Source organism: Mycolicibacterium parafortuitum, from assembly GCF_002086815.1.
Classification (GTDB): Bacteria; Actinomycetota; Actinomycetes; order Mycobacteriales; family Mycobacteriaceae; genus Mycobacterium; species Mycobacterium parafortuitum.
The window spans coordinates 56,274-113,334 of record NZ_MVID01000022.1 but is presented as its reverse complement, the minus strand read 5'-3'; the positions used below and the strand labels follow the sequence as shown (position 1 = coordinate 113,334).

Annotated in this window: 56 protein-coding genes (2 of these 56 only partly in view); 25 read left to right on the top strand and 31 right to left on the bottom strand. The window is 67.7% G+C overall.

Going from position 1 to position 57,061, the window contains the following annotated elements:
- The 7 genes in view from BST38_RS21200 to BST38_RS21170 are tightly spaced (at most 14 nt apart) and all read left to right on the top strand, a layout consistent with a single transcriptional unit that may run on beyond the window.
- Positions 1-421, top strand: the 3' portion of a protein-coding gene (locus tag BST38_RS21200; protein WP_083145449.1) for a carboxymuconolactone decarboxylase family protein. The gene continues 122 nt to the left of window position 1, outside the view; 421 of the gene's 543 nt are visible here — the last part of the coding sequence; the start codon falls outside the window, past its left edge; the stop codon is at positions 419-421.
- An 8-nt stretch (positions 422-429) separates the two neighbouring features.
- Positions 430-1,764, top strand: a complete 1,335-nt coding sequence (locus BST38_RS21195) for an aromatic ring-hydroxylating oxygenase subunit alpha (RefSeq protein WP_083145448.1) — start codon at positions 430-432, stop codon at positions 1,762-1,764.
- Positions 1,757-2,110, top strand: a complete 354-nt coding sequence (locus BST38_RS21190) for a hypothetical protein (protein WP_083145447.1) — start codon at positions 1,757-1,759, stop codon at positions 2,108-2,110. The genes BST38_RS21195 and BST38_RS21190 overlap by 8 nt, the downstream gene beginning before the upstream one ends.
- Entirely contained in the window at positions 2,110-3,366 is a 1,257-nt protein-coding gene (locus BST38_RS21185; RefSeq protein ID WP_083145446.1) for a metal-dependent hydrolase family protein, read from the top strand. Before BST38_RS21190 ends, BST38_RS21185 begins: the two co-directional genes overlap by 1 nt.
- Complete coding sequence (locus tag BST38_RS21180; RefSeq protein ID WP_083145445.1) at positions 3,350-3,841, top strand: nuclear transport factor 2 family protein; 492 nt, start codon at positions 3,350-3,352, stop codon at positions 3,839-3,841. Before BST38_RS21185 ends, BST38_RS21180 begins: the two co-directional genes overlap by 17 nt.
- Positions 3,838-4,962: an acyl-CoA dehydrogenase family protein gene (locus tag BST38_RS21175; RefSeq protein ID WP_083145444.1), complete on the top strand. Its 1,125-nt coding sequence runs from the start codon at positions 3,838-3,840 to the stop codon at positions 4,960-4,962. Before BST38_RS21180 ends, BST38_RS21175 begins: the two co-directional genes overlap by 4 nt.
- A 14-nt stretch (positions 4,963-4,976) precedes the next feature.
- Positions 4,977-5,777, top strand: a complete 801-nt coding sequence (locus BST38_RS21170; RefSeq protein ID WP_083145458.1) for an acyl-CoA dehydrogenase family protein — start codon at positions 4,977-4,979, stop codon at positions 5,775-5,777.
- A gap of 88 nt (positions 5,778-5,865) precedes the next feature.
- Here BST38_RS21170 and BST38_RS21165 read toward each other — a convergent pair whose 3' ends face one another.
- A complete protein-coding gene (locus tag BST38_RS21165; RefSeq protein ID WP_083145443.1) occupies positions 5,866-6,648 on the bottom strand; it encodes an enoyl-CoA hydratase in 783 nt (260 codons plus the stop codon).
- Between the two features lie 168 nt (positions 6,649-6,816).
- Between BST38_RS21165 and BST38_RS21160 the strand changes: the two genes are divergently transcribed.
- From BST38_RS21160 to BST38_RS21140, 5 genes are all read left to right on the top strand, one after another.
- Complete coding sequence (locus BST38_RS21160) at positions 6,817-7,536, top strand: TetR/AcrR family transcriptional regulator (RefSeq protein ID WP_083145442.1); 720 nt, start codon at positions 6,817-6,819, stop codon at positions 7,534-7,536.
- 257 nt (positions 7,537-7,793) lie between these two features.
- Positions 7,794-8,999 carry a cytochrome P450 gene (locus BST38_RS21155; protein ID WP_083145441.1) on the top strand — a complete coding sequence of 402 codons (1,206 nt, stop codon included), beginning with the start codon at positions 7,794-7,796 and terminating at the stop codon, positions 8,997-8,999.
- A gap of 48 nt (positions 9,000-9,047) precedes the next feature.
- Positions 9,048-9,887, top strand: coding sequence for a mycofactocin-coupled SDR family oxidoreductase (locus BST38_RS21150; protein ID WP_083145440.1), 840 nt, complete (start codon positions 9,048-9,050; stop codon positions 9,885-9,887).
- A gap of 6 nt (positions 9,888-9,893) precedes the next feature.
- Positions 9,894-10,967, top strand: coding sequence for a phosphotransferase (locus tag BST38_RS21145; protein WP_083145439.1), 1,074 nt, complete (start codon positions 9,894-9,896; stop codon positions 10,965-10,967).
- Positions 10,968-11,021: 54 nt separating this feature from the next.
- On the top strand, positions 11,022-12,446 hold the full coding sequence (locus BST38_RS21140; RefSeq protein ID WP_083145438.1) for a WS/DGAT/MGAT family O-acyltransferase: 1,425 nt from the start codon (positions 11,022-11,024) through the stop codon (positions 12,444-12,446).
- A 13-nt stretch (positions 12,447-12,459) separates the two neighbouring features.
- On the opposite strand, the gene fadD12 is transcribed toward BST38_RS21140, so the two are convergent.
- Entirely contained in the window at positions 12,460-14,082 is a 1,623-nt protein-coding gene (gene fadD12 / locus BST38_RS21135) for an acyl-CoA ligase FadD12 (RefSeq protein WP_083145437.1), read from the bottom strand.
- Positions 14,079-14,876 (bottom strand): lysophospholipid acyltransferase family protein, encoded by a 798-nt coding sequence (locus BST38_RS21130; RefSeq protein ID WP_083145436.1) that lies wholly within the window; start codon positions 14,874-14,876, stop codon positions 14,079-14,081. Before BST38_RS21130 ends, fadD12 begins: the two co-directional genes overlap by 4 nt.
- 61 nt (positions 14,877-14,937) lie before the next feature.
- Between BST38_RS21130 and BST38_RS21125 the strand changes: the two genes are divergently transcribed.
- Complete coding sequence (locus BST38_RS21125) at positions 14,938-16,008, top strand: NAD-dependent epimerase/dehydratase family protein (protein ID WP_083145435.1); 1,071 nt, start codon at positions 14,938-14,940, stop codon at positions 16,006-16,008.
- On the opposite strand, the gene BST38_RS21120 is transcribed toward BST38_RS21125, so the two are convergent.
- From BST38_RS21120 to BST38_RS21030, 19 genes are all read right to left on the bottom strand, one after another.
- On the bottom strand, positions 16,005-16,811 hold the full coding sequence (locus BST38_RS21120) for an SDR family NAD(P)-dependent oxidoreductase (RefSeq protein WP_083145434.1): 807 nt from the start codon (positions 16,809-16,811) through the stop codon (positions 16,005-16,007). The two genes, BST38_RS21125 and BST38_RS21120, sit on opposite strands and share 4 nt — an antisense overlap.
- 8 nt (positions 16,812-16,819) lie before the next feature.
- A complete protein-coding gene (locus BST38_RS21115; RefSeq protein WP_083145433.1) occupies positions 16,820-19,240 on the bottom strand; it encodes a CaiB/BaiF CoA-transferase family protein in 2,421 nt (806 codons plus the stop codon).
- 6 nt (positions 19,241-19,246) lie between these two features.
- Positions 19,247-20,212, bottom strand: coding sequence for an enoyl-CoA hydratase/isomerase family protein (locus tag BST38_RS21110; RefSeq protein WP_083145432.1), 966 nt, complete (start codon positions 20,210-20,212; stop codon positions 19,247-19,249).
- A 10-nt stretch (positions 20,213-20,222) separates the two neighbouring features.
- On the bottom strand, positions 20,223-21,359 hold the full coding sequence (locus BST38_RS21105; protein WP_083145431.1) for a M24 family metallopeptidase: 1,137 nt from the start codon (positions 21,357-21,359) through the stop codon (positions 20,223-20,225).
- 10 nt (positions 21,360-21,369) lie between these two features.
- Positions 21,370-22,545, bottom strand: a complete 1,176-nt coding sequence (locus tag BST38_RS21100) for a M24 family metallopeptidase (RefSeq protein ID WP_420872575.1) — start codon at positions 22,543-22,545, stop codon at positions 21,370-21,372.
- 62 nt (positions 22,546-22,607) lie between these two features.
- The gene (locus BST38_RS21095; protein ID WP_083145429.1) at positions 22,608-23,777 is read right to left on the bottom strand and encodes an amidohydrolase family protein; all 1,170 of its coding nucleotides are present in this window, start codon (positions 23,775-23,777) and stop codon (positions 22,608-22,610) included.
- 40 nt (positions 23,778-23,817) lie between these two features.
- Positions 23,818-25,038 carry a cytochrome P450 gene (locus BST38_RS21090; protein WP_083145428.1) on the bottom strand — a complete coding sequence of 407 codons (1,221 nt, stop codon included), beginning with the start codon at positions 25,036-25,038 and terminating at the stop codon, positions 23,818-23,820.
- Between the two features lie 4 nt (positions 25,039-25,042).
- Positions 25,043-25,237 carry a ferredoxin gene (locus BST38_RS21085; protein ID WP_083145427.1) on the bottom strand — a complete coding sequence of 65 codons (195 nt, stop codon included), beginning with the start codon at positions 25,235-25,237 and terminating at the stop codon, positions 25,043-25,045.
- Between the two features lie 15 nt (positions 25,238-25,252).
- Positions 25,253-25,927: a TetR/AcrR family transcriptional regulator gene (locus BST38_RS21080; RefSeq protein ID WP_420872547.1), complete on the bottom strand. Its 675-nt coding sequence runs from the start codon at positions 25,925-25,927 to the stop codon at positions 25,253-25,255.
- Positions 25,928-25,959: 32 nt separating this feature from the next.
- The gene (locus tag BST38_RS21075) at positions 25,960-26,793 is read right to left on the bottom strand and encodes an SDR family NAD(P)-dependent oxidoreductase (protein ID WP_083145425.1); all 834 of its coding nucleotides are present in this window, start codon (positions 26,791-26,793) and stop codon (positions 25,960-25,962) included.
- Positions 26,790-27,617 carry an alpha/beta fold hydrolase gene (locus tag BST38_RS21070; protein ID WP_181792064.1) on the bottom strand — a complete coding sequence of 276 codons (828 nt, stop codon included), beginning with the start codon at positions 27,615-27,617 and terminating at the stop codon, positions 26,790-26,792. The genes BST38_RS21075 and BST38_RS21070 overlap by 4 nt, the downstream gene beginning before the upstream one ends.
- Positions 27,618-27,648: 31 nt before the next feature.
- On the bottom strand, positions 27,649-28,239 hold the full coding sequence (locus tag BST38_RS21065) for an NADPH-dependent FMN reductase (protein WP_083145457.1): 591 nt from the start codon (positions 28,237-28,239) through the stop codon (positions 27,649-27,651).
- A gap of 8 nt (positions 28,240-28,247) precedes the next feature.
- The gene (locus BST38_RS21060; RefSeq protein WP_083145423.1) at positions 28,248-29,246 is read right to left on the bottom strand and encodes a cyclase family protein; all 999 of its coding nucleotides are present in this window, start codon (positions 29,244-29,246) and stop codon (positions 28,248-28,250) included.
- Entirely contained in the window at positions 29,243-30,091 is an 849-nt protein-coding gene (locus BST38_RS21055) for a coniferyl-alcohol dehydrogenase (protein ID WP_083145422.1), read from the bottom strand. Before BST38_RS21055 ends, BST38_RS21060 begins: the two co-directional genes overlap by 4 nt.
- A 15-nt stretch (positions 30,092-30,106) precedes the next feature.
- On the bottom strand, positions 30,107-31,426 hold the full coding sequence (locus tag BST38_RS21050; RefSeq protein ID WP_083145421.1) for an LLM class flavin-dependent oxidoreductase: 1,320 nt from the start codon (positions 31,424-31,426) through the stop codon (positions 30,107-30,109).
- Complete coding sequence (locus BST38_RS21045; protein WP_237160866.1) at positions 31,423-33,153, bottom strand: FAD-binding protein; 1,731 nt, start codon at positions 33,151-33,153, stop codon at positions 31,423-31,425. The genes BST38_RS21050 and BST38_RS21045 overlap by 4 nt, the downstream gene beginning before the upstream one ends.
- 71 nt (positions 33,154-33,224) lie before the next feature.
- A complete protein-coding gene (locus BST38_RS21040) occupies positions 33,225-34,142 on the bottom strand; it encodes a 3-carboxyethylcatechol 2,3-dioxygenase (RefSeq protein ID WP_237160863.1) in 918 nt (305 codons plus the stop codon).
- The gene (locus tag BST38_RS21035; RefSeq protein WP_083145419.1) at positions 34,090-35,781 is read right to left on the bottom strand and encodes a bifunctional 3-(3-hydroxy-phenyl)propionate/3-hydroxycinnamic acid hydroxylase; all 1,692 of its coding nucleotides are present in this window, start codon (positions 35,779-35,781) and stop codon (positions 34,090-34,092) included. Before BST38_RS21035 ends, BST38_RS21040 begins: the two co-directional genes overlap by 53 nt.
- Positions 35,778-36,644, bottom strand: coding sequence for an alpha/beta fold hydrolase (locus tag BST38_RS21030; RefSeq protein ID WP_083145455.1), 867 nt, complete (start codon positions 36,642-36,644; stop codon positions 35,778-35,780). The genes BST38_RS21035 and BST38_RS21030 overlap by 4 nt, the downstream gene beginning before the upstream one ends.
- 151 nt (positions 36,645-36,795) lie before the next feature.
- Between BST38_RS21030 and BST38_RS21025 the strand changes: the two genes are divergently transcribed.
- From BST38_RS21025 to BST38_RS21015, 3 genes are read left to right on the top strand one after another with little or no spacing between them, the layout of a single operon-like run.
- Positions 36,796-37,497, top strand: coding sequence for an IclR family transcriptional regulator (locus BST38_RS21025; protein ID WP_083145418.1), 702 nt, complete (start codon positions 36,796-36,798; stop codon positions 37,495-37,497).
- Positions 37,498-37,532: 35 nt separating this feature from the next.
- Positions 37,533-39,146: an FAD-dependent oxidoreductase gene (locus BST38_RS21020; protein ID WP_083145417.1), complete on the top strand. Its 1,614-nt coding sequence runs from the start codon at positions 37,533-37,535 to the stop codon at positions 39,144-39,146.
- Between the two features lie 53 nt (positions 39,147-39,199).
- Positions 39,200-39,814: a TetR/AcrR family transcriptional regulator gene (locus BST38_RS21015; RefSeq protein WP_083145416.1), complete on the top strand. Its 615-nt coding sequence runs from the start codon at positions 39,200-39,202 to the stop codon at positions 39,812-39,814.
- Here BST38_RS21015 and meaB read toward each other — a convergent pair.
- Positions 39,742-40,644 (bottom strand): methylmalonyl Co-A mutase-associated GTPase MeaB, encoded by a 903-nt coding sequence (meaB, locus tag BST38_RS21010; protein WP_083145415.1) that lies wholly within the window; start codon positions 40,642-40,644, stop codon positions 39,742-39,744. The two genes, BST38_RS21015 and meaB, sit on opposite strands and share 73 nt — an antisense overlap.
- A gap of 104 nt (positions 40,645-40,748) precedes the next feature.
- On the opposite strand from meaB, the gene BST38_RS21005 reads away from it, so the two are divergent.
- On the top strand, positions 40,749-41,513 hold the full coding sequence (locus BST38_RS21005) for an SDR family NAD(P)-dependent oxidoreductase (protein WP_083145414.1): 765 nt from the start codon (positions 40,749-40,751) through the stop codon (positions 41,511-41,513).
- Positions 41,510-42,262, top strand: a complete 753-nt coding sequence (locus BST38_RS21000) for an SDR family oxidoreductase (RefSeq protein ID WP_083145413.1) — start codon at positions 41,510-41,512, stop codon at positions 42,260-42,262. The genes BST38_RS21005 and BST38_RS21000 overlap by 4 nt, the downstream gene beginning before the upstream one ends.
- A gap of 11 nt (positions 42,263-42,273) precedes the next feature.
- On the opposite strand, the gene BST38_RS20995 is transcribed toward BST38_RS21000, so the two are convergent.
- Genes BST38_RS20995 through BST38_RS20980 form a run of 4 tightly spaced genes read right to left on the bottom strand, consistent with a single transcriptional unit; the run spans position 42,274 to position 46,346 of the window.
- Positions 42,274-43,038: an enoyl-CoA hydratase/isomerase family protein gene (locus tag BST38_RS20995; protein ID WP_083145412.1), complete on the bottom strand. Its 765-nt coding sequence runs from the start codon at positions 43,036-43,038 to the stop codon at positions 42,274-42,276.
- 8 nt (positions 43,039-43,046) lie between these two features.
- Positions 43,047-44,132: an acyl-CoA dehydrogenase family protein gene (locus tag BST38_RS20990; protein ID WP_083145411.1), complete on the bottom strand. Its 1,086-nt coding sequence runs from the start codon at positions 44,130-44,132 to the stop codon at positions 43,047-43,049.
- Positions 44,119-44,934: an acyl-CoA dehydrogenase family protein gene (locus tag BST38_RS20985; protein WP_083145410.1), complete on the bottom strand. Its 816-nt coding sequence runs from the start codon at positions 44,932-44,934 to the stop codon at positions 44,119-44,121. The genes BST38_RS20990 and BST38_RS20985 overlap by 14 nt, the downstream gene beginning before the upstream one ends.
- Positions 44,934-46,346 carry a class I adenylate-forming enzyme family protein gene (locus BST38_RS20980; RefSeq protein ID WP_083145409.1) on the bottom strand — a complete coding sequence of 471 codons (1,413 nt, stop codon included), beginning with the start codon at positions 46,344-46,346 and terminating at the stop codon, positions 44,934-44,936. The genes BST38_RS20985 and BST38_RS20980 overlap by 1 nt, the downstream gene beginning before the upstream one ends.
- A gap of 110 nt (positions 46,347-46,456) precedes the next feature.
- On the opposite strand from BST38_RS20980, the gene BST38_RS20975 reads away from it, so the two are divergent.
- Positions 46,457-46,786, top strand: a complete 330-nt coding sequence (locus BST38_RS20975) for a 2Fe-2S iron-sulfur cluster-binding protein (protein WP_083145408.1) — start codon at positions 46,457-46,459, stop codon at positions 46,784-46,786.
- Here BST38_RS20975 and BST38_RS20970 read toward each other — a convergent pair.
- From BST38_RS20970 to BST38_RS20955, 4 genes are all read right to left on the bottom strand, one after another.
- On the bottom strand, positions 46,774-47,832 hold the full coding sequence (locus BST38_RS20970; protein WP_083145407.1) for a CaiB/BaiF CoA transferase family protein: 1,059 nt from the start codon (positions 47,830-47,832) through the stop codon (positions 46,774-46,776). The two genes, BST38_RS20975 and BST38_RS20970, sit on opposite strands and share 13 nt — an antisense overlap.
- On the bottom strand, positions 47,829-48,785 hold the full coding sequence (locus BST38_RS20965; RefSeq protein ID WP_083145406.1) for an LLM class F420-dependent oxidoreductase: 957 nt from the start codon (positions 48,783-48,785) through the stop codon (positions 47,829-47,831). The genes BST38_RS20970 and BST38_RS20965 overlap by 4 nt, the downstream gene beginning before the upstream one ends.
- A gap of 111 nt (positions 48,786-48,896) precedes the next feature.
- The gene (locus BST38_RS20960) at positions 48,897-49,298 is read right to left on the bottom strand and encodes a cobalamin B12-binding domain-containing protein (protein WP_083145405.1); all 402 of its coding nucleotides are present in this window, start codon (positions 49,296-49,298) and stop codon (positions 48,897-48,899) included.
- A gap of 19 nt (positions 49,299-49,317) precedes the next feature.
- The gene (locus tag BST38_RS20955) at positions 49,318-50,907 is read right to left on the bottom strand and encodes a methylmalonyl-CoA mutase family protein (RefSeq protein WP_083145404.1); all 1,590 of its coding nucleotides are present in this window, start codon (positions 50,905-50,907) and stop codon (positions 49,318-49,320) included.
- A 168-nt stretch (positions 50,908-51,075) separates the two neighbouring features.
- On the opposite strand from BST38_RS20955, the gene BST38_RS20950 reads away from it, so the two are divergent.
- The 6 genes in view from BST38_RS20950 to BST38_RS20925 are tightly spaced (at most 58 nt apart) and all read left to right on the top strand, a layout consistent with a single transcriptional unit that may run on beyond the window.
- Positions 51,076-51,945, top strand: coding sequence for an SDR family oxidoreductase (locus BST38_RS20950; RefSeq protein ID WP_083145403.1), 870 nt, complete (start codon positions 51,076-51,078; stop codon positions 51,943-51,945).
- Complete coding sequence (locus BST38_RS20945; protein ID WP_083145402.1) at positions 51,942-53,483, top strand: class I adenylate-forming enzyme family protein; 1,542 nt, start codon at positions 51,942-51,944, stop codon at positions 53,481-53,483. Before BST38_RS20950 ends, BST38_RS20945 begins: the two co-directional genes overlap by 4 nt.
- Before the next feature lie 17 nt (positions 53,484-53,500).
- Complete coding sequence (locus BST38_RS20940) at positions 53,501-53,803, top strand: hypothetical protein (protein WP_083145401.1); 303 nt, start codon at positions 53,501-53,503, stop codon at positions 53,801-53,803.
- 58 nt (positions 53,804-53,861) lie between these two features.
- Entirely contained in the window at positions 53,862-55,328 is a 1,467-nt protein-coding gene (locus tag BST38_RS20935) for an adenylate/guanylate cyclase domain-containing protein (protein WP_083145400.1), read from the top strand.
- Between the two features lie 29 nt (positions 55,329-55,357).
- Positions 55,358-56,197, top strand: coding sequence for a putative hydro-lyase (locus BST38_RS20930; RefSeq protein ID WP_083145399.1), 840 nt, complete (start codon positions 55,358-55,360; stop codon positions 56,195-56,197).
- Positions 56,194-57,061 carry the 5' portion of an MFS transporter gene (locus BST38_RS20925; protein WP_083145398.1) on the top strand. The gene runs 452 nt beyond the window's last position, so the window shows 868 of its 1,320 coding nt (coding positions 1-868); the start codon lies at positions 56,194-56,196; the stop codon falls past the right edge of the window. The genes BST38_RS20930 and BST38_RS20925 overlap by 4 nt, the downstream gene beginning before the upstream one ends.

Sequence of the window (57,061 nt, the reverse complement as noted above, 5' to 3'; positions counted from 1 at the left end):
GCGGCATCCGAAGCTCACCCGGTCGTTCCTTCGGTTCAACTTCCACCTGCTGTACGGCTCGACACTGCCGGAGCGGCTGCGTGAACTCGCCGTGCTGCGCATCGCACACGTGAGCAACTGCGAGTACGAATGGCGCCACCACGTCGGCATGGGCCGCGAAGCCGGACTGACCGACGAGATCATCGACGGCATCACGCGCGGCGAGGCCGCCGACGATCTCGACCGTGCGGTGCTCACCGCGGTCGACGAACTACAGAAGGACGCGGTCGTCTCCGACGCGACATGGACAGCGCTGTCCGCCCACCTCGACGAGCGCCAGCTGATGGATCTCGTCTTCACGATCGGTTGCTATGGCGCACTGGCCATGGCCATCAACACCTTCGGCGTACAACCCGACGCCAACACGGATGCAGAGAGGTAGCGAACCCCATGGCACATTTCCCGAAGCCTGACGTCGGCAGCTGGACCGAGAACTGGCCGGAGCTGGGCACAGCGCCAGTGGATTACACCGACTCCATCGACCCGGAGCAGTGGAAGCTGGAGCAGCAGGCCATCTTCCGCAAGACCTGGCTCCATGTCGGGCGCGTGGAGCGGCTGCCCAAGGCCGGCAGCTACTTCACCCGGGAGATGCCGTCCGTCGGCCAGGGCACGTCGATCATCATCAACAAGGACAAGGACGGAACCGTCCGCGCCTTCTACAACCTGTGCCGCCACCGCGGCAACAAGCTGGTCTGGAACGACTATCCCGGCGAAGAGGTTTCAGGATCGTGCCGGCAGTTCACCTGCAAGTACCACGCCTGGCGCTACGCGCTCAACGGCGATCTGACGTTCATCCAGCAGGAGGACGAGTTCTTCGACGTCGACAAGGCCGACTACCCGCTCAAGCCGGTGCGCTGCGAGGTCTGGGAAGGCTTCATCTTCGTCAACTTCGACGATGACGCCGAGTCGCTGGAGGACTACCTCGGCGAATTCGGGCAGGGCCTCAAGGGTTACCCGTTCCACGAGATGACCGAGGTCTACAGCTACCGCTCCGAGATCAACGCGAACTGGAAGCTGTTCATCGACGCGTTTGTCGAGTTCTACCACGCTCCGATCCTGCACATGAAGCAGGCGACGCCCGAGGAAGCCGCCAAGCTTGCCAAGATCGGCTTCGAGGCCCTGCATTACGACATCAAAGACCAGCATTCGATGATCTCGTCCTGGGGCGGCATGAGCCCGCCGAAGGACCTCAACATGGTCAAGCCGATCGAGCGCATCCTGCACAGCGGGCTGTTCGGCCCGTGGGACCGCCCCGACATCAAGGGCATCCTCCCCGACGAACTGCCGCCGGCAGTCAACCCAGCCCGCCAGAGGACCTGGGGCCAGGACTCTTTCGAGTTCTTCCCGAACTTCACCCTGCTGCTGTGGGTGCCGGGCTGGTACCTGACCTACAACTACTGGCCCACCGGCGTGGACACCCATATCTTCGAGTGCAACCTGTACTTCGTACCGCCGAAGAACACCCGCCAGCGGCTGGCGCAGGAGCTCGCAGCGGTCACGTTCAAGGAGTACGCGCTGCAGGACGCGAATACCCTGGAGGCGACGCAGACGCAGATCGGAACCCGGGCGGTCACCGAGTTCCCGTTGTGCGACCAGGAAGTGCTGCTGCGTCACCTGCACCACACCGCGCACAGATATGTCGACAAGTACAAGGCCGAGCAGGCCGCCAAGGCCGGGACCAACGGATCTGCCGCGAAGAGCGAGAAGGACGCCGCACATGTCTGAGACGAACGGAACCACCGAACGCCTGCTGCCCGAGGAGTTCGCCGACCTCGAGCGGTTCAAGGACTGGATCCTCCCGACCGAGCCGGAGCGCTACGCCAAGCGGCTTGCCTCGACGATGGAGGAGATGCAGGACCTCTACGACGTCGGCCTGGCGCGCCTGGAGGACGTGATGGTCTACCTGGACGCCCGATTCCCGTTGCACGACATGCCCGATGACGCCAAGCGCCTGATGCACCTGATGCAGTCGGTTGTGATGGTGAGCTTCCCGGTGGAGGTCTGGAAGCAGCCCCGCGTCCTCGACAGCGGGGCCGCGTGGGTCGAGATCATCCGGGAGCCGGTGGTCTAGTGCCGCTGACCCTCAAAGCTGCGGGTCTGCTCGACGTCGATGCCGGGGAGATCATTCGCCCCGGCATCGTCCACGTCGACGGCGACCGCATCGTCGGTGTCGGCGCCGGCAAATCAGACCCCAACGGGGGTTCTCCCCCGCCCGACTCGGAGGTCATCGACCTCGGTGACTCGATCCTGTTGCCGGGGCTGATGGACATGGAGGTCAACCTGCTGATGGGCGGGCGCGGCGAGACGCCGGGCCTGTCCCAGGTGCAGGACGATCCGGCCACGCGCGTGCTGCGTGCGGTGGGCAACGCCCGCCGCACACTGCGGGCCGGCTTCACGACGGTCCGCAACCTCGGATTGTTCGTCAAGACAGGCGGTTACCTGCTCGACGTCGCGCTCGGCAAGGCCATCGCGGCCGGCTGGATAGAAGGCCCCCGGGTGATCCCGGCCGGGCATGCAATCACCCCGACCGGCGGCCACCTCGACCCGACGATGTTCGCGGCGTTCATGCCGGGTGTGCTCGAGCTGACCGTCGAGGAGGGCATCGCCAACGGAGTCGACGAGATCCGCAAAGCGGTGCGTTACCAGATCAAGCACGGCGCCGAGCTGATCAAGGTGTGCTGCTCGGGTGGCGTGATGTCGCTGACCGGAGAAGCCGGCGCACAGCACTATTCGGACGAGGAGCTTCGCGTCATCGTCGATGAGGCGCATCGCAGGGGGCTGCGCGTCGCGGCCCACACCCATGGCGCCGAGGCCGTCAAGCACGCCGTCGAATGCGGTATCGACTGCATCGAGCACGGCTTCCTGATGGACGACGAGGCGATCCAGATGCTGGTCGACAATGACAGGTTCCTGGTGTCGACGCGCCGGCTCGCCGAGTACATGGACGTCTCCAAGGCCCCGAAAGAGTTGCAGGCCAAGGCCGCCGAGATGTTCCCGAAGGCGCGCACGTCGATCAAGGCCGCCTACGAGGCCGGGGTCAAGATCGCGGTGGGCACCGATGCGCCTGCGATCCCGCACGGCCGCAACGCCGACGAACTCGTCACACTGGTCGATTGGGGTATGCCCGCGGCCGCCGTGCTGCGGGCCGCCACCGTCGTGGCCGCCGATCTGATCAACCGTCCGGATACGCTCGGGCGTCTCGCCGAAGGCTATCTCGCCGACATCATCGCGGTCCCCGGCGACCCGCTCGCCGATATCGCCGTTACACGCGATGTCAACTTTGTAATGAAGGACGGTAAGGTCTTCAAGAATGACGTCACGCACTGAGGATCTCGTCGAGATCCAGCAGCTTCTGGCCAAGTACGCGGTCACGATCACCCAGGGCGACATCGACGGGCTGATCTCGGTGTTCACCCCGGACGGCACGTACAGCGCGTTCGGCTCGACGTACACGCTGGCGCGCTTCCCCGAACTCGTCGACGCCGCCCCGAAGGGGTTGTTCATGACCGGGACGTCGCTGGTCACGCTCGACGCCGATGATCCGGACAAGGCCATCGGCACCCAGCCGTTGTGTTTCATCGAGCACTCCAAGCACGACATGCGCATCGGGTACTACAACGACACCTATGTGCGCACCGAGGACGGCTGGCGGCTGAGAACCCGTGCCATGACCTTCATTCGACGCTCGGGCGAGCACGACTCGGGACGTCCGCACGCGATCGGGAGGCCTGACGGCGATGTCGCCGCCGGGGTAGCTCCGCACGACGATGTCGCCGCCGGGGCGGCTCCGGAGGCCCGATGAGCACCGATCTCTTCGAACCCGCGACGTTCCGCACGGAGCTGCGGAAGTGGCTCGACGAGAACGACCTGACCCCCGGCGACGATCACTCCCTGCAGGCGCACATCAAACAGTTCGCCAGGGTGCAGCGGGCGCTGTACGACGCCGGCTGGAGCCGTTACGGATGGCCGGAACACGCTGGCGGACTGGGCGGTCCGGTGATCCTGCGGGCCATCGTCGGCGAGGAGGTGGTCGGCCGGCGGCTGGCCGAGCCGGGTCCGTACTCGATGCTCGAAGTGCTGGCGCCGACGATGATCGACTACGCGCGTCCTGAACTCGCCGCGGAGATGGTGCCCAGACTGCTCAGCGGTGAAGAGCAATGGTGCCAGGGCTTTTCCGAGCCGGGATCGGGCAGCGACCTGGCGTCGCTGACCACGCGCGCGGTGCTCAAGGGCGACAAGTGGGTGATCAACGGCCAGAAGGTGTGGACGAGTTTCGCCCAGTTCTCGCACCGATGCGTGCTGCTGACCCGTACCGGCGACGCGGACACCCCCAACCACCAGGCGATCACCGCGTTCTTTGTCGACGTGGACACCCCGGGGATCACGGTGCGCCCGCTGCGCACCATGCACGATGTCGACGAGTTCTGCGAGGTGTATTTCGACGATGTCGAGGTCGACGCCGACCGGATGCTCGGCAACGTCGGCGACGGCTGGCAGCTCGCGATGGACCTGCTGCCCTACGAACGCTCGACGTGTTTCTGGCAACGGATCGCCTATCTTTACTCCCGCTTCGACGCGTTGGTCGACGAGGTGAAACGGCAAGGGCAGAGCATCGATTCGGACATGGGCGAGGTCTATCTCGCGCTGCACACGCTGCGGTGCCGGTCCCGCGCGACCCAGCACCGGCTGGCCGAGGGCCACAAGCTCGGTCCGGACACCTCGATCGACAAGGTGCTGCTGGCCGGCGCCGAGCAGCGGCTCTACGACACCGTGCGTGACCTGCTGCCCGGCGCCATCGAGCTCGACGACGGCGAATGGCGCACCGAATACCTGTACTCGCGCGCGGCCACGATCTACGGCGGTACCGCCGAGGTCCAACGCAACATCATCGCGCGTCGACTGCTCGACCTCGGAAAGGAGTGAGGATGGCCGCCCAGATGGACGAGTCGTCGCTCGAGATGCTCGAGGCCTCGCTGCGCAAGAGCATGCTCTCCTCGTCGGGTCCGGCGCTCGATGCCGCGCTGACCGAGATGGGCTGGGCGGACATGCTTTCGGAGATGCCCGAGGTGGCGGTGCCGCTGGTGTTCCGGCTGCTCGGCGAAACCGGCTCGCACGCATCGGCTCTCGTCGACGTGGTGCTGCACGCGACCGGCAACACGATCGGCGACACCGTGGAACTTCCGCTCCCCTATGCCGGGAACTCCTGGGTGGTGTGGGACCGGATCAGCGCCGAGGCCACCGACCCCACGCTGAGCGGGCTGCCGCTTCGCCGCGAGGAGGAGGGCTACCCGATCCGGGTGGCCGAGGCGCGGATGGCCGTCGGCTGGTGGCTGGTCGGCTCGGCGCGCGCGATGCTGAACCTGGCGCGCCAACATGCGCTGGACCGGGTGCAGTTCGGCAAGCCGATCGCGTCGTTCCAGGCGGTACGGCACCGATTGGCCGAGACGCTGGTCGCGATCGAGGGCGCCGAGGCCACGCTGAATCTGCCCAGCGCCGACAATCCCGATCTGAGCTCGCTGCTCGCCAAGGCCGCCGCGGGCAAGGCCGCGCTCACCGCGGCCAAGCACTGCCAGCAGGTGCTCGGCGGTATCGGCTTCACCGAGGAACACGATCTGCAGCACCACATCAAGCGCGCGCTGGTGCTCGACGGGTTGCTCGGCAGCTCTCGGGAATTGACCCGCAGGGCGGGAGCGGGTCTGCGGGCCCGCGGCTCGGTCCCCCGCCTCGCCCAGCTGTAGCCCTTTCCCTTTTGCGCGAGCGTGCGCAAAGTGCGTGCTGTCCCCCGCGTGTCGGCCGCGGACACGCACGCTCGCCCAGTGGTTCGGCCTACTTTATGTTGGCCTTCATCTCTTCGAGGTTCACCAGGACCGGCCAGCCGCCCACGCTCAGCGCGTTGCCGTGCCCGGTCTGGTGTACGTCGAACACCGACTGGATCGCGGCGTAGAAGCCCTGGACGTCCAGGGTCTGGTTGACCGCCCGCTTGGCCTGGCGCAACGCGAACGGCGGCATCTTGGCGATCTGCTCGGCCAGCGCCCTGGTCTCGGCGTCCAGCTGATCACGCGGCACCACACGGTTGACCATCCCGGTTGCCGCGACCTCGTCGGCCGACATCGCCCGGCCGGTGAACAGGATCTCCTTGGCCTTGCGCGGCCCGAGTTCCCACGTGTGCCCGTGGTACTCGACACCGCCGATGCCCATCAACACCACCGGGTCGGAGAACTGGGCGTCATCGGAGGCGATGATCAGGTCGCACGGCCAGCACAGCAGCAGGCCGCCGGAGATACACCGGCCCTGCACCGCGGCGATGGACGGCTTCGGCACATTGCGCCAGCGCAGCGTGTACTCCAGGTAGCGCTTGGCCTCGTGCTGGATGATGAACTCCAGCGTGATCTTGTCCGGGACGGGCCCGCCGCCGCGCAGATCGTGTCCCGCGGAGAAGTGCTTGCCGTTCGCGCGCAGCACGATCACCGACACCTCGCTGTCCTCCGCAGCGCGAGTCCACGCCGCGTCGAGCTCGTCGAGCAGCTCGGGGTTCTGCGCGTTGGCAGCCTCGGGCCTGTTCAGCGTGATGGTCGCGATCCTGTCGGAGACGTCATAGTCGATGTACACGGCAGTCCTCGGGTTCCGGAGGGACGATGGTTGGCCAGCGGTTATGTGGGCCCGACGCCCGCACGGCCAGACTTGGGCCTTCTGTTATCACCGAAATGAGAATACTATTCTCGTGATGAGGAAGTTACAATCTCTGACACGCTCGCCGAGAGGGGGTCGACGGCCGCTATGGCAAGACGTTCTCCGGTACAGTCAGTTCATGTTCTCCCCAGCCGGCCTGCATCCGAGCCCCCGGTGACGACGCCTAGCGAAGAACCGGCGTGGAAGCAGCGTGCGGTCGAACGTTCGATCAAGACGGCCAAACTGCGGGCCGCCCAGCGCGTGCAGCGTTTCCTCGACGCCGCGCAGGCCATCATCATCGAAAAGGGTAGTACCGACTTCACCGTCCAGGAGGTCGTGGATCGGTCGCGGCAGTCGCTGCGCAGCTTCTACCTGCAGTTCGACGGTAAGCACGAGCTGCTGCTCGCCCTGTTCGAGGACGCGCTGAGCCGGTCGGCCGAACAGATCCGGGCTGCCACGTCGGGCGAAGAAGAACCCATCGAGCGCCTGAAAGTGGCGATCCAGCTGCTGTTCGAGTCCTCGCGACCCGATCCGGCGGCCAAGCGCCCCCTGTTCACCGACTTCGCTCCACGCCTGCTGGTCTCGCATCCGTCCGAGGTCAAGGTGGCCCATGCGCCGCTGCTCGCCCTGCTCACCGAGCTGATGGAAGAGGCCAGCGAAGCGGGTCAGCTCCGCGCCGGCATCAACCCGAAGCGGATGGCCGCGATGACCATGCAGACGGTGATGTTCGTCGCCCAGTCGAGTGGTGACACCGACGAGAACGCCGCCCACCCGATCACCGCGGACGAGGTCTGGGACTTCTGCGCGCACGGGTTCGCCGCCGAATAGCGCGAGAATCACCCTTTAACTCGTCGAGAACGATATTTTCGGACTCGAACGTCCTTGCTCTCCCTCACGTGCGCAACTCGCTTGCGCGGATTTTGCGAGAGCGTGGTTCTTTGTAACAGAGAGCCACGATTGCCTTCAGCGAGTTCGCCATTGACACTCGCGTATCACCGATGACACAGTTGTGAGACAAATTGCAGCCCGATGTCTTACGCAAAAGCATGTCTTACGCAAAAGACTGATCCCAGCGAGAGGGAACCGTGACGATCAGCGCTGACGACTCCGACGTGCAGGACTCCGCCACCGACGAGTTGTACTACGACCCCTACAGCGTCGACCTCAACATGAACCCGTACGCGGTGTTCGCCCGCCTCCGCGAGGAGGCTCCGCTGTACTACAACGACAAGCACGACTTCTATGCGCTCAGCCGCTACGAGGACGTCAACAAAGGGGTCATCGACCACGAGACCTTCATCTCCGGCCGGGGCGCTCTGCTGGAGATCATCAAGTCCGGCATGGAGATTCCGCCCGGCACACTGATCTTCGAAGACCCGCCGATCCACAACATCCACCGAAATCTGCTGTCGCGGGTGTTCACCCCGCGCAAGGTGCAGGCGCTCGAACCGCAGATCCGCGAGTTCACCTCCCGCTGCCTGGATCCGGTCATGGGTACCGGCAACTTCGACTTCGTCAAGGATCTCGGCAACCAGATGCCGATGCGTGTGATCGGCATGCTGCTGGGCATCCCCGAAGAGGACCAACGGCGCGTCACCGACCACGGCGAGGCGACCCTGCAAGGCGATACGGTCGACCTGATGGCCACCGGCGAGGTGTTCGCGGAGTTCATCGACTACCGCACCGAACATCCGTCCGACGACATCATGACCGACCTGCTCAACGCCGAGTTCGAGGACGAGACCGGCACCGTACGCCGGTTGAGCCGCGAGGAATTGTTGATGTACCTGACGGTCATCGCGACCGCGGGCAGCGAGACCACCACCCGCCTGATCGGTTGGGCGGGCAAGACTCTCGCCGATTACCCGGACCAGCGCCGCGAGCTCGCGGAGAATCCCGCATTGATCCCGGCGGCGATCGAGGAGATCCTGCGCTGGGAGCCGCCGGCGCTGCAGATCGCCCGCTACGTGACGCGCGACGTCGAGTACCACGGCCAGACGGTGCCGGCGGGCTCGGCAATGCTCATGCTGGTCGGGGCCGCGAACCGCGACCACCGCCGGTTCCCGCCCAACGGCGACGTCTTCGACATCCATCGGGAACTGCGGTCGCACATGACCTTCGGCGCGGGAACCCACTTCTGCATGGGTAACGCGCTGGCCCGCCTGGAGGGCAAGGTCGCCCTCGAAGAAATCCTGAAGCGATTCCCGACCTGGGACGTCGACTGGGCGAACGCCAAACCGTCCCAGACCACAGCCGTCCGCGGCTGGGAATCCATGCCGACGTTCATCTGATCTGCATCCATCAGCGAAACACCCACCACCACTTAAGGACTGACACCCATGGCAGGACGCGTAGAAGGCAAGGTCGCTTTCATCACCGGTGCGGCACGCGGGCAGGGCCGCGCGCACGCGGTAAGGATGGCGCAGGAGGGCGCCGACATCATCGCGGTCGACATCTGCAGGCAGGTCGAAACCGTCGACAAGATCGCCGCCTCCACTCCCGAGGACCTGGCCGAGACCGCGGATTTGGTCAAGAACGCGGGCCGCCGGATCTACACCGCCGAGGTCGACGTCCGTGACTACGACGCGCTGAAGGCCGCCGTCGACGCCGGTGTCGAGGAGTTCGGCCGGCTCGACATCATCGTGGCCAACGCCGGCATTGGCAACGGAGGTCAGACGCTGGACAAGACCAGCGAAGAGGACTGGAACGCGATGATCGACGTGAATCTCAGCGGCGTGTGGAAGACGGTGAAAGCCGGTGTGCCGCACATCCTCGAAGGCGGGCGTGGCGGATCGATCATCCTGACCAGCTCGGTCGGCGGCCTGAAGGCCTACCCGCACACCGGCCACTACATCGCGGCCAAGCACGGCGTCGTCGGCCTGATGCGCACCTTCGCCGTCGAACTCGGCGCCCAGAACATCCGGGTCAACTCGGTGCACCCGACGAACGTGAACACCCCGCTCTACATGAACGAGGGCACGATGAAGCTGTTCCGACCCGACCTGGAGAACCCGACCGCCGACGACATGAAGATCGTCGCGCAGCTGATGCACACGCTGCCGATCGGCTGGGTGGAGCCCGAGGACATCGCCAACGCGGTGCTGTTCCTGGCCTCCGACGAGGCCCGCTTCATCACCGGTGTCACGCTGCCGGTCGACGGCGGCAGCTGCCTGAAGTAGACGTCGATGACCGCACCCGAGCTCTCGATCCCGCAGGGCTGGGACGAGATCTCCCCTGAGTGGATGACTTCGGCTCTCGCGCACCATTTTCCGGGAGCCGAAGTCGGCGGCGTCACCGTCGCCCTGCGTGACGACGGCACCAATCGCCGGGCCCGGCTGGCGTTGAGCTACGCGGCAGGCTCCGGCCCGGCGACGGTGTTCGCCAAGGCGGTCGATCCCGAACACGCCGACCTCGTCGCGCTGACCAGCGGTCTGTACCACGAGCCGCGGCTTTTCCTGTCGGGGGCGAACCTGCCGCTGGACCATCCCACGGTGTACACCGCGATCGTCGACGAGAGTCGCCGCGACTTCCTGATGATCATGGAGGACGTCGTCGCCAGGGGCGCCGACCCGCGTGACTCGACCCGCCCGATGACCGTGGAGCAGGTCGCCGCCGGAGTCCGCGGCCTGGCACGGTTGCACAGCGAGCACTGGGGCGAAAGGCTCACCGGCAACCCCGGCCTCGGCTGGGTCGAGCCGTTCGTCGCGTTCGAGGGCCTGGAGTACGCCCAACTGGACATCGCGCACGAGCGGCTCGGCGACTCGGTGTCCGGCGAGATCCTGGCGATGAGCGGAAAGGATCTGTTCGTCGACGTGTGGGCGCGCTACATCGGCTCGCTGACCGCCTCGGTGCCGACACTGCTGCACGGCGATCCGCACATCGGGAACACCTACGTGCTCCCGGACGGCACGGTCGGCTTCCTGGATTGGCAGATGGTGCGGCGGGGAAGCTTCTCGCTGGACCTCGGGTATTTCCTTCAGGGTGCGCTCACGATCGACGACAGACGCGCCGCCGAACGCGACCTGATCGACGAGTACCTCGGTGCGCTGCGACTGCCCGCCGCCGAACTACCGACGCAGCAGGACATCTGGCTGGGCTACCGGGCGTCGGTGGCCCACGGGCTGGCGATCTGGATGGCGACGCTGTCCGGCGGTGATGCGTGGCAGCGGGCGGACATCTGCCTGGCGTTCGCCCAGCGCTACGCCTCGGCGTTCATCGACCTGGACACCCGCGAGGCGCTCGAGACGCTCTGCGGCTGACGCATTCGGCGAATCGACGGTGATCATGTCGACCGGGTGGTTGCATGGTTGACCATGAAGCGACTCAACGGCATGGACGCCATGCTGTTGTACAGCGAGACCCCGAACCTGCACACCCACACCCTCAAGGTCGCCGTCATCGACACCTCAGAGTTCGACGGCGACTTCGGATTCGAGGTGTTCCGCCAGACCATCGCCCGGCGACTGCATCTGCTCGATCCGCTGCGATACCGGCTGGTCGACATCCCGTGGCGGCTGCACCATCCGATGTGGATGCAGGACTGCCCGGTCGACTTGGACTACCACCTGCGGCGGGTCCGTGTCCCGGCTCCGGGTGGGCGTCGCGAACTCGACGCGGTGATCGGCCAGATCGCCAGCACACCGCTGGACCGCAGCAGGCCGCTGTGGGAGTTCCACTTCGCAGAAGGCCTGGCGGCCGACCGGTTCGCGTTGATCGGCAAGGTGCACCACACCCTCGCCGACGGCGTCGCATCGGCGAATCTGCTTGCGCGACTCATGGATCTGGTCGACGCGCCCCAGGATGAACGCGACGAACCGCTGCAGGCCTGCGAGGAGCCGTCCCCCGGGGACCTGCTGTGGGAGGCCCAGCGTGATCATTTTCAGAACATCGCCGAGCTACCCGGGCTGATCTCCGACATCGCGCGCGGGGTGGTCCGGCTGCGCAGGCGTTCGAAGGAGCGCCGCAAGGTGGCCGATCTGGCCAAGCCGTTCAACGCCCCGCCGACGTTCCTGAACCACGTGGTGTCCCCGGTACGGACCTTCGCCACCGCGACGCTGTCGCTGGCCGAGGTGAAAGAAACCGCCAAACACCTCGGGGTGACGTTCAACGATGTCGTACTGGCTGTGGCCGCGGGCGGACTGCGTGAGCTGATGCTGCGGTACGACGGTCACGCCGACCGACCGATCCTGGCGACGGTACCGGTGAGCACGGACCGGTCGACCGAGCGGATCACCGGCAACGAGATCGGCGGGATGATGGTGTCTCTGCCGGTGCACATGCCCGACCCGATGGAGCGGGTGAAGCTGACCTCGGTGGCGTCCACGCGCGCCAAGGAGACCAACGACCTGCTGGGCCCGACACTGCAGGGGCGACTGCTGGAGTACCTTCCGCCACCGTTGGCGCCCGCATTGTTCAAGGCACAGGCCAAACGCGCCGACCACAACCGGCTGATGAACGTCGCGATTTCGAACGTCCCAGGGCCGAGACAGCGTGGCCACATCGGCGGCGCCCCGGTCAGCGAGATCTATTCCGTCGGTGTGCTTTCGGCGGGCAGCGCGTTCAACATGACAGTGTGGAGCTACGTCGACCAACTCGACATCGCGGTGCTCTCCGACGATCGCACGTTCGCCGAACCGCATGAGTCGACCGATGCGATGGTGCACGCCTTCGACGAGCTGCGGCAGGCGTGCGGGTTGCCCGCCGCGACCACCGTGGACACCGCGCTACCACCGGCGTAGTCGCCGGATCGGTTCAGTTGCCCCGCAATTCGTTGCGCAGAATCTTTCCCGTACTACCGCGCGGCAGTTCCGGCAGGATCGTGATCTCCCGCGGCACTTTGTAATTGGCCAGGTTGTCGCGCACGTGCTGCTTGAGGTCGTCGGGGTTCACCGAACTGCCGTCGGTCAGCACGACGAACGCGGCCAGTCGCTGACCGTACTCGGCGTCGTCGACCCCGAGCACGGTGGCTTCGGCGACCTCGGGGTGCACCGTCAGCGTCTTCTCGACCTCGATCGGGTACACGTTCTCCCCGCCGGAGACGATCATCTCGTCATCGCGGCCGACGACGAACAACCGGCCGGCGTCGTCGAGATAGCCCAGATCGCCGGAGGCCATGAACCCGTCGTGGAAAGCTTTGTCCGTCCCGGCCGAGCCTTCGGTGTATCCGTCGAACAACGTCCCACTCCGCACGAAGATCTGCCCGACCTCCCCGGGCGGCAGTTCTCGGTGCTCGGCGTCGAGGATGCGCAGTTCCGTACCGTCGGCGGGCCGGCCCGCGGTGTCGGGCGCGGCACGGAGGTCCTCTGGTGTGGCCGTGGCGATCATGCCGGCCTCGGTCGCGTTGTAGTTGTTGTAGATGACGTCGCCGAACTGGTCCATGAACGCGGTGACGACGTCGGGACGCATCCGCGACCCCGACGCGGTCGCGAACCGCAGGGACTTGCCGCTGTAGCGGTTCCTGATCTCCTCGGGCAGGTCCATGATGCGGTCGAACATCACCGGCACGACCGCGAGACCGGTGGCCTGGTATTTGTCCACCAGCGCGAGGGTGGCGGCGGGGTCGAACTTGCGGCGGGTCACGATCGGGCACGCCAGCAGCGCGGCGAACAGCAGTTGCGAGAAACCCCACGCATGGAACATCGGCGCCGCGATCACGATCGGTTCCTCGGCGCGCCACGGCGTCCTGTCCAGCACGGCCTTGAGGTCGCCCGCACCGCCGCTGCCGGCAGATCGTTTGGCGCCCTTGGGACTTCCGGTGGTCCCCGAGGTCAGCAGGATGACGTCACTCTTGCGGGTGGCGGGCTGCGGCCGCTGCCCGAGGTGAGCGGTGATCAACGACTCGACGGTCACGGCGTTCGCGGGCTCGTCCACCCAGGCCAGGATCCGCCGGGCCTGCGGGCGGTCGGTCAGCGCGCGGTCGACGGTCGGCGCGAACTCCTGGTCATAGATCACGACATCGGCGCCCTCGCGCTCGATGACCTCTTTCATCGCCGGGCCGGCGAACGAGGTGTTCAACAGCAGCACGTCGGCGCCGATGCGGTTGGCGGCGACCAGCGCCTCGATGAACCCGCGATGGTTGCGGCACATCACCGCGATGGTGGACAGGCCGGAGTCCTCCGCATCCTTCTGCAACGCGACCCCGAGGGCGTCACAGCGGTCGTCGAGTTCCCGCCATGTCAGCGTGCCGAGTTCGTCGATCACGCCCGGTGCGTCGGGACACCGCTGCGCGGCGGTCGCGAAGCCGATGGTGGCGTTCACACCCGCTCTTCGCACGGCCAGCCCCATCCGCAGGTAGCGGTCCGGGCGCAACGGCGCGATCAATCGCGCACGCCACAGCGTCGAGAGCAACCCGACCTGGTCTGCCACGGCGCTCATCCCAGCACCGGGAATCGCCGCTTGCGCGCCAACTCGTCGAGCGCGGTCTGCATGGTGGCCCGCACGTACTGGTCGACCTCGTCGATGTCGGGGTCGTCGCCGAACCGCGCCACGATGTCGACCGGTTCGAGCACCTGGGTGACGATCTTGGACGGCAGCGGCAGGTTCGGCGGGAAGATGACCGACAGGCCGAACGGGAAGCCGATGCTGACAGGCAGGATCTCCATCCTCGCTCGGGTCAGCCCGATGCGGCGGGCGATCGAATCGCCACGGGCAAGGAACATCTGGGTCTCCTGCGCGCCGATCGACACCACGGGGACGATCGGAACACCCGCCTCCAGCGCGGTGCGCACGTAGCCGGTACGGCCGGCGAAGTCGACTTTGTTCGCCGTCAGCGTCGGCCGGTAGGAGTCGTAGTCCCCACCGGGGAACACCAGTACCACCGCTCCGGATCGCAGGGCATCCGCGGCGTTCTCGCGCGTCGCCTCGATCACCCCGGCGCGGCGCAGCAGGTCGCCCAGCGGTCCGATGAACACCCCGTAGTGCGCGAGCGTGTAGAGCGGGCGGTCGAACCCGAAGCGTTCGTAGAAGGCCGGGGCGAACACCATCACGTCCGGGGTGAGCATGCCGCCCGAGTGATTCGACACCACAAGTGCCCCACCACTGTCCGGGAGCGAATCCATGCCGTGCACATCCGCGCGGAAGTATCGTCGGATCAACGGACCCACCCAGTCGGTGATCTGACGGGTGAAGGCGGGGTCCCACTTGGCCGTCTCGGCGCGCTCGTCGGACATGGTGGCGGATATGCTACTCTCCTAAAAGGAGAATGTCATATCCGCAGGTAGGAGGCTTTGGATGGCGAGTGCGTCCGGTACGGTGCTCGTCACCGGAGGCTTCGGCCTCGTCGGTTCGGCCACTGTCCGCCGATTGGCCGAACTGGGCCGCAGCGTCGTGGTCGCCGACCTCGACACACCGGCGAATCGATCGGCGGCCCAGCACCTACCGTCCGGGGTAACCGTTCGGTGGGCAGATCTAACCAACGCCGAGCAGACCGCACAGCTCGTCGCCGACGTGGCCCCCGCGGCGATCATCCATCTCGCGGCGATCATCCCGCCCACGATCTACAAGAATCGGGCGCTGGCCCGTCGCGTCAACGTCGACGCGACGGCGACTCTGGTCAAGATCGCCGAAGCGCAGCCCACTCCCCCACGGTTCGTCCAGGCGTCGAGCAACGCGGTCTACGGCGCACGCAATCCACACAAGGCGACCGGACCGGTCACCGCGGACATGCCGATGAAACACTCCGATCTCTACAGCAGTCACAAGGCCCAGGCCGAGGAGATCGTGCGGGCGTCGTCCCTGGAATGGGTGGTGCTTCGGCTCGGCGGAGTGTTGAGCGTCGACCCCAAGGCGATCCCGTTCAACGCCGACGCTCTCTACTTCGAGAGCCTGCTCCCCGTCGACAACCGGGTACACAGCGTCGACGTCCGCGACGTCGCATGGGCGTTCGCCGCCGCGACGACGGCCGACGTGGCCCGCGAGATCCTGCTGATCGCCGGTGACGACTCACACAAGCTGTCCTACGCCGACATCACCCCCGCGCTGGCCGCGACCCGAGGGATCAAGGGCGGGCTGGTACCGGGGCGCAAGGGCGACCCCGATGACGACGACGCATGGTTCGTCACCGACTGGATGGACACCACCCGCGCGCAGGAGGCCCTGCAGTTCCAGCACTATTCGTGGCAGGCCATGCTCGACGAGGCCAGCCGCAACGCCGGGCCGTCGAAGTATGTGCTGCCGCTGCTGTCCCCGTTGATCCGTGCGGTGCTCAAGCGCCGCGGCGCCTACTGGAAACAACCCGGCCGGTACGCCGATCCGTGGGGAGCGATCAAACGCCGGCTCGGCGACCCCGCACCTGACGCCTAACCGGGCCCGAGCGTCGGCACCCCGGTGGCCGGGTGGAAGTACCAGCCGCCACTGGCCTCGGTGCCGCCGTCGACGTGGATCGTCTGCCCGGTGATGTAGCTCGACATGTCCGAGGCGAGAAACACCGCCGCGGAGGCCATCTCGTCGACATGGCCGGCACGCCGCATCGGCACCATCTGGGCCATCGACTCGGACAGATCACCGACGGCGAGGGCCTGCAGGCCCTCGGTCATGGTGAGATCCGGCGCCAGTGCGTTGACGCGGATGCGGTGCGGGGCGAGTTCGAAGGACGCCGTCTGGGTGTAGTTGACCACACCGGCTTTGGCCGCGGCGTAGGCCGCGTACCCGGGGGCGGCACGGCTGCCCTCGATCGACGTCACGTTGATGACACTGCCCGGCTCTCCGGCATCGACCAGCCTGCGGGCGACCCGCTGCGTGCACAACAGGACATGGCGCAGGTTGCTGCGGTACAACGCGTCCCAGCCGTTCTCCGAAGTGTCCAGCAATGCCGAACGGAACGTGCCGCCGGCGTTGTTGACCAAGACCGACACCGTGCCGAGCTCACTTTCGGTGCGCGCGAGTGCCGCGTCGACGGCCGCGGCGTCGCGGACGTCGACGGCCAGACCGAGCGCGCCGATCTCCGCTGCGGCGGCCGCGCACGTATCGGGATCGCGCTCCCAGATCGCCACCGAGGCACCGAAAGCCGCCAGCCCCCGAGCGATTCCTCGGCCGATGCCGGCGCCCCCGCCGGTGACCACGGCGACGCGGCCGGTGAGCAGGACGTCCGACGGTGAGATGACCATGACGCAGGTTAGCGCGCGGGCGCGGTCCCGATGACGCCATCGGCTTCCAGCGCGGCGATCTCGGCGTCGCCCACGCCCAGCTCGCGCAGCACCTCCGCATTGTGCTGGCCGAGCAGTGGCGCCGGCGCGGTGTGCACGCGGCGCGGGCCGCGGCTGCTGCGAAACGGCACCGTGCTGTGCGGGGTGGGCGGGTTGACCGGGTGCTCGACCGTCTCGAAGAAGCGACGCGCCGCGAGCTGCGGGATCTCGGTCTGGCGGTGCGGCTGCAGCACCTTGGCGACCGGGACTCCGTTGTCCCACAACGCCTCGACGATCTGGTCCCGGGTGCGTTCGGCACACCACGCCGACAGGTGCCGGTCGATCGCGTCGTGGTGGGTGCGCCGCCCCGCCGCGGTCATCAGGTCGTCGGCCATCGCCCAGTCCGGCGCGCCGATCGCCTGACGCAGACCCACCCACTGCTCGTCGGTCGCCACCGCGACCGCCACCCAGCTGTCGGCACGACCGAACTCGTCGATCTCGTTGGACAGGTACAGATTCTGCGGCGCGGCGGTGGGTCCGCGGTTGCCGTCACGGTGCAGCACCGCACCATGGGCGGAGTATTCGATCACCTGCTCGGCGGCCACGCTCAACGCGGCGTCGACCATCGCGGCCTCCACCATCGAGCCGTCCCCGGTGCGCCGGCGGTGCTCCAGCGCGATCAGGATCGCGTTGAACGCGTGGATACCCGCGTTGGGATCGCCCACCGAATACGGCTCGAACGGGTTGAGGTCGGGATAGCCGGTGAGCCAGCTGATTCCGGCCGCGGCCTCGATGACGTAGGCGAACGCCGGGTTGTCGCGCCACGGTCCCTCGAGACCGAAACCGGGCATGCGGGCCATCACGATGTCGGGCTTGATCTGTCTGACCGCGTCGTAGGTCAGGCCCATGCTCTCGATCACCCGCGGGGTGAAGTTCTCCACCAGCACATCCGCCGTCGCGATCAACCGTTTGAGCAGGTCCCGGCCGGCCTCGGTGGACAGGTTCAGCGTGATGCCGCGTTTGTTGGTGTTCAGCCCGGAGAAGATCGGTGACTGCTCCCACCAGTTGTCCTCGGTGACCGGGATTCCGGCGATCAGCCGGGTGCCGTCGGGATGGCGGGTGGACTCCACGTGGATCACGTCGGCGCCGAGCATCGCCAGCAGATGCGTGCAGCTCGGGCCCGCCCAGAATGTCGTCATGTCGACCACCCGCAACCCGGCGAACGGCAGGGCGTCGTCTCGCGAGACCGCCTCCACGGTAGCGCCGGCGCGCTGATCGCGACCGTGCCGGCGGTCTCGCGAACGGTAGAGGTCGGTGTGCTCCCCCAGGCGCGGCGCGGGTTCGGGGTGACGCAACGCGTCCACCGAGATCCGGTACGGCGCGGCGGGTTGGGTGAATCCGTCGCGCGGGTTGACGACGAACGACCGGCGCGCGACGTAGTGGTCGAGCCGTTCGACGTTGGCGCCGTTGGCCACCGGGGCGTTCGGGATCCGGAATGCGGTGGCCAGGTCCCGGATCTCGTCGACGGTCTGCTCGGCCACCCAAGCGTAGAGCTCCTCGGCTTTCTCGTTGGCCTGCTGGGTGATCGACAGCGGCGACTCCTCGTCGATCCATTCGACATGGCCGGTCATCGCGCACAGGTCGAACCACTGTTGCGCGGTCCCGCAACCGATGTCGACCAGGCCGTCTTTCGCCCGCGCGATGCCGGGGACGGTCAGCCTGCGGGCATCGCGCCACGGCCGGCCCAGCATCGCGAAATAGCTGACCGGGTAGTAGGTCAGGCCCAGGATGTCGGTTTCGAGCATCGACAGATCGACCAGCTCGCCGCCGCCGCGCATCCGAGACGCCAGTGTCGCCGCACTCGCGTAGGCGCCGGCCAGATACTCGCCGACCTGTCCGCCGACGTAGACGGGCGCCCGGTCGGGCGCGCCACGGCCCAGCCCGACGATGCCGCCCGACCATGCCTGCAGGGTGAACTCTGTTGCGGGACGGTCCTTCCACGGGCCGTCCAGGCCGAACGGGGTGATCGCGGTGACGGTCAGGTGGGGGTGACGCTCGCTGATCGCCGCCGGTGCGAACGCGGCCAGGCCGGCCACCCCTGGTCCCGTGGACCAGATCACCGCGTCGGCCTCCGCGAGCAGCGCGTCCACGAACTCGGTGTCGGTGCACGGGTCGGCGACCACGGAACGCTTCGAGCATGCGAGGTAGGAGAACAATGCCCCGTCGGTGCCGTCGACGATATCGGCACCGGATGCCGACCACCGGCGCAGCGGATCTCCTTGCGGGGGTTCGACCTTGGCCACTTCCGCGCCGCCGTCGGCGAGCAGTTTGGTGCAGTAGGCCCCGGCGATCCCGCTGGACAGGTCGACGACGACGTATCCCGAGAGCGGCAGATCAGGCGGTGGAGACAACGAGCCCTAGTCCTCTTTGGCCCGGTTGCGCTTGCTCAACCGGAACTCGGGCGGGAACTTGTTGTCGTTGTCGTTGACGGCCGCCGACAGTCCGCTGTCGATCGACTCGAACATGTCCAGGTCGTCGTCGCTGTCGTTGGCGACCCCATTGCCCATCGACTCGAAGAACGCGCTCAGCAGGCTGCCCATGTATTCGCCCTGCTGCTGTTTGAAGATCTCGAAGAACATCTTCTGCTGGAACACCGTGTCCACCGGGCGGTTCCGGGCGCACGCCAGCGCGTACTTCTGTGTCTCGGCCTCCAGTTGGTCGCGCGCGACCACCTTGTTCAGGAAGTTGCAGTCGTACATCTCGGCCGCGGTGAACGGACGGCCGGTGAACACCATCTCCTGGAACTTGCGCAGCCCCATCATCTGCACCCAGGTCCACATCCGCGGACCCCACCCGTGGTAGCGGAAGGACGGATGCCCGAACAGCGCGTCGTCGGACGAGATCACCAGGTCGGCGTCGGCGCACTGGTAGAAGTGCCAGCCGTAGCAGTACCCCTTGGCCTCGACGATGCTGATCTTCTTGAAGTCCTGCAGCGCGCGGTTCCCCGCTTGGGAGTTGGCGTACCAAGCGCTGATGGTGGCCCCGTTGCGGAACGTCCCCTTCGGCGGATACGTCACCTCACCGACGCCGTCATCTTCGAGGCGCAGCTCCGCGAGTCGCGCCGCGGGGTTGTCGTTGCCCTCCATGAACTCCGGGAGATCGGCACCGCTGCCGAGGTTGTCGCCGACACCGCGGATGATCACGACCTTGACGTCGTTGTCGGTGTTGGCCGCGCGCAGCACGTCCGCATACCGCAGCCGGGCCAGCGATGTCGGCGCGTTGAGGAACTCCGGCCGGTTGAACGTGATGGTCGCGATCTTGGTCCTGGGGTCCTTCTCGTAGAGGATGATCTCCTCGGGAGACGGCCGCCTGTTCTCCGACACGTATGTCCTCTCAGCCGATTCCGGCGGTTGTCCGGGCCCACCCCGGGCTGGATGTCAGCACTTCGGGACCGTCCTCGCCGATCAGCACGGCGTCGCGGTGGAAGACCGCGCCCACGCCGGGCTCCCACACATAGGCCGTGACCGCCAGCACCGTGCCGGGGTCGAGGCGCTCGTCGGCGCAGCTCTGTGGCAGGTCCGGGGAGATCACCGGCGGGTCGAAGCCGAGTCCGAGGCCGTGCGCCACGGGGATGGGCGGCAGCGCCTCGCCCGCGGCGTCGTAGGCGGTGAGCAGGCCGGTGGCCGACGCGCCGGGGCGGCAGACGTCGATCAGGCGCTCCCACAGGTCATGTGCGCGACGGAACAGCGCATCCGCGCCAGGGACCTCCCCGACCGGCCAGGTGCGGCCGACCTCACCGACGTAACCGTCGGCCAGCGCACCCGCCGCGAACGCGACCAGGTCGCCTTCGGCGATCCGGCGATCGCGTCGACCGACCCGCCAAGCGTGGTCACGGGAGGTGATCCACGCGCCGTCCTGGGTGGCCGATGTGCTGTACCCGCCCGCGGTCATCGCCTCCATCAGCACGCCGTTGAGCGCCTGTTCGGTGGCGCCCACCGCGAGTTCGGAGACGGCCGCGGCCAGGCCGTGCTCGGCGACGCTCAGCGCGCCGCGCAGCACGCGCAGTTCGTCGGCGGTCTTCGTGCGGCGCGCGGCCCTCATCGCGATCTCGGCGTCGACGAGTTCGGCGTTCGGGAACGCCATCGGCAGCAGCTGCGCGAACGTCGGCGAGATCGCATCGGTCCCGACGCGCTTCGCCTGCGCCGCGCCGTCGATGCCCTTGAGTACGTCGATCAGGGTCATCGGGTTCCAGGCCAGACCGTACAGGTGGTCGTGGCCGATCTCCTCCGGGATGCCCTCGTCCCAGCTGCTGTTCAGGTGGATCTCTCCGGTGGCCCGCACGAGCACGCAGATCGGCGCGAACGGACGGGTGCCCGCGACCCAGAGCTGCGGGGCACCGGTCACGTAGCGGATGTTGGCCTGCCGGCCCAGCACGAGCACGTCGAGGTCGTGGGCCGCCATCTGGGCCAGCGCGCGTTCGCGCCGCCCCGTGCGGAGGGTGAGGTCGTCACAGACGATTTCGATTGCCATGTCGCGGTTCTCAGCTCAGTCCGTAAGGGGCGTAAGGGTAGTCGGTGATGGACTGGTAACCGTCCTCGGTGATGACCACGATCTCCTCGCTTCGGTAGCCCCCGGTGCCGTCCTCCCAGACGACGGGCTCCAGCACCAGCAGCATGTTCGCCGGGAACACGAAGTTGTCGTCGAACTCCTCGCCGAGATCGGTGCCGATCATCGGCATCTCGGCGGCGTTGGTGCCGATCCCGTGACCGAGGTAGAAGTGCGGCAGCCACGGCTTCTTCCCGCCGTTGGCGGCGATCGCCGCGCGCGCCAGATCCCCGGAGGTGGCCCCGGCCTTCGTTACGGCCAGCACCGCGTCGAGGATTTCGCGCCACTTCGCGAAGTTCGCATTCTGTTCGGGGGTCGGGTCCTGGCCCACGACCCAGGTACGGCCCCAGTCGGAGCAGTACCCCTCATAGGTGATGCTGATGTCGGTCCACAACACGTCACCCTTGTCCAGTGGCTTCTCCGTCGGCAGCAACGGCAGCGCCAGGTCACCGGTCGTGGTCCACACCGAACCACTGCTCCGCGTCGTCGGCATCACCTGCCAGATCGCCTCGATCATGTTCGTCGTCGCGCCGAGTTCGAACGCCCGCCGCACGAACCGCGCCGAGAGGTCCATCTGGCTCACGCCGGGGGCCACCGCGGGCTGAACGTCGAGCAGCGCCTGCTCGGTGATGCGGCAGGCCCGGCGGACGCCGGCGATCTGGTCGATGGTCTTGACGAGCTTCGCCGGTCCGATCACCTGGGCGGCGTCCGACGGCGGCCCGGACGGGAACAGCCGGCCCGCGGCGCGCCGCATGGCCCCGGTCAACTCGTCGACGGCCACCGTCGCGCCCGCCGGGACGAGGTCGGCCATCACCGTGGCGAAATGGTCTACCCCCTCGTCGAATTCGAGGTACAGCGGGCCGTGGACGTGATCATCGGGGACCTCGGTGTCGAACGCACTGCCCTCGCGGAACGGCATGTACAGGTGCGGATGCTCGTCGTCGGCCAGCACGATGGCGACCGGACGCTCGACGTGGGACAGCCCTGCGTCCAGCAGCGGCCAGCTGGCACCGGTCGCGTAGACCACGTTGCCGTTGCCGAGCAGGACGAGGGCGTCGACGCCCTTCTCCCGCATCGACGTCCGCAGCCGCGCACCGCATTCGCGGTACATCCGGGCCCGGTCGGGAACGTCCGGGATGTCGAGGAGGGCCGAGCCCGCTGTCAGGGTCGCTGTCACGAGATCCCCAGGAAGTTCTGCACATTGGTGGACACGATCTTCACCGCCGCCTCCGGGCCGACGGCTTCCACCACCGAAGCCAGCGACTTCTCCGAGTAACCGAACGTGCTCTCGTTGTGCGGATAGTCCGACGACCACATCACGTTCTCGACCCCGATGCGGTCGATCAGCTGCAGACCCAGCGGGTCCACCATGAACGACGCGCTCATGTGGTGGGACCAGTAGTGATTGACGTCGTGCTGAAGTTCGTGGTTGAACATGTGCCGGTAGGACGCCAGCATGTGCTCGGCGTCTTGCAGCGCCGTCGGCACCCACGCGATTCCGCCCTCGAACCAGCCGATCTTCAGCGACGGGTGCCGGTCCAGGATGCCCGAGAACACGTACTTGGCGAACTGCTCCCGGAACGAGTCGACGTTGACCATCATGCCGACGACGACGCTGTTGTTCTGGCAGGGCGTCTTCGGCGGGGTCTCGCCGATGTGGTGGCTGACCGGGATGCCGGCCGCCTCGATCTCGTCCCACACCGCATCCATGCTGGTGCTGCCGTAGTCGTAGATGTTGCCGTCGTCGTCTTTGCCCGGGTTGAGCGGGAGCAGGAAGGTCCGCAGCCCCAGGGCCTTCAACTCTTCGAGGGTGCTGCGGGTTCCCTTCGGATCCCACCAGTTGATCAGCCCGACACCGTAGAAGTGGCCGTTGGAGCGCTCCTGCAGATCGGCGATGTGCTCGTTGTAGATCCGGAACACCCGTTCGCGCAGGGCTTTGTCGGGGTAGTGAAACAGCGCCAGGACCGCATTGGGGAACGCGAGCTCTTTGTCGATACCGTCTTCCTTGAGTTCCCGGATGCGGGCCTCGATGTTGTTGGACGCGGCTCCTGCGAGGTCGTCGTACTGCATCAGCACGCGGCCGAAATCGCCACCGGTCCAGGCCTTCCCCTTCATCCCGACCATGTAGGCGCCGTCCTCGTACCAGATTCGCGGCGCGGCGCCCTTGAGCTCCTCGGGGAAACGCTCGTAGAAGATGTCGTCGGCCACCGAGATGTGGTTGTCGGCCGAGAAGATCACGGTGTCCTCGGGGAGGCCGACGACACCACCGGTGGAATGGCCCTGCCGGTTCTTGGGCGCGCCGAAGCCCTCGGGCGGATACAGGGTGGCGGTTGCGGTAGACATTCAGGTCTCCAATCGGGCTGTAGTGCTTGAAGTCTGGGGCTTACCAGGTCACCGGGAGTTCGTAGACGCCGTAGGCGAGGCGGTCGTGCTTGAACGGCACCTCGTCGAGCGGGATGGCAAGCTTCATGGTCGGGATACGGCGCAGCAGCGTGTGGAACACGATCTGCAGCTCGGCGCGGGCCAGCTGCTGGCCGACGCACTGGTGCCTGCCGTAGCCGAAGCCGAGCTGCTGGCCGGCATCGCGGGTCAGGTCGAGTTTGTCGGGCTCCGGGTAGGTCGCCGGATCCCAGTTGGCCGGCGCCAGGTCGAGGATGATGCCCTCCCCCGCCTTGATCGTCTCGCCGGCGATCTCGATGTCCTCGATCGCGACGCGGCGCTGACCGGTCTGGATGATCGACAGATAGCGCATCAGCTCTTCGACCGCGTTGGCGATGAACTTCGGGTCGTCCGAATCCCGCAGCAGCGCCGCCTGTTCGGGGTTCTCCAGCAAGGCGCAGATACCGATTCCGATCATGTTCGCCGTGGTCTCGTGGCCGGCGATCAGCAGCCCGGTGCCGAGCTGCGCGGCCTCCTTGACACTGATCTCGCCGGCGGTCACGCGCTCGGCGAGGTCGGACACCGCGTCCTCGGACGGGTTGGCCTGCTTCTCCTCGACCAGGTTGATCAGATACTGATGCAGGCTCATCGCGCCCTTCTGCATCGCATCGGCGGCCGCGTACCTGGCCAGTCCGGCGTTCGCGTGCTCCTGGAAGAACTCGTGGTCCTCATACGGCACACCGAGCATGTCGCTGATCACGCGGGTCGGGACCGGCAGCGCGAGTTTGGCGACCATGTCGGCGGGCTGCGGCCCGGCCAGGATCTCGTCGATGCACTCGTTGGTCACGTCCTGGATCACCGGACGCAACGCCTCGACACGCCGGAACGTGAACGGCTTGGACAACATCCGCCGGAACCTGGTGTGCTCCTCGGCATCCGAGGTGAACACCGAGCGCGGCCGCTTGTCCACGGTGGCCAACATGTGCTCGTTCCAGTGCGGGAATCCGTCGCGCCGGTCGTCGACGGACACTCGGGGGTCGGCGAACAACGTGCGGGCGGCCTCGTGGCCGGTGATCAGCCACGGGGTGCTGCCATTCCAGATCCGCACCCGCGAAAGAGGTTTGGTCTCGTTCATCTCCAGCATCTGACGAGGAGGCGCGAACGGGCAGCCCGCGGCCCGCTCCATCGGGTACTCCGGTATCGCCGAGACGAGCGTGTCGGTCATGGAATCACTCCTCGATCTGGATCGCCAGGGCCGGGCACGCGGCCGCGGCATTACGGGTCTGCTGGGCCTGATCGGGCCCGGGCTCGGGGTTCAGCAGTTCCACGACGCCGTCCTCGTCGCGCTGGTCGAAAACCTCCATGGCGTTGAGCACGCATTGCCCGGAGGAGACGCACTTGTCCTGGTCGACGGTGACCTTCATGTCAGGGAAGCCATATCAGGGAAGCTCCGTCACGGGCGCCTGCCACAGCCCGACGATGGCGTCGATCAGCCCGGAACCGACCGCGGCCCAGTTGGTCCGGGGCAGCGCGGCGCCGTCGGCGAACGCCCGCTCGACATCGGCGCAGGTGTGCACCAGCAGGTTGCGGGCCATGATGTTGCGTTCGACGACGACGGCCATCGGAAGCTCCGGCAGACAGCGGGTGATCCCGTCGACCACGCGGACCAGCGCCGGGGACGCCAGCGCATCCTTGACGACGATCTTCTGGTACGCCGGATCGGCCAGGGCCTGCGCGGCGAAGCGGGCATACCAGGTCGGGTTGCCGAGCTGCGCGAGGTGTTCGGTCAACGAGCAGACCAGACAACGGATCCAGTCCCGCAGTTCGGCCGAGTCGCCGGTGTCGGCCACCATCCGCTCCAACAGCAGTTCGATCGAGGAGCGGTGCTTCTGTTCGATCGCGCGCACCAGGTCGGTCTTGGTGCCGAAGTGGTACCCGACGGCGGCGTTGTTGCCCTGTCCGGCCGCCTCACTCACCTGTCGGTTGGAGACCGCATACACCCCGTGTTCGGCATAGAGCCGCTCCGCGGCCTTCAGGATCGCCTCCTGGGTGGAGGTGGCACGGTCGGCGCGGACGGTCCTCGCTGTCGTCACACGGACAGTGAACCCCGTCACACCGGGTAAGTCAAGCGACTGCTTTAAAACTGTCACCGCTGCGTGTCGCCGCTTTCCCGGGGTTTGCGAACGATGACCTTGCCCGCGACGGTTCCCCCGTCGATCGGAAGGACCGTGCCGGTCACGTACCGCGAGCGGTCGGTGGCGAGGTACAGCGCCGCCTCGGCGACGTCGTCGGCGGTGCCCTCGCGTTTGAGTGGCCTGTCGTCACGCATCTGCTGACGGATCCGGGTCTCGAATCGTTCCAGCCGTTCCCGGTCCTCGTCGGTGGCCGACGACGCCAGGATCCGCGTCGGGATATTGCCGGGCGCAAGGCAGTTGACACGGACCTCGTAGTGCGCGAGCTCGATCGCCGCGCACTTGGTGAAGTGGATGATCGCGGCCTTGGAGGCCCGGTAGGTGGACACGCCGCCGCCGGCCTGGATCCCGCCGATCGACCCGAGGTTGATCACCGAGCCGCCGCCGTGCTCGGCCATGTGACGTGCCGCGTCGCGGGTGCCGGCCATCACACCGAGCAGGTTCACCCGCATCACCCGGTCGAACTCCTCGAAGTCTTCGAAGAACAGACCTTTGCGCAGCGGGCTGGAGATGCCCGCATTGTTCACCATCACGTGCAGCGCGCCGAACGTCGCGACGGCGGCGTCCACCAGTTCGGCCACCTGCGCCTGATCCGCGACGTCGACATGCCGGTAGACGGTCTTGCCGCCCGCCGAATTCAACTCGGCGGCAAGCGCTTCCCCGAGGTCGTCGCGCACGTCGGCGATCATCACCTCGGCGCCCTCGGCGGCGAACCGGGCCGCGATACCGCGTCCGATCCCCGATGCACCGCCGGTGACGACGGCGACCTTGCCGGTGAGTTCGGTCATTTCGCGGTCCCTTCGAAGAAGTTCAACAGCAGATCGTTCACGGCTTCCGGGCATTCGATCTGTGGGCAGTGCCCTGCACCGTCGATCACCACCGAACGCCCGCCCGCGATCTGCCCGGCGATCTCGGCGGCCCAGCCGGTGGGCAACAGCTTGTCGGCGCCGCCCTCGACCACCAGGGTCGGCACCGTGATGCGCTCGTAGGCCCGTGCGCTGCTCGGCGTCGCGGGCGGCTCCAGACCTGGCCTGCGGAACCTGGCCGCGGCCAACGACTCCCACGCCCCGGGCGCGATGCTGGATTCGTAGCGGCGGCGCACGTAGTGGCCGTCGTCGGGATAGGCGTCGTCGGCGAACAGAGCGGCCACGATGCGGCGCATGCCGTCGAAGGTGGCGTCGTAGTCGTACAGGGCGCTGACGTGTTCGTTGCGCTGGATCTCCCCGCCACCGCAGATCGTCACAAGGCTGCGGGCGGGCAGCAGCGGGGCGTCGGACGTGGCGTCGACCAGCAGGTTGATCGCGCCCATCGAGTTCCCGACGAAATGCGCGGATTCCACACCGAGCACCTCGCAGAACCTCGCGATGTGCCGGATCCGCATCCCGCGGCCGTCGGTGAAATCGACGACCTTGGCCGACCCGCCGAACCCGAGCATGTCAGGTGCGAGCACACGGTGGCGCCGTGCGAGCGCGGCGATGGTGTGTTCCCACCCGATCCGTGCACTGGCGCCGAACTCGCCGCCGTGCAGCAGCACGACCGGGTCCCCTTGTCCTGCCTCCAGATAGCTCGTGACAAGACCGTCCACCGTCACCGTTTTGGCGTCGAATCCCATGGCCACTACCTTCGCCCCGTGTGTCCCTCGGTCACGATGTCTCCCTGGCGGTCTGGGCGAAGGCCAGTACCTGGCTCGCCAGCAGCTCGAGTTGGGTGGCGACGGATCTGGCCTGCTCGGTGTCCGCGAGTTCACCTGAGGGCGCCCAGATCGGATCGGCGGAGTTGATCGCGACGCCGAGCGGAGTCGGCCACGCGCGCAACGCATGTCCGATGCTGCGCAGCTGGGTCAGTGTTCCGACCGCCGCCTGCCAGCCGTATGCGCAACTGATGCATCCCCAGGGCGTGTTGTCGAGGTAGACGCGCGGGTCCTCCCGCAGGTCCTCGATGTAGTCGAGGGCGTTCTTCACCAGGCCGGAGATCGCGCCGTGATAGCCCGGTGAGCCGACCACGACGGCGTCGGCCTCGCGCAGCGTTGTGACCAGTTTCAGTGCCCGCGGGGTGCGTTCGAGTTCGTGCGGCGCGTACATCGGCAGGTCGAGGTCCTCGGCGGCGAACAGCCGGGTCCGGCCGCCCTGCTTCTCCACCGCCGCCAGGCAGTAGCGCAGCGCGCGTTCCGTCGAGGAGTTGGCCCGCAGGGTTCCGCCGAGTCCGACGACGAACGGCCGGCGAGATGTCGTCATGTCCGCACTCATTTGATCGCGATGGGGCTGACCGGGGCACCGACCGCGCCGACCACCTTCAACGGCGGCGCGACGAGCTGGAATTCGTAGACGCCGTCGGCGGCACAGTCGGCGGCCAGCGGGCCGAGGTCCCAGTACTCGCCGAGCATCAGGCCCATGTCGCGCAGGCACAGCATGTGCATCGGCAGGAACGTGCCCTCGACGCCGTTGCCAGGATCGGGATCCTCGACCATCAGGTTGTCGGACGCGACTGCGGCCACTTCGCGGTGATGCAGCCAGGACGCGCACGTCCAGTGCAGACCGGACCCGGCCTCACCACCGTCGCCGGTCTCCAGGAAGCGCGTCCACCAACCGGTGTGCACGACGACGATGTCGCCGGAACCGATCTCGACGTTCTGCTTCGCGGCGATCTCGTCGAGTTCGTCGGCGGTGATCGGGGTTCCCGGCCGGCAGAAGGTGTCCTCGCCGCGGTGGGCGACGACGTCGAGGAGCACGCCGCGTGACGTGATCCCCTTGCTGTCCACCTTTTCGATGCCGAGGTGGAACGCCCCGAAGCTGGTCACCGAATCGGCCGGGAAACCGTTGTACAGCTTGTCCTCGTAGTACACGTGCGACATCGCATCCCACTGCGTGGCCGCCTGCAGCGGCATCACGATGAGGTCGTCGTTGAACCGGAAAGGGTTGTCGGCGAAGAACGCGCTCATGTCCGCGGCCACCGCGTTGCGCAGCCACTGGGGTCCGTACTCCACCAGGGTGGACGCATCGCCGCCGTCGACGGTCATCACGTGCACGGGGTTCTGCCGGAACTTGAACGCGCCCTGCGGCCCCCCTGCGCTGAAGTCGCCGCCGAGCGAGATGACGCTGCCCTTCTTCACCAGGCCGGCGGCCTCGCGCACCTTGTCGGGGGTGATGAAGTTCAGGGTGCCGAGTTCGTCGTCGTCACCCCAGCGTCCCCAGTTGCGTACCTCGTCGGCGGCTTTGCGGAAGTCGCTCATGGTGCCGGTCATGTCGCATCCTTCGCTTGTTGCTGTTGCACGCGATCGGTCAGATCACCGAAAACCCGTTCCGCGACCGATCCGCCGTCGACCCACACCACATGTCCGGTGATGTGTTGGGCCGCGGCACTGTTCAGGAACGCGAGCACACTGGCCTGTTCGTCGGCGTCGGCGTGCCGGCCCAGCGGATTGCTGAACGCATCCAGGAAGCCTTGCCCGTAGGCGCTCCTGAGTTGGTCGAGAATCGGGGTATCGGTCACCCCGGGAGCACTGCAGTTGATGCGGATTCCTTTGCCGCCCAACGCCCCGACGTACCGCATGCCGTAGAGGATGATCGCCTCCTTCGACAGCCGGTACCCCCCGTCGGCCAGGGCGCCGGGATTGGCTTCGCACCACCGGATGCCGTCGGCGAAGGACTCGGTCTCCAGCAGACCGAGCGTCACCGGCGCGTTGGCGAGGTATTGGGACGCCGCCAGCGACGACACGTTGGCGATCGCCGATCCCGGCGGCATCAGCGGTGTGATCGCCTCGGTGAACCGCCGGGTGCCGAGGAAGTTGACGGTGACCACCCGCAGCGGATTCTTGATGCCGGAGGACACCCCGGCGACGTTGAACAGCGCGTGGACCGGTCCCGCGACGGCCGCGACGGCCTCCTCGACCGACCCCTCGTCGGCGAGATCGAGAGTGTGGAACTCCGCGACGCCGGAATCCTGCGGCCGAGCCTGAAGGTCGAGGCCGACCACCTCGGCACCGAGCTCTGCCAGCTGCCGCGTGAGCGCTGCCCCGATGCCGGACGCACAGCCGGTCACGACCACGCGCCGGTCGTCATAGCGGAACAGTCCGTCGATCTGAACCACGGTCGGCGGTGTTCCTCAGCCCGCCGCTTCCTTGGCGGCCCTGGCCTCTTTCTCGGCTTGGGCGGCCTTGACCCGGCCCTCGTTGATCTCGGCCATCGCCTCGGGAATCTCGCCCGCGGTGAACTTGCCGCCGCGGCCGGTGGGCAGCCCGCCGAACGCGTAGGTTTCGTCGAACAGCGGCGCGTCCCAGTTCTGGCGGCGTGCCTCGACCTTCTCGATGACGGGTTCGAGGCGCTTGGCCTTGGCCTTGACGGCCAACGCGTCACGCTCGATGAACTCGGGCAAGATCTCGTTGCCCATGATCTCGATGGACTCCATGGTGCCTTCGTGGCTGCGCGGATTGAGCAGCAGGATGATCTCGTCGACACCGCTGGCCTCGTAGCCGCGCAGGAACTCGCGCACGGTCTCGGGCCCGCCGATGGCGCCGCGCCCCGGCCCGTAGGCCAGCGTCGGGTCCTCCTTGACCGCGTTCTCGTACAGCTCCCACACCCCGGTGCGGCCGGGTGTGTGCATACCGGTCAGGTAGTAGTGCATGATGCCGAACGAGAAGAAGCCGCCGCCGATGCCGAGCCGCTTGATCGCCTCGTCGTCGTTCTTGGCGACCATCATCGACAGGTCTCCGCCGATGGCCAGGATGTTCGGGTTGATCGCCGGGGTGATCGGCGCGCCCTGCTCCTCGAATTCCTTGTAGTAGCCGTCCACCCGGTCCTTGAGCGCTTCAGGTCCGGTGTAGGCGAAACTCAGTGCGCCGATGGCCTTCTGGGCGGCCATCTGCACCGAGGACGGCCGGGTGCAGGCCACCCACACCGGCGGGTGCGGATCCTGCAGCGGCTTCGGGATCACGTTGCGGGCCGCCATCTCGACGTGCTGGCCCTTGAAACCGGTGAACGGTGCCTCGGTCATACAGCGGATCGAGACCTCGAGCGCCTCTTCCCACATGCTGCGCTTGTCGGCCGGGTCGATGTTGAAGCCGCCGAGTTCGGCTACCGAGGATCCCTCACCGGTGCCGAACTCGACTCGGCCGTTAGAGATCAGGTCCAGCGTGGCGACCCGCTCGGCGATCCGCGCGGGGTGGTTGATCGGCGGCGGAAGGTGCATCACGCCGAAGCCGAGCCGGATGTTCTTGGTGCGCTGGCTCGCCGCGGCCAGGAACATCTCCGGTGCGGTGGCGTGGCAGTACTCCTCGAGGAAGTGGTGCTCGGTGAGCCAGACAGTCGAGAACCCCGCCTTGTCCGCGGCCTCCACCTCGTCGAGCCCGTCCTGGAACAGTTCGCGTTCGTCGTCATCGGACCACGGCCGCGGCAGCGCGAACTCGTAGAACAGGGAAATCTTCATTTCTGGTTGCCTCCTTGAAGGTCCGGGTCTTTGGCGGGCTCGTGGGTGACGGGGTCTTTGTTGTCTGACGCCGCGATGTGGCGCGCGGCGACGTAGCCGAACGCCATCGCGGGTCCGATGGTCGCGCCCGCGCCGGCGTAGCTGCGCCCCATCACCGCCGCCGACACGTTGCCGACGGCGTACAGGCCGTCGATCACCGAATCGTCGGCGCGCAGCACCCGGGCGAACTCGTCGGTGCGCAGCCCACCGGATGTGCCGAGATCTCCGAGGATGATCTGGAACGCGTAGTAGGGCGGCTTGCCGATCGGGTACAGGTTCGGGTTCGGCAGCGTCGGGTCGCCGTAGTAGTTGTCGTATGCGCTGTCGCCGCGGTCGAAGTCGTCGTCGTGTCCCTTGCGGGCCAGCTCGTTGAATCGCTCTGCGGTACGGCGCAGTTCGGTGCCGGGGACGCCGATCTCGGCGGCGAGTTCCTCCCAGGTGCTGCCGGTCTTGACCACCCCGGATTCCAGCCAGGCCGCGGGCACCTTCCACCCGGTCGGGACGGGGGCGAACGGCACCTTCGGGATCGGCAGGTGACCGCCGACGACGTAGCGGTGGAACGACCGGATGTCGGTGATCAGCCAGCACGGGATGTGGGTGACTCCGGAGCGCTCCCCGTCGATCATCGCGTGCGCGAAGTCCATGTACGGGGCCGCCTCGTTGATGAACCGCTTACCGGCGCCGTTGACGATGAACTGGGCCGGCATCATGCGCTCGTTGAGCATGAACTGCAGCCGCCCGTCGGGCCAGCACATGGCCGGGAACCACCAAGCCTCGTCCAGCAGTTCGGTTGCCGCGCCGACCTTCTCCCCCGCCCGGATGCCGTCACCCGTCGCGGCCGGATTGCCGAAGCTCCAGTCCTTGTCGTCGCCGCGCATCTGCCGCACCCTGGCCAGTTCGGGCAGATACTGCAGCCGCCAGGCCATGTCGTGGTCGAACCCGCCGCTGGCCAGCACCACCCCGCGGGCCGCCCGGACCAGAAGGGGCCGGCCGTCCTTCTCGACGACCGCGCCGATCACCCGGCCGTCGAGGTCGGTGATGAGCTCGGTCATCGGAGAGTTCAGCCACAGCGGGATGTTCTGTTGCTTCATCGCCAGCCGTAGGCGTGCGGCCAGCGACTGCCCGATGGCGGCCATCTTGTCGCCGAAGACCCGCGCCCGGAACATCCGCCAGATCAGCTTCACCAGTACGGCTTTGCCCCGCCAGGACTGGCGCACCTGGTAGAACAGCCGCAGATCCTTGGGCGCGAACCAGATCCCCCGCGGCGCCAACGCCAGCGGTGTGAGCAGGTTCTCCTCTTCGTCGCCGAGCGTGCGCAGGTCGATCTCGGGCACGTTGATCGTGCTGCCGAGCGGCGAACCGCCGGGCAGTTCCGGGTAGTAGTCGGCGTAGCCCGGCTTCCACACGAATTCCAGCCACGGGCTGAGGTTTTCGAGGAACTCCATCATTTCCGGTGCGGCCTCGACGTACTTGCGCAGGCGCGCGTCGCTGACCAGCCCGCCGGTGATCTCCTTCAGGTAGCGGAAAACCTGTTCGGGATCCGGGACGTATCCCTGCCTGCGCTGAGACGGCGCACCCGGCACCCAGATGCCGCCGCCGGACAGCGCGGTGGAGCCGCCGAAGCGGGCTGACTTCTCGACCACGAGCGTGTCCAGACCCGCCGCGCCCGCTGCCAGCGCCGCCGTCATGCCGCCACCACCGGAGCCGATGATCAGCACATCGGTGACGTGGTCGAAGGATTCCGGATCGATCGGGGAGGTCACGCAATCACCGCCGTTCGGATCGCGAACCCGGCGATCAGTTCCGGTGCCGCCCGGTAGAACCGGTTGCCGGTCCGGTAGTCGCCCTGTGCCGCGAGCGCCGCGAAAGCGGCCACCCACGTTCTGACCTCATGGGCGGAGTTGCCCGCCTGTTGGGCCACCCAGGAGTTGTCCCAGCGGTCCACCTCGGCGAGGCGGCCACTGTCGACGAGGTCGAGGAATGCGTTGTCCCAGTCGGGGTTCAGCGGCGCCAGTTTCCCCTGCCCCGCGGCGAATTCGCGGGCGGCCGCCATCACGGCACTCTGACGGGCCTGACGCTGGTCGTCACTCATCGGGGCGCCGTGGACGATGCGTTCCAGCGCGGCCGCGGGGGCGGTGGCCAGCGTCGGCACCGGCGGGTCATGCGACAGCCCGCCGGAGCCGATCACCAGAATCCTCTTGCCGAGAGTGCCCAGATGCGCGCCTACCGCGGCGCCGAGCGCACGCACCCGGCGGATCGGGCCCAGCGGAGCGGCCACCGAGTTGACGAACACCGGGATCACCGGCCGCACCGAGGCGTTCCCGAAGAGCTTCTCCAGCGGCTGCACGGTGCCGTGGTCGACGTCCATCGCCGCCGACAGCGCGACGTCGACGTCGGCGTCGAGCACCGCGCGGGCACAGTCGGTGGCAAGGTCGGCGGGCACGTTCAGCGGGCCCTTGTAGGTGCCGTAGTCGCCGACGCCGGTGGCCGCGGTGCCGATGCAGAACGGCGGCATCGCTCGATAGAAGAACCCGTTGTAGTGGTCGGGTGAGAAGGTGACGACGAGTTCGGGATCGAAGTCGGTGACGAAGTCCCTGGCCGCGACGATCGCGCCCTCGATGTCGTCAAGGAGTTCCTGTGACGGCCCCGGAAGATTCAGCAGCGGACTGTGCGACATGCAGCACAGAGCCATCTGACTTTTCGCCATGTGAACCGGCCCCTCCTCCCTGGGTCAGGTGCAGCACCTCGAACAGTGCCGTCGAGGTCTCCGGCGCGCGCTGCGCGATGCAGGCCGCGGCGATGCAGCGGTCGGGCCGCAGGAACAGTACGGAATCGGTGTAGACGTCGAACCAGGATTTCAGCGCCCCGGCGCGGTCGCCGACCACGATGACGTCGGGGTCGTCGTGTCCCGGCCACCGCAGCTGCGACATCGGCCGCACCTCGACGAACCTGGCGCCCAACGCCTTCCACTGCTCGAATGTGTCGTTTCCGAGTACCGCGCGCAGGTTGTTGCTCCAGCACAGCACCGCGAATCCGGTTCCGAGGACCTCGTCGAGCAGCACGTTCTGCGCGTCGCGGGTGTCGACCCGCGGCTGGATGAACAGCGTGCCGGTCGGTGAGTTCGCAGCGGCCTGCGGGTGGTGGTAGACGGCGCCCTGCTGGTAGCGCGGCATCGGTTTGAAGCGCATCTCCAGCACGTAGCGCTTCAGCGACGGCACCGCCGAGGCCGCGTGGATCACCCGGTCGCGCAGCGCGGCGACCTTCCGGTTGGTCGGCGAGATGACCCGGCCCACCATCGTGGACAGATCGATCATCGCGCGGGCGTGCTTGCGCCGCTCCGCGTCGTAGGTGTCCAGCAGCGCGTCGCCGGCCTTGCCGGTGACGACGGCGGCCAGTTTCCAGCCGAGGTTCGCCGCATCCCTGATGCCGCTGTTGTAGCCCTGGCCCTGCCACACCGGCATCAGGTGTGCCGCGTCGCCGGCCAGCATCAGCCTGCCCTTGCGGAACGAGCCGGCGATCCGGGAGTGGTGGGTGTAGACGCGGTGCCGGATCATGTCGACACGTTCCGGGTACGGGATCAGCCGGCCCACCATCCGCCGGACGAAGGCCGGATCGTCGGCCTCTTCATCGGATTCGTGCGGATGGATCATGAACTCGAATCGCCGGATGCCATGGGCGATCGCGATCGACACGTAGGGCCGCCGCGGGTCCGCACCGACCTCGCTGTTGGGGTGCCCGAGCGGATCGTTGGCGATGTCGACGACCAGCCATCGCGTCGATGAGGTGGTCCCGTCGAACGACACCCCCATCAGGCGTCGGGTGGCGCTACGGCCGCCGTCGCACCCCACCACGTACCGGGCCGATACCGCGGGCTGTCCGCCGTCGAACTCGACGACGACCCCGTCGGCGGTCTCCGTGCACGCGTGCATCCGGTGGCCGAACCGGACCTCGACATGCTCGAACCGGTCCAGCCCGGCGTAGAGCTCGGCATCGACCATCGGCTGGACGAAGCCGTTGCGTTTGGGCCAGCCGAAACGTGCGTCCGGAGGGGCCATCTCGGCGAGCAGCTTCCGGTCGGCGTCGAAGAACCGGAGGATCTGGTTGGGTACGGTGTGCGGCAGCACCTGGTCGATCAGCCCGATCGACTGGAACGTCCGCAGTGACTCGTCGTCGAGGCCGACGCCGCGGGGGTAGTCGATGAGCTTGTCGCGCTCATCGACGATGAGCACGCGAACGCCCTGCAGGCCAAGGATATTGGCCAGGGTCAGCCCCGACGGCCCGGCGCCGACGATCACCACGTCCGCATCGACGGTCATGCCCGCCCCAGCAGGAAGTCGAGGTGAAGCCGGTTGAACGTCTTGGGGTCCTCATACTGGGGCCAGTGGCCACAGCCCGGCATCACCTCGAAGCGGGCGCCCGGGATCATCGACGCGATGCGGCGCCCCTCCTCGACGTCGGCGGTCGGGTCGTCACTGGTCCACACCACCAGCGTGGGAGCCGTGATGGCGCCGTAGTCGCTGGGCCCGAGCAGGTTTCGCCGGCGGATCTCGGGATCCTGCAGCGCCATGATGTCGCGCATCGCGTTGACGAAGCCGGGCTGACGATAGACGCGCTGCCTGCTGGCGACGATGTCGTCGTAGTCCTTGGACTTGTCGGCCATCAGCCATTTGATCCGCGCCTGCACCGTGTCCCAGGTCGGGTTCTCGGCGGCGGCCATCGACAACGTGATGATCCGCTTCATCACCTCGGGGTCGGCCTGCGAGCCCCCGGCGGTGTTGAGGACCAGGCGGTCGACGCGCCCGGGATGGTCCACGGCCAACCGGGACGCGACCCACCCGCCCAGCGATTCACCGCTGATGTGTGCACGCTCGGCGCCGATGGCGTCGAGGACATCCACGAGATGGCTGATGTAGTGCGGAATTTCGAGCGGATGGCCGGGCCTGTCCGTGTAGCCGTGGCCGAGCATGTCGATCGACCACGTGGAGAAGTGCTCGGCGTGCGCCTCGAGGTTGCGCACATAGGCCTCGGCGTGCCCGCCCGAGCCGTGTAGGAAGACCAGTGCCGGCTTGTCCCGGTCGCCCGCGTGCAGGTACCGGGTGCGCACACCGCCGGCGTCGAGGTAGCCCTGGGAGAACGCGACCCCTTGCAGATCGCTCCACACGCTCTCGAACTCCGTCACCTGCACACTCCTTCCTTGGAGTCCCGTCCGAACCTTGACGGTGAGAATCGTATTCTCGTATTCTGTAAGCGCTTTGCTCATTTATCGCACATGCATGTGCACTATAGTCAGAGCATCACTCTCCCGACAGCGTCTGTCAAGGAAGGTCCGTATGACTGATCCCGGAAACGCGAACGCGGGTTCGGGTGCCCCCGGATCTCAGACCCTGGCGCGCGGGCTCAACGCGCTGCAGTTGGTCGCCGCGTCACCGACCGGGCTCACGGTCGCGCAGGTCGCCCAGGACATCGGCGTCCACCGCACCATCGCCTACCGGCTGCTGACCACGCTGGCGCAGTTCCGCTTCGTGACAAAAGGTGAAGACGGCCGGTACAGGTCGGCCGCGGCGCTGGCGGTGCTCGGGGCGTCCTTCGACAACAACGTCCGCCAACTGTGTGTACCGACGCTGCGCGCGTTGGCCGACGAACTCGGCACCACGGTGTCGTTATTGGTCGCCGAGGGCGATCAACAGGTCGCCGTCGCGGTGATCGTGCCGACCAACGTCTTCTACCAGCTGTCGTTCCACGAGGGCAGCCGCTACCCGTTGGACCGTGGCGCAGCCGGCATCGCACTGCTGGCCAGCATGCCGCCCCGGCCCGGCGAGCGCGACCTGGTGAACCAAGCGCGCCAACAGGGTTGGGTGATCACCCACGGTGAGATCGAACCGAACACCTACGGACTCGCCGTACCCGTCCGGCGTACACCGCCGTCGCCGCCGACCTGCATCAACCTGATCTCGCACCGCGAGGACGTGGTGATCGAGGGACGCGATGCAGTCATCAAGGCCGCCAACGAGTTATCGGCGATTCTGCGCTGATCGGCCCGTCACGAACCAACAGGGAGGAGACCGCGGTGACCGAGTGGGATCACGAGGTCGACGTCGTCGTTCTGGGCAGCGGCGGGGCAGGCCTGACCGCCGCGCTGGCCGCCGCCGTCAGCGGCGCGACGGTGGAGGTCTACGAGAAGGCCGCGACCGTCGGCGGGACCACCGCGGTATCGGGCGGAATCGTGTGGATTCCGGCGCACGACCGCGCATCTGACGCTGAGTTGAGCGTCGAGGACGCGATGGCTTACCTGCGGGCGCAGTCCCTCGGGTACATGGACGACGAGTTGGTGGAGACGTTCGTCAGAACGGGTGCCCCGATGCTCGACTTCGTGGAGCAGCACAGCGATCTGGTCTTCGAGGTCGCCGCCGGGTTCCCGGATTACAAGCCGGAACTGCCCGGCGGAAAGCCCGGTGGCGGGCGGTCGCTCAACGCCAAACCGTTCGACCTGTCCCGGCTCGGCGAATGGGGCACGCGGATCTCGTCCTTCCCGGCCGACTTCAGCAACGTCGGCATCGACGCCGAGACCCGCGCGCGGATCCACGCCTCGGTGGACAGCGAGGACGGCGACTTCTGCGTCGCGGGCACCGCGCTGATCGCCGGCCTTCTCAAGGGGTTGCTCGATCGCGGCATCGCGCCACGGACCGAGGCGCGCGCCATCGAGCTGATCGCCGACGCACTCGGCATCACCGGGGTGCGGATCGAGCAGGGCGGCAACGATTTCCGGGTGCGTGCCCGCAAGGCGGTCATCCTCGGCACCGGCGGCTTCGAATGGGACCAACGCCTGGTGGAGGCGTACCTTCGCGGCCCGATGCGCGGTGCGGTGTCCCCGCCCAACAACACCGGCGACGGGTTGCGGATGGCGATGGCCCACGGCGCGGACCTGGCCAACATGGGCGAGGCCTGGTGGGTGCCGATCGTGCAGATTCCCGGCGACACCTTCGGCGGGCGTCCCCGCAGCCGCAGCGTCCGACTGGAACGCACCCGACCACGCAGCATCATCGTCAACCGGGCCGGCAAGCGGTTCCTCAACGAGGCCGGTGAGTACAACTCGATGGCCGGGCCGTTCCACTTCCTCGATCCCAAGCTCGGGTACGCCAACGATCCCGCGTGGATCGTCTTCGATTCGCTGCACCTGAAGAACTACGGCTTCCTCGGGGTGGATCCCGACGGGCCGGTGCCGGACTGGTTCTGCAAATCGGCCGACCTCGACGAGCTCGGCAAGAAGACCGGAATCGACCCCGTCGGTCTCGCCGCGACGCTGGCCACGTGGAACGCCAACACAGCCGCCGAACACGATCCTGAATTCGGCCGTGGCGCAAGCGCGTACGACGGCTACTGGGGTGACACGTCGGCCGCTACCACCGCGGGCCAGACCCTCGGACCGATCGACACCGCGCCGTACTACGCCGTCCCGGTGGCGATCGGCGCGATGGGCACCAAGGGCGGGCCGCGCACCGACCGCGACGGCCGCGTGTTGCACGTCAGCGGAACCGCGATCACCGGGCTGTTCGCCGCGGGCAATGCGATGGCCGGTGCCACCGGGAAGGCCTACGGCGGCGCCGGCGGCACCATCGGCCCCGCGATGGTGTTCGGCTACCGCGCCGGCTACACCGCAGCCACCGGGCAGTCGCTGCCCTGACCCGGTAGCCGATCGGCAACCGCACCCGGGGCCGGTCGACTATCCTCGACGGGATGACCGGGACCGAGGGAAGCTTCAGCGCCGTCAAGCGCACCGCGGCCCAGACCCGGGTCCTCGACGCCGCGCTGAAACTCATCGCCGAGCGCGGCGTCAGCGGCACCTCGCTGCAGATGATCGCCGACGCGATGGGTGTCACGAAAGCCGCGGTCTACCGCCAGTTCAAGACCAAGGAAGAGATCGTCATCGCGATCACCGAGCGCGAACTGAGCAGCCTCGAACCCGCCCTCGACGCCGCCGAAGCCGAGGGACACGGCCTGCGCTCGCGCGAGATCCTGTTGCACCAGATGATCGACCAGGCCGTCGAACGGCGCGGCGTGGTCAGCGTGCTGCAGTTCGACCCGGTCATCATCCGGTTGCAGGCCGAACACGAACCGTTCCAACGGTTCATCGAACGCCTCTACGCGGCGCTGCTGGGCACCGAGTCCGGGGTGGAGGCGCGCGTGCACGCCGCGATGCTGTCCAGCGCGATCAGTGTGGCCGTCATGCATCCGCTGGTCGCCGATCTGGATGCGGAAACCTTACGCGCGCAGCTCATTCAGATGTCACGGCGGATGCTGGACCTGCCCTCTGAGACATCGGCGGCGAACAGACGCTCCGCGGCGGTGTAGGCGTCCTCGGCGCCGGTGGCCACCGAGTCGGCCAGTCGATCCAGGTCCGGGTGATTGCGCAGCAGTGTCTGCGCCAGTGACAGGATCTGCGACCGCGCCCGCGCCGAGCGGCGCCGCGGGGTGTCGGCGCGGTGGTGGGTGTCGATCGCGTCGACGAACTCCGTGATACCGACGTTCTGGGCGGCGATGAGCTTGAGGATCGGCACGTCGGTCTCGCCGCGCAGGTCCCGCACCGTCTGGTCGGCGCCGTCCCGATCGGCCTTGTTCACCACCACGATGTCGGCGACTTCCAGCAGTCCCGCCTTCGCCGCCTGAATCGCGTCCCCCGCACCGGGATTGAGCACCACGACGGTCGGATCGGCCACCGCGGCGATCTCGATCTCGGACTGCCCGACGCCGACCGTCTCCAGGATCACCAGGTCGTACCCGAGCGCCGAGAGCAGTGTGATCGCCGCGGGCACCGCCGCGGCGAGCCCGCCGAGGTGCCCGCGGGTGGCCACCGAGCGGATCAGTACGTCGGGATCGTTGATGTGGGCCGCCATCCGGATCCGGTCACCGAGCAGCGCGCCGCCGCTGTAGGGCGACGACGGGTCGACGGCGAGCACTGCGACGCGTTTGCCGCCCGCCCGGTACGCCCCGACCAGCGCGCCGACGGTCGTCGACTTCCCCGCCCCCGGTGGGCCGGTGATCCCGAGCACGCGCGCCGAGGTGACCGGCCCGAGCGCGTCGAGCACCTCCCCGCGTCTCGGGCTCTCCACGAAGCTGAGCAGCCGGCCGGTGGCGCGCTGCGACCCGCCCCGAGCAGCGGCGATGAGCTCGTCGATCGTCACGTCAGACAGAGTACGCACGCGATTTCCTTTTCACGTCGCTGACCGTTCCCACAGCGAGAATGTTATTCTCCGCTGTAGAGAGTCTTCATTTCAGGGAGGTCCCGATGCAGATCGCCGGAAGCTCAGCCCTGGTCGTCGGCGGTGCCGGCGGTCTGGGAGAGGCCACAGTGCGCCGCCTGGCGGGCGCGGGAGCCAAGGTCGTCGTCGCCGATCTGGCCGACGACAAGGGCAAGGCGCTGGAATCCGAGCTCGGGGTGCGCTACGTACGGACCGACGCGACCTCCGAGGAGTCCGTCAACGCCGCGATCGCCGAGGCGACATCGCTTGGGCCGTTCCGCATCTCGGTCGACACCCACGGCGGACCCGCCAGCGGCGGCCGGTTGATCGGCAAGGACGGCTCTCCGCTGGACCTCGACGGGTTCAAGAAGACGATCGAGTTCTACCTGACCGCGGTGTTCAACGTGATGCGCCTGGCGGCGGCGGAGATCGCCAAATCCGAGCCGCTGGAGGAAGGCGCACGCGGCGTCATCGTGAACACCGCGTCGATCGCCGGCTACGAGGGACAGATCGGCCAACTGCCGTACGCGGCGGCCAAGGGCGGCGTGCTGGGCATGACGCTGGTCGCCGCTCGTGATCTGTCGCCGTTGGGGATTCGGGTGGTCACCATTGCCCCCGGCACCATCAACACGCCGGCCTACGGCCAGGCCGCCGACCAACTCGAGCAGTACTGGGGCCCGCAGGTGCCGTTCCCGAAGCGGATGGGCCGTGCGACCGAGTACGCGCAGCTGGCACAGAGCATCATCGAGAACGACTACCTCAACGGCGAGATCATCCGGCTCGACGGGGCGCTGCGGTTCCCGCCGAAGTGAACCCGTCCGCGTCGCTGCACGGCAAGGTCGCGTTCGTTGCCGGCGCCAGCCGTGGCATCGGCGCCACGGTGGCCGTGGCGCTGGCGCGCGCCGGCGCCGCGGTGGCCGTGGCGGCGCGCTCCGAACACGAGGGCAAGCTGCCCGGCACCATCGGCTCTGTCGCCCAACGCATCACCGACGAGGGCGGGCGCGCGCTGCCGGTGGTCTGTGACGTCACCAGCGAGGAGTCGGTCGAGGCAGCCGTGGCCGCGACGGTCACCGAATTCGGCGGAATCGACATCCTCGTCGCGAACGCGGGCGTGCTGTGGCTCGGCCCGATCGAGTCCACCCCACTGAAGCGCTGGCAGTTGTGCCTGGACGTCAACACCACCGGCGTCTTCCTCGTCACCAAGGCCGTGATCCCGCACGTGCGTGCCCGCGGCGGCGGTTCGCTGATCGCGGTCACCACCACCGGTGTCACGATGACCGACCAAGGCGCCAATGCCTACTGGGTGTCCAAGGCCGCCGCCGAGCGGCTATACCTGGGGCTCGCCGCCGATCTGCGCGCCGACAACATCGCGGTCAACTGCCTGAGCCCGTCACGCGTGGTGCTCACGGAGGGCTGGCAGGCCGGCGGTGCGGGCATGCAGATCCCGCCGGAGATGGTCGAGCCTCCGGAGGCGATGGCCGACGCCGCGGTGTTCCTCGCCCGACAGGACGCGTCAGGCATCACCGGCACGATCCAACGTTCCGAAGAGCTCACCCGCTGAGCGCGGGGCGACTACTTCTTGGCGATCAGGCCGTCGACGATCCGGTTGAAATCCGTTGTCCCGAAGGACACGTACTCGGCGAGGTTGGCGTAGTCCAGTGACGCCATCACCGACTTCTCCAGCTGGATGTTCATCAACCGCTTGGTGGCCTCGACCGCCTGCTGCGGCAGGTCGAGCATCTTCTTCGCGCATGCGATCGCCTCGGCGAGCGGATCCTCGACCACATGGTTGGCCAATCCGAGTTCGACCGCGCGCTGCGCCTTGATCCGCACCCCGGTCAGCGCGAACTCCTTGGCCTGCAACAGGCTGATCTGCGAACCCCACACCAGCGGTCCGCCGTCGGCGGCGACCAACCCGATCGACACATGCGGATCGGCGAAGAACGCGTTCTCCGCGATGTAGACCATGTCCGACAACGCCGCCAGGCTGCAGCCCAGCCCGACCGCGGGCCCGTTCACCGCCGCGATCAGCGGGATCCGGCAGCGCACCATGCCGATCACGAGATCACGGCCGTGCTTGATCGTCTTCTGCCGCAGCGCTTCATCGTTGCGCAGTTCGTCGAGGTAGTTGAAGTCGCCGCCGGCCGAAAACGCCCGCCCCGCACCGGTGATGACCGCCGCGCGTGCGCCGGTGTCCTCGTTGAGCTCATCCCAGATCTTGGCCAGCCCGACGTGGAGGTTGTCGTTGACCGCGTTGAGATCGTCGGGACGGTTCAGCGTGATGATGCGCAGGGCACCGTCGGCGGTGACGTCGATTTCGTCTGGCATTCCGTACATATGGTTTCCTATCCCAATCCCAAGATCCGCTGCGCGATGATGTTCTTCTGAATCTGCGACGTGCCGCCCATGACGCTCTGCGCCCGGCTGTACATGTAGGCCCCGAACAGCTCCTCGTCGCCGGTGCCGACCGTCGCCAGCGCGGCGTGGCCCACCGACTGCTCGACCCAGGTCATCAGGAGCTTGTCCAGCGAGCCCTGCGGACCGTGCGTGAGCCCGTCGAGCTGCTCCGACAGCCGCCTGCGCACGTGCAGCCGCAGCATCTCGGTCTGCACCCAGGCCCACCGCAATTCGTCCGGCGGCGTGCCGTCCAGTCCGGCGGCCATCTGCCGCACCGTCTTTCCGTACCGCGCCGAGAATCCGAGCGTGGAGGGCTCGCGTTCGTGGCTGACGACGGTCATCGCCAGCTTCCAGCCCTCACCGGGCGCGCCGACCATGTTCTCGGCCGGTACCCGCGCCCCGTCGAAGCTGACCTGACCGAACTCCTTGGTGACCCCGCTGATCATCTTCAGCGGCCGCTGCTCGATGCCCGGCTGGTGCATGCTGACGATGAACGCCGAAATGCCCTTGTGTTTCGGCACGTCCTTGTCGGTGCGCGCCAGCACCAAACACCAGTCCGCGACATCGGAATAGCTCGTCCAGATCTTGTGCCCGTGGATGATGTACTCGTCGCCGTCCTGGACCGCCGTCGTGGTCAGCGACGCCAGATCGGATCCGGCTCCGGGCTCGGAGAAGCCCTGGCACCACCGCTCGGTGCCGTTGATCATGCCGGGCAGGAATCGCTGCCGCAGTTCCTCGCTGCCGTGGTGGCTCAGTCCGACGACCAGATAGCCCAGGCTGGGCCGTGCCGGGGCACCGGCCTTGGCGATCTCCTCGTCGACGATGACGTCGTAGACCGGCGGAAGATCCTGGCCGCCATAGGCCTTCGGCCACGACGTGCCGAAGAACCCGGCCTCGAACAACGCCTGGTGCCACTCCCCCGCCTTCGCCCAGTAGGCGTCACCGGAGGTGGGGAACTTGCCCTTCTGCTCTTTCAGCCAGTCGCGCAGCCGTTGCCGGAACGCGGCCTCGTCGGGCGAATCACGAAAGTCCAATGGTCAACTCCTCCAGCTTGGCGGGCCATGCCTCGGTGGCGGCCAGCACGCGACGCAGATAGATGTGGGCCAGGCACTCCCAGGTGTTGCCGATACCGCCGTGCACCTGGATCGAGGTCTCGCAGACCGCCAACGCGGCTCGCGCACAGTAGATCTTGGCGATTCGGGCGGCCTCGATCGCCTCGTCCACCGGAAGCTCGTCGACAGCCCAGGCGCCGTGCCGCGACACGCTGATGGACCCCTCGATCAGCGCCTCACTCTCGGCGAGCATGTGTGCAACAGCCTGGTAGGACCCGATGGTGGCCCCGTACTGTGCACGGACCTTCGCGTACTCGGTGGCCAGCGCCTGGGTTCCGCGGGCGGCACCGAGGATGTCGGCGGTGGTGGCGGCCAACGCGAGCGCGTACCACCGGCCGGAATCCTCGTCGGGTAGATCGGCCAGTTCCGCCGGGGATTCGACCGCGCCGGCGAGGCTTCCGGTCAGGTCGACCGTCGCCGGACCGGACCCGCCGTCCGACGGTGCGTGGCCCAGGCGACGGTGCAGGTCGTCGGCGAGCACCGGACCCAGGAACGGCACGTCGACGAGCCCCCGGCCGAACTCCTCGGCGACGATCGCGACCTCGACCGCCGACGCCCCGTCGGAGCGCAGCGTCCGGAATCCGGTGGCGTCGACGGCCTTTTCGAGTCGTGCCCGACGGGTGGTGGCGTCGAGATCGGCGACCGACCCGGGACCGAAGTCCGCCGCCACCTCCGCGGCCGCATCACGCAGCTGCCGCTGCTCACTGGTCAACCGGACGTCCATCAGCTGTCTCCGCTCTCAGTGTGCGCACTCATCGCACGCTCCCGTAACACTCGCCGGAGCGCCTTGCCCGAAGGCAGGCGCGGGATTTCGTCGACCACCACGACCCGGCTCGGTCGTTTGTAGGAGGCGAGCCGGTCACCGACCAGGTCGGCGAGTGCCCCGGTGTCGACGGGACCGTTGACCGTCACCGCCGCGATGATCGCCTCGCCGTCGTCGGCGGGCACCCCGAACACCGCGCAGTCCTCGACGACGGGATGTCCGTGCAGCACCGCTTCGATCTCGGCGGGCGCGACCTGGAACCCGCGCACCTTGATCATCTCCTTGGCGCGGTCGGTGATGCGCAGCCAACCGTCGGGATCGAGGGTGCCGACGTCGCCGGTGCGATACCAGTCACCCGAAAACGCTTCCGCGGTCCACTGATCGGGCAGATAACCGGCCATCGCCGATTCCGAGCGGACCTGGATCTCGCCCTCGCCGCCCGGTCCCAGGACCTCGCCGGTCGCCAGGGACACGACGCGGATGTCCACGCCGGCAACGGCCCGGCCGACGGTGTCGAGCCGCGCGTGCTGCAGCTCGTTGCACGAGATCACCGGTAGCTCGCTGGCCCCGTAGGCGGTGACCCAGTTGACCCCGGTCCGCGCGGTGACGGCCTCGGCCACGCTCCCCGTGACCGGGGTGGCGCACCACATGATGTAGCGCAACGACGACAGGTCGTGGTGTTCCAGATTCGGGTGCGCCGACAGTGCCAGCGCGATCGGCGCGACGGCCATCTCGATGGTGATGCGGTCGGATTCGATGTGACGCAGCATCGCGTCGATGTCGAAGCGGCGGTGCAACCTGATCCAGGCGCCGGTGTCGAGCGCCATGACGATGTTGAGCAACCCGAGGATGTGCGAAGGCGGGGTCATCACCTGCATCCGGTCCGCCGACGTCAGACCGAGCGCGTCCCGCCAATGCCGGATCGCGACGGCCAGCGAGCCGTGGGCGTGCCGGACCGCCTTCGGCATCCCCGTGGTGCCGGAACTGAAAACGAACACCGCGTCCGCGTCGGGGGCGACGGGCTCGGCGGGATGATCGGCCGCCACGATCTCGTCGTCGAGCGACAACATCGGCATCGCGTCGGCCAGCACCGGGTGATCCCCGACGGCGTGCGTCGCCCCGGTCAGCGACAGGGCGTGGGTGACCTCGGTCTGCTTCCAGGCCGGACTCAGCAGCACGCCGGCCGCGCCGAGCCGCCAGATCGCGCGCAGCGCGACGACGAACTCGGGCCGGTTCGACGACATGACCGCCACTCGAGTCCCTGGGACGACACCGCTGCGACGCAGTGTCGCGGCCATCCCGCCGGCCAGCGCGTCGAGGTCGGCGAGCGAGTATTGCCGATCCTCGAAGGCGAGCGCCATCGGATCACTCACGTCGCGCGCGCCCCTTCCGCAGGTCGTGGATGATGGGTGAGAGGAGTAGCGTTTGTCGAGGAGAATAGTATTCTCCTATTATCAGAATGACAATGTCGAGAGAGGGTCATATGACCGACCCGCAGACACCGGGAACGGGGTCCGCAGTGACCGAGACGGCCGTGCAGGGCACGATCACCATCCAGTTGGACGGCAACGCCGCCACCGTCGCGAACCGGCCCGGGGAGACCCTGCTGGAGAGCGCACGCCGGGCCGGGATGGGCCCCCCGTTCTCGTGCGAAGCCGGTAACTGCGGCACCTGCATGGCCCTGCTGACCACCGGCACCGCGACCATGCGGGTCAACGACGCACTGACCGAGGACGAGGTCGCCGAGGGATACGTGCTCACCTGCCAAGCCGTCCCCGACACCCCGGACGTGACGGTCAATTACGACGAGTGAGCCGCGGCCCCGGCGTGCTCGTCGAGCTTCGGCGCCGGGCGGTACTCGGGTTCGTAGCCGGCGATCCGGATGGGGCTGCGCACCAGACGGAAATCGCCGGCGCCGACCACCACCTCAGGCATCGCGTCCAACGCCTCGGGCAACGTCCGCACCGCCGCGGCGGGAATGCCCAGCGGCTGCAGCCGGCGCTGCCAGCTCACCGCGGTGTCTGCGGCCAGGGCCGCACCGACCAGGGCCAGCACCTCGTCGCGGCGGGACGCCCGCTCGGCCATCGTCGCGAACCCGTCGATACCGGCCTCGGCGGCGAACGCCGCCCAGAACGCATCGTGGGTGATGAACAGTGCCAGGAAACCGTCCGCCGTCGCGAACAGCTGTGCCGGAACGTAATACGAGTGAGCGCCGTACGGATACCGCTTCGGCTCGACACCGTCGTTGAGGTACGCCGCCGCCCGGTAGTTCAACTGCGAGAGCATCACATCCTGCAGTGACACGTCGACCTGTCCACCGCGGCCCGACACGATCTGTGCCAACAACCCCAATGCGGCGGTCAGTCCCGTCGAGTTGTCCGCCGACGAGTAGCCCGGAAGCGTCGGTGGGCCGTCCGGGTCGCCGGTCATCGCCGCGACGCCGGTGGCCGCCTGGATCACGTAGTCGAACGCCGGATCGTCGCCGCCGTCGAGCCCGAACCCCGTCATCGCCACGCACACGATGCGCTCGTTGAACTCCTTCAACGAGTCGTAGGTCAACCCGAGACGCTTGATCGCCGACGGCTTCATGTTCACCAGCAGCGCATGCGATGTCGCGACCAACTCGCCCAGCTTCTGCCGCCCTGCCTCGGACCGCAGATCGATCACGACGCTCTGCTTGTTGCGGTTCAGGCTCGCGAAATAGCTGTCGCTGACCTGCCGTGAGATCTCCCCGCCCGGCGGCTCGATCTTGATGACCTCGGCGCCGAGGTCGGCGAGCATCATCGTCGCGTACGGCCCGGCCAGCATCACCCCGACCTCGATGATGCGGATCCCCGCGAGGGGCCCGGTCGACGTCACTTGACGGCCTTCGCGAGCTCTCCGATCACCTCTCGCGTCCGGTACTTCGACGCGACGAGCTCGTCGCGCGTCTCCCCGATCGGCAGCAACCGCACCGACAGGTCGGTGACACCCGCATCGGCGAACTGCTTGAACCGCTTCAGGATTGACTCCTCATCCCCGGCCGCGCACAGGTCACCGACGTTGCGCGCGGCCCCGCGGTCGAGTAGACGCTGATAGTTCGGCGAGGTCTCGGCCTCGGCCAGGATCCGGTTCGCCCTGTCCTTGGCGGCGTCGATCTCGGAGTTCGCACACAGGCACACCGGGATCCCGGCGACGATGCGCGGCGCGGGCCGTCCCGCTTCTGCCGCGGCCTTGTTGATCTTCGGGGCGATGTGCTCGCCGATCGCCTTCTCGTCGGCCATCCACAGCACGGTGCCGTCGGCCCGCTCCCCCGCGATCTGCAGCATCACCGGGCCGAGTGCGGCCACCAGCACCGGAAGCGGTTGCTCCGCAGCGAGAACCGTTGGATTGTGCACGGTGAACGAATCGTTCTCGACGTCCACGTCGCCGGGTCCGGACAGTGCGGCGTCGAGCACCTCGAGGTAGTCGCGTGTGTACGCGGCCGGCTTCTCGTACGGGATGCCGAGCATGTCACGCACGATCCAGTGATGCGACGGCCCCACCCCGAGCGCCAACCGGCCCTGCGCCATCGCGTGCACCGAAAGAGCCTGCCGGGCAAGGGCGATCGGATGCTGAGCCTGCAGCGGCACGACGGCGGTGCCCAGTTCGATCCGCGAGGTGTGCGCAGCCATCAGCGCGACCATGGTCAGGCAGTCGAAGTCGTTGGGCACCTGGGGCATCCACGCCGTGTCGAGCCCGGCCGATTCGGCCCATTCGATGTCGGCGACCAGCTTGCTGACCTTGCGCGCCATATCGCCGCGCTCGGCCCCGATCATCACGCCTAGTCTCATCGCCCACCCTCGCTTCGCCCGCCCGACCTCATCGCCCTGCCTCCTTCAGCGAGGGTGCGCTCAGATCGCGCAGCCGGCCGAAATCGCGCGCTGTACGCACTCTCGGTGGCCTCACGCCTGCTCCACCTTCTCCGTCAGCGCCCGCACATCGCGCACGAGGTCCTCCAGCGAGGTGCCCGTCGGGAACACCGCGGCGGCGCCGGCATCGAGCAGCTTCTGCACGTCGCCCTGCGGGATGGTCCCGCCGACGACGACGGCGATGTCCCCCGCGTCGGCGGCCCGCAGCGCATCCACCGTGCGCTGGGTCAGCGCGACGTGCGCGCCGGACAGGATCGACAGGCCGACCAGCGCGACGTCCTCCTGCAACGCGATCGACACGATGTCCTCGATGCGCTGGCGGATGCCGGTGTAGATCACCTCGAAGCCCGCGTCGCGCAGGGTCCGGGCGACGATCTTGGCTCCCCGGTCGTGGCCGTCGAGCCCCGGCTTGGCGACCAGCACGCGCACACTCATCGCTAGAACACCTCCTCTTCTAAAAGACGACAGGCTGCTGGAACTCGCCCCATACGGACTTCAGCGTCGACACCATCTCGCCCACAGTGCAATACGCGTTCGCGCAGTCGATCAGCCTGTGCATCAGGTTGTCGTCACCTTCGGCCGAGCGCGCCAGCGCGGCCAAGCTTTCCTTGACCGCGACGTCGTCCCGGTCGGCCTTGACCTTGGCCAGCCGCTTGAGTTGCTTGTCGCGCCCCTCGGCGTCGAGTTCATAGGTGGCCAGATCCGGCGGCGGTTCGTCGACGACGAACTTGTTCACGCCGACCACCGGCCGCGCTCCCGACTCGACCTCCTGATGGATCTTGAACGCCTCGTCGGCGATCAGGCCCTGCAGATAGCCGTCCTCGATGCAGCGCACCATGCCGCCGTGGTTCTCGAGATCGTGCATGATCTCGACGATCTTCTCCTCGGTGGCGTCGGTGAGCGCCTCGACGAAGTAGGAGCCGCCCAACGGGTCGGCCACCTTCGTCACGCCGGTCTCGTAGGCCAGGATCTGTTGGGTGCGCAACGCCAGCGTCGCCGATTCCTCACTGGGAAGTGCGAACGGCTCGTCCCACGCCGCGGTGAACATCGACTGCACACCGCCGAGCACCGCGGCCAGCGCCTCGTACGCCACGCGCACCAGGTTGTTCTGCGCCTGCGGCGCGTACAGCGACGCACCACCTGCCACGCAGCCGAAGCGGAACATCGACGCCTTGTCGGTGGTGGCGCCGTAGCGCTCCCGCACGATGGTCGCCCAGCGCCGACGGCCGGCCCGGTACTTCGCGATCTCCTCGAAGAAGTCGCCGTGGGTGTAGAAGAAGAACGAGATCTGCGGGGCGAACTTGTCGATCGTCATCCGGCCGCGCTCCACGACGGTATCGCAGTAGGTGACGCCGTCGGCCAGCGTGAACGCCATCTCCTGCACCGCGTTCGCACCGGCATCGCGGAAGTGCGCGCCCGCCACCGAGATCGCGTTGAACCTCGGCACCTCGGCCGCACAGAACTCGATGGTGTCGGCGATCAGTCGCAGCGACGGTTCCGGCGGCCAGATCCACGTGCCGCGTGACGCGTATTCCTTGAGGATGTCGTTCTGGATGGTGCCGGTCAGCTTCTCCCGCGGCACACCCTTCTTCTCGGCGGCCGCGACATAGAACGCCAGCAGGATCGCCGCGGTGCCGTTGATGGTGAAGCTGGTGCTGATCTTGTCCAGCGGGATGCCGTCGAACAGGATCTCGGCGTCGGCCAGCGTGTCCACCGCGACGCCGACGCGCCCGACCTCCTCGCCGTACTCCTCGTCGTCGGAGTCGTATCCGCACTGGGTGGGAAGGTCGAGTGCCACCGACAAGCCGGTGCCGCCCTGGTCCAGCAGATAGCGGTACCGGCTGTTGGACTCCTCGGCAGTGCCGAAACCGGAATACTGCCGGAATGTCCAGGTCTTACCGCGGTAGCCGGACGCGAAGTTGCCCCGCGTGAACGGATACTCGCCGGGCGCGGGCGGATCGACCGCGCGGTCATCCGGCCCGTACACCGGTTCCAGCGGGAGGCCGGACGGGGTCTCTACCCGAGGGACGACTTGCTCGCTCATCGTTGGATAACGTACTTGCAAAAAATGAGAATGCCAATACCGTCTGAGGGAAAGCTGCACGCAGCAGTAGGTGCGACATCCCGATCCAAAGGGCCGAAGGCCCGGTACACAGCGATTATGGGATTCGCCTAAAATGAGAACGGCACTACCTACCAGAAGGGGGCCACCGTGGCGTCGGAGTCGCGTACGTCCAGCCAGCCATCGTTCGCCGACCGCACCGTCGTGGTCTCGGGCGGCAGCCGCGGAATCGGCCTCGCCATCGCGCTCGGCGCGGCCCGGCACGGCGCCAACGTCGTACTGCTGGCCAAGACCGCCGAACCACATCCGAAACTCCCCGGCACCGTGTACACCGCCGTGGCCGAGGTCGAGGCAGCCGGCGGCAAGGGCGTCGCGGTCGTCGGAGACGTCCGCAAGGAAGAAGACGTCGCACGCGCGATCGACACCGCCGTCGAGCACTTCGGCGGCGTCGACGTCGTGGTCAACAACGCCAGCGCGATCGCGACGGAACCGACCGAGCAGCTGTCGGCGAAGAAGTTCGATCTGATGATGGACATCAATGTCCGCGGCACGTTCCTGCTGACGAAGGCCGCGCTGCCGTACCTGCGCAAGTCCCCCGGGGCGCACGTGCTGACGCTGGCACCCCCACTCAACATGAACCCGCACTGGCTGGGCGCGCACCCGTCCTACACGCTGTCCAAGTACGGGATGAGCCTGCTGTCGCTGGGCTGGGCGCAGGAGTACGGCCGGGAAAAGGGCACCACCGCAATCGGCTTCAGCTGTCTGTGGCCCGAGACCTACATCGCGACGTCGGCGGTGACCAACCTCGCCGCCGGGGACGATCTGGTGAAGGCGTCCCGCAGCCCCGAGATCATGGCCGATGCCGCGGTACAGATCCTGAGCCGCCCCCCGGGTGAGGTGAACGGGCGATGCTTCATCGACTCGGAGATTCTCGCCGAATCCGGGGTCACCGATCTGTCCGGCTACGGCGGCGGCGACGAACCGATCCTGGACATCTTCGTCGACGAGCGCACCTCGTGAGCATCTCGCTGCTGCTGGAGATGGCAGCCGACACCGATCCCGACCGGACCGCGCTGGTCTCAGACGAGTTACGGCTCAGCACCGCCGAATTGAGCGCGCTGGCCGACGGCGGCGCCGGGGTGATCGCGGCGTCCGGCGCCCAGCACGTCGCCTACGTCGGCACCGGCGGGGCCATGCTGCCACTGCTGTTGTTCGCCTCCGCCCGCGCGGCGATCCCGGTGACACCGCTGAACTACCGGCTGTCGGCCGAGGGCCTGCGCGCGCTGCTGGACCGGTTGCCCGATCCCCTGGTCGTCGTCGACGACGAATACCGCGACGCGGTCGGGGACGGCTACCGGACGATCGGTTCCGCGCAGTTCCTCACCACCGCCCGCGATGAGCAGCCCGGCCCCGATATCCCGGTGTTCGCCGATCCCGACTCGGTCGGCGTCGTGCTGTTCACCTCCGGCACCACCTCGAAGCCCAAGGCCGTCGAGCTCAGCCATACGAATCTGACGAGCTACATCATGGGCACCGTCGAGTTCGCGTCGGCGGAGCCCGACGACGCCGCGCTGATCTGCGTTCCGCCGTACCACATCGCCGGGGTCAGTGCCGCACTGTCGAACCTGTACGCGGGCCGGAAGATGGTGTACCTGAGGCATTTCGACGCCCAGAAGTGGGTGCAGCTCGTCAGCGACGAAGGCGTCACCTCAGCGACGGTGGTGCCGACGATGCTCGACCGCATCGTGAGCGTGCTGGAGGCCACGAACACCGCGCTGCCCACCCTGCGCACGCTGGCCTACGGCGGCTCGAAAGTGCCGCTGCCTCTGGTCCGTAAAGCGCTGTCGCTGCTGCCCGACGTCGGCTTCGTCAACGCCTACGGGTTGACCGAGACAAGCTCGACGATCGCGGTGCTGACGCCCGACGACCATCGCGCCGCGCTGGCTGCCTCCGACGACGCGGCGCTGCGCCGCCTCGGTTCCGTCGGTCAGCCCGTCCCCGGCGTCGAGGTCCAGGTCCGCGGCGAGGACGGCACCGTGCTCGGCCCCGGAGAGCCGGGTGAGCTGTTCGTGCGGGGCGAGCAGGTGTCGGGGAAGTACACCGACATCGGGTCGGTGCTCGACGAGCAGGGCTGGTTCCCGACCAAGGACGTCGCCTACCTCGACGAGCAGGGCTACCTGTTCATCGGCGGCCGCTCCGACGACACCATCATCCGCGGCGGGGAGAACATCGCGCCCGCCGAGATCGAGGACGTCCTCGTCGAGCATCCGCACGTACGTGACTGCGCCGTCGTCGGCGCCGACGACCCGCAGTGGGGCCAGATCATCGTCGCCGTAGTCGTCGCCCGCCAAGGTGCCGAGCCCGACCCCGAAGAGCTGCGCGCCCACGTACGATCCCAGCTGCGGGGGTCCCGCACTCCCGATCGGGTGGTGTTCCGGGATGAACTGCCCACCAACGCGACCGGCAAGGTGTTGCGCCGCGAACTCGTCAGCGAACTGAACCAGGATCGATCGCCGGCTGAGCCGGCCGTTCAACAAGCGCCGGCTCAGCCGGCCTGACAGCAAGGAGCCCGCGCATGATCAAGAACGGCACCCGACTGCAGAGCCAGGTCTGCGACACCCAGGTGATCGTGGTTCGCAGCTCCGAGGCCCTCGACGATCTGCGGATCGGCGGAGCGCCCGCGATCCCCGTCGGTGACACCGCGGATTCGGGCCTGACACTGGATGATTCGCTGGCCGACGGCAACCTGATGGGTAAGCGTTACGTCGACGACGGCGGCGCCGAGGTGCTCGTCACCAAGGCGGGCAAGGGCACCATCAGCATCGGCACCACCCCGTTGTCGCTCAAGGAGGCCAAGCCGCTGCCCGCCAGCGACTGAGTCCGGCGATTGCCCCGGTATCAGCCGCTCGTCGCGGCCGGCTGATACCTTCGGCCGTGTGAGGCCACGCCGCCTGCTGACCAGGTATGCCGCAGGCCTGACGTCGGCTTATCTCCTCACCGTCGGCGAGGTCGTCGCGATCGTCGTCGCGCTGACCGGCAGCAGCGTCATCACCGTCGGCAATGTCGTGACCTCGGTGATCGTCACGCTGATCGGTGCCACGACGGTGGCCGTGGGTGCCGTGCTGATCCTGCGGCCGTCGCTGCGCTGGCTCAAAGCCGGACGGCGGCCGACCCCTGACGAGATACGGACCGCCGCCAAGACGATGCGCAGGCAGGCCGCGATCACGCTGGCTCCGTGGCTGCTGACCGCGGCGGTGTTGGTGCCGTTGAACCGCGACGCGGCTGCGTCAGTGTTCGTCGTGCTCACCACCGCGCTACTGTTCGGCGCGATCGCGACCGTGTGCACCGGATTCCTGTTCACGCTGCGCACCCTGCGCCCGATGCTTGCCGCGGTGCCCAGCGACGCGGGACGTCTGCCGGCGCCGGGAGTGCGGGCCCGCCTGCTCATCATGTGGATGGTCTGCACCGCGCTGCCCGGCTCGGCGATCGCGGTGCTGCTGATCCTGCGCTCACGACAGTGGCTGCTCGACGAATCCACCCCGATCGAGCTCGCCCTGCTGGTGCTCGCACTGGTCGCCGTCGTGCTCGGCCTGCGCGCGATGATCCTGGTGTCCATCTCGATATCCGACCCCCTCGACGAGGTCGTCTCGGCGATGGCCGACGTCGAGAAGGGCAAGATCGACCGCACCATCGAGGTCTACGAGTGGTCCGAGATCGGGCGGCTGCAAAGCGGTTTCAACCGGATGGTGGCCGGGCTGCGGGAGCGGGACCGGCTACGGGATCTGTTCGGAAGACACGTCGGTGAACAGGTCGCGCGCCGCGCCGTCGAACTCGCCGACGACCACGACGACCTGTCCGCCGGTGACGAACGCGACGTGGCAGTCCTGTTCATCGATCTCGTCGGCTCGACCCGGCTGGCCGTCGACCGCGAGCCTCACGAGGTGGCCGTGATCCTCAACGACTTCTTCCGGATCGTGGTCGCCGAGGTCGACCGGAACCACGGTCTGATCAACAAGTTCCAGGGCGATGCGGTGCTGGCGGTGTTCGGCGCACCGCTACGCATCGACGACCCGGCGACCGCGGCGATGGGTACCGCACGCGCATTAGCCGCGGAACTGCGCACGCTGCCGGTCGATTTCGGAATCGGCGTCTCGGTGGGGCCCGTGTTCGCGGGCAACATCGGCGCCGAGAACCGCTACGAGTACACCGTGGTCGGCGACGCGGTGAACGAGGCCGCCCGACTTGCCGACCACGCCAAGGAGTTCGACGCTCGGGTGCTGTGCACGGGGCCCGCCCGCGACCGGGCCGGCGCCGACGAGCAGCAGCGGTGGGCCGCGGCCGGTCAGACCACGCTGCGCGGACGCACCGCGCCCACCGACATCTTCAGCGCCCGCACACGTTAGTTCCGGGCGGCGACGGGGAATGCACGCGTATGCGTGCCGTGAAGGCACCGTCCGCTGACCGCGCGGCCACCGCCCGCGCGGCGATCCGCGCGGGCCGGCACACCGGCCCCACCAGCGGTCTGGCCCCCGGGTTCGCGCAGGCCAATCTGGTCGTGCTCCCACACACCCACGCCCTGGATTTCCTGCGGTTCTGCGTGCGCAACCCGCAGGCGTGCCCGTTGCTGGAGGTGACCGACACCGGGTCACCGCACCCGGCGGCGGTGGCGTCCGATGCTGATCTGCGGACCGATCTCCCCCGCTATCGTGTGCTGCGCGACGGTATGTGCACCGACGAACCCGCCGACATCTCGCCGTACTGGGACGAGCACCTCGTCGGGTTCCTGCTGGGATGCTCGTTCACCTTCGAATGGGCGCTCGCGGCGGCAGGTCTGCCGATCGCCCACCAGAGGCAGGGCGTGAACGTTCCGATGTACGTGACCGACCGGGAGTGTGTCCCCGCCGGGGCGTTCCATGGACCCATGGTCGTCTCGATGCGTCCGTTGCCGGCCCACCACGTGCCCCGCGCGGTAGAGATCACCGGCCGCTTCCCGGCGATGCACGGCGCTCCGGTGCACATCGGCGACCCCGCGGACCTCGGCATCGACGATCTCGGCGTACCGGACTTCGGAGATCCGGTGCGCATCGCCCCCGACGAGGTGCCGGTGTTCTGGGCGTGCGGCGTGACACCGCAGGTCGTCGCTCTGAACGCCGCCCCACCGCTGGCGATCTTCCATGCGCCAGGCCACATGTTCATCACCGATCGGCCGCACGCGCACTACGACAGTGCCGTGCGGGACCACATCACCGAGACGCCGGAGGGACACCGATGACCGTCGATCAGGACAGCCGCTCCCCCGCGGCAGCCGATCCCAAAGCCGTTCGCCAAGCCGTGCGCGGCGCGGCGATCGGCAACACCGTCGAATGGTTCGACTTCGCGATCTACGGCTTCCTGGCCACCTACATCGCGGACAAGTTCTTCCCCTCCGGCGACGAAACCGCGGCTCTGCTCAGCACTTTCGCCGTCTTCGCGGCGGCGTTCTTCATGCGTCCGCTGGGCGGGTTCTTTTTCGGGCCACTCGGCGACCGGATCGGCCGCCAGCGTGTGCTGGCGATCGTGATCCTGGTGATGTCGGCATCCACCCTGGCGATCGGGCTGGTCCCCAGCTACGACTCGATCGGCGTGCTGGCCCCGGTGCTGTTGCTGGTGCTGCGCTGCCTGCAGGGGTTCTCCGCGGGCGGCGAATACGGCAGCGGCGCCTGCTTCCTCGCCGAGTATGCACCCGACCGGCACCGGGGATTCGTGGTCTCGTTCCTGGTCTGGTCCGTCGTCGTCGGATTCCTGACGGGCGCTGTCACCGTGACCGCTCTGGAGACGTGGTTGTCCGAGGATGCGATGAACTCCTACGGCTGGCGCATCCCGTTCATGATCGCCGGCCTGCTCGGCGTCGTCGGCCTCTACATCCGCCTCAAGCTCGGCGACACCCCGGAGTTCCAGTCGCTGCGCGAATCCGGCGAAGTATCGGAGTCGCCGCTGCGGGAGGCGGTCACCACCTCGTGGCGCCCGATCCTGCAGATCATCGGACTCGTCGTGATCCACAACGTGGGCTTCTACGTCATATACACGTTCCTGCCAAGCTATTTCACCGAGACACTGGAGTTCACCAAAACCGACGCGTTCTGGTCCATCACCGTCG

Excerpts from the sequence above, each read along its gene's own strand:
- BST38_RS21085 (WP_083145427.1), bottom strand. The coding sequence starts at position 25,237 with ATGAAGGTCACCGTCGACCAGGACAAGTGCGTCTCCTCCGGGCAATGC.
- BST38_RS20960 (WP_083145405.1), bottom strand. The coding sequence starts at position 49,298 with ATGAGTGTGCGCGTGCTGGTCGCCAAGCCGGGGCTCGACGGCCACGAC.
- BST38_RS21035 (WP_083145419.1), bottom strand. The coding sequence starts at position 35,781 with ATGACCGTCGATGCGGACGTGGTGATCGTCGGCGCCGGGCCGTCGGGG.
- fadD12 (WP_083145437.1), bottom strand. The coding sequence starts at position 14,082 with ATGAGCGCCGTGGCAGACCAGGTCGGGTTGCTCTCGACGCTGTGGCGT.
- BST38_RS21005 (WP_083145414.1), top strand. The coding sequence starts at position 40,749 with ATGCAGATCGCCGGAAGCTCAGCCCTGGTCGTCGGCGGTGCCGGCGGT.
- BST38_RS21050 (WP_083145421.1), bottom strand. The coding sequence starts at position 31,426 with ATGAAGATTTCCCTGTTCTACGAGTTCGCGCTGCCGCGGCCGTGGTCC.
- BST38_RS21065 (WP_083145457.1), bottom strand. The coding sequence starts at position 28,239 with ATGACGACATCTCGCCGGCCGTTCGTCGTCGGACTCGGCGGAACCCTG.
- BST38_RS21015 (WP_083145416.1), top strand. The coding sequence starts at position 39,200 with ATGACCGGGACCGAGGGAAGCTTCAGCGCCGTCAAGCGCACCGCGGCC.
- BST38_RS21180 (WP_083145445.1), top strand. The coding sequence starts at position 3,350 with ATGACGTCACGCACTGAGGATCTCGTCGAGATCCAGCAGCTTCTGGCC.
- BST38_RS21075 (WP_083145425.1), bottom strand. The coding sequence starts at position 26,793 with ATGACCGAACTCACCGGCAAGGTCGCCGTCGTCACCGGCGGTGCATCG.
- BST38_RS21025 (WP_083145418.1), top strand. The coding sequence starts at position 36,796 with ATGACTGATCCCGGAAACGCGAACGCGGGTTCGGGTGCCCCCGGATCT.
- BST38_RS21045 (WP_237160866.1), bottom strand. The coding sequence starts at position 33,153 with ATGACGGCGGCGCTGGCAGCGGGCGCGGCGGGTCTGGACACGCTCGTG.
- BST38_RS20930 (WP_083145399.1), top strand. The coding sequence starts at position 55,358 with ATGCGTGCCGTGAAGGCACCGTCCGCTGACCGCGCGGCCACCGCCCGC.
- BST38_RS20975 (WP_083145408.1), top strand. The coding sequence starts at position 46,457 with ATGACCGACCCGCAGACACCGGGAACGGGGTCCGCAGTGACCGAGACG.
- BST38_RS21150 (WP_083145440.1), top strand. The coding sequence starts at position 9,048 with ATGGCAGGACGCGTAGAAGGCAAGGTCGCTTTCATCACCGGTGCGGCA.
- BST38_RS21190 (WP_083145447.1), top strand. The coding sequence starts at position 1,757 with ATGTCTGAGACGAACGGAACCACCGAACGCCTGCTGCCCGAGGAGTTC.
- BST38_RS20995 (WP_083145412.1), bottom strand. The coding sequence starts at position 43,038 with ATGTACGGAATGCCAGACGAAATCGACGTCACCGCCGACGGTGCCCTG.
- BST38_RS21095 (WP_083145429.1), bottom strand. The coding sequence starts at position 23,777 with ATGTCTACCGCAACCGCCACCCTGTATCCGCCCGAGGGCTTCGGCGCG.
- BST38_RS21090 (WP_083145428.1), bottom strand. The coding sequence starts at position 25,038 with ATGACCGACACGCTCGTCTCGGCGATACCGGAGTACCCGATGGAGCGG.
- BST38_RS21175 (WP_083145444.1), top strand. The coding sequence starts at position 3,838 with ATGAGCACCGATCTCTTCGAACCCGCGACGTTCCGCACGGAGCTGCGG.
- BST38_RS21120 (WP_083145434.1), bottom strand. The coding sequence starts at position 16,811 with ATGGTCATCTCACCGTCGGACGTCCTGCTCACCGGCCGCGTCGCCGTG.
- BST38_RS21145 (WP_083145439.1), top strand. The coding sequence starts at position 9,894 with ATGACCGCACCCGAGCTCTCGATCCCGCAGGGCTGGGACGAGATCTCC.
- BST38_RS21160 (WP_083145442.1), top strand. The coding sequence starts at position 6,817 with ATGGCAAGACGTTCTCCGGTACAGTCAGTTCATGTTCTCCCCAGCCGG.
- BST38_RS20940 (WP_083145401.1), top strand. The coding sequence starts at position 53,501 with ATGATCAAGAACGGCACCCGACTGCAGAGCCAGGTCTGCGACACCCAG.
- BST38_RS21060 (WP_083145423.1), bottom strand. The coding sequence starts at position 29,246 with ATGACCGGCACCATGAGCGACTTCCGCAAAGCCGCCGACGAGGTACGC.
- BST38_RS21105 (WP_083145431.1), bottom strand. The coding sequence starts at position 21,359 with ATGGCAATCGAAATCGTCTGTGACGACCTCACCCTCCGCACGGGGCGG.
- BST38_RS20965 (WP_083145406.1), bottom strand. The coding sequence starts at position 48,785 with ATGAGACTAGGCGTGATGATCGGGGCCGAGCGCGGCGATATGGCGCGC.
- BST38_RS21195 (WP_083145448.1), top strand. The coding sequence starts at position 430 with ATGGCACATTTCCCGAAGCCTGACGTCGGCAGCTGGACCGAGAACTGG.
- BST38_RS21070 (WP_181792064.1), bottom strand. The coding sequence starts at position 27,617 with ATGGGATTCGACGCCAAAACGGTGACGGTGGACGGTCTTGTCACGAGC.
- BST38_RS21100 (WP_420872575.1), bottom strand. The coding sequence starts at position 22,545 with ATGTACCGCGAATGCGGTGCGCGGCTGCGGACGTCGATGCGGGAGAAG.
- BST38_RS20955 (WP_083145404.1), bottom strand. The coding sequence starts at position 50,907 with ATGAGCGAGCAAGTCGTCCCTCGGGTAGAGACCCCGTCCGGCCTCCCG.
- BST38_RS21125 (WP_083145435.1), top strand. The coding sequence starts at position 14,938 with ATGGCGAGTGCGTCCGGTACGGTGCTCGTCACCGGAGGCTTCGGCCTC.
- BST38_RS21140 (WP_083145438.1), top strand. The coding sequence starts at position 11,022 with ATGAAGCGACTCAACGGCATGGACGCCATGCTGTTGTACAGCGAGACC.
- BST38_RS21040 (WP_237160863.1), bottom strand. The coding sequence starts at position 34,142 with ATGTCGCACAGTCCGCTGCTGAATCTTCCGGGGCCGTCACAGGAACTC.
- BST38_RS20985 (WP_083145410.1), bottom strand. The coding sequence starts at position 44,934 with ATGGACGTCCGGTTGACCAGTGAGCAGCGGCAGCTGCGTGATGCGGCC.
- BST38_RS21170 (WP_083145458.1), top strand. The coding sequence starts at position 4,977 with ATGGACGAGTCGTCGCTCGAGATGCTCGAGGCCTCGCTGCGCAAGAGC.
- BST38_RS21130 (WP_083145436.1), bottom strand. The coding sequence starts at position 14,876 with ATGTCCGACGAGCGCGCCGAGACGGCCAAGTGGGACCCCGCCTTCACC.